The following is a 43,306-nucleotide window of genomic DNA, read 5'->3' as shown; positions in this document are numbered from 1 at the left end:
TCGTCGGACATGGCCATGCACGGGACCCAGTGGTCGGCGGCGGCGATGACGCGGTCGGTGCAGGCGTCGTGCAGGTGGTGGTTGTAGTAGCAGAACACCTCGAAGCGCGACTTGTCGTGCCGTTCGAGCAGCGGCCCCGCAAAATGGATGACCGCGTGATTCCGGAAGTCAGGCGACACATACCCGATCCTCAGACGGCGATTCGGCGTACTGTCCGGCTTGGGCGGTGTGGCAGGCCGGTACCGGGAAGCATACTGATCATTCCATTCCCGGTATGCGACGTAGATTTCCTCAGCCGTCAGCGTGGGGTGGTAATTGAGGCAGAAAAACAGGTTGCTCTGGGCGCGGGCAAGATCGGGATTCAGTTCGAGCGCGCGGCGGCAGCTCGCAATTGCCTCGTCGAGCTTGCCCTGTGTCAGAAGGGTGGCTCCCAGGCTATTGAAGGCATCATCGTAAGCCGGATCGAGCGCGATCGCGCGCTGGAAGCTCGCTGCGGCTTCCTCCGGCCTGCCCGACAGTTGCAAGATGATGCCTTCGGAGTTATGCGCCTCCGCAAGTTCGGGTGAAAGTGCCAGTGCCTTTCGCGCATAGACGAGAGCCTCGTCGAGGCGGCCGAGATCCTTGAGCGCATTTCCGCAATTGTTGATCGCCTCGGCGTAATCCGGCATCAACTCGATTGCACGCTTGAAATACGAGAGCGCCTTTTCTGGTTTCTCTTTCAATGCGGCCCCGAGGTTGTTCAGGGCATGGGGATAATCGGGTTTGATTGCCAGCGCGCGCTCGAAACACGCAATCGCTTCTTGCGGTTGCGCTTTCAGCGCAGTGCCCAGATTGTTGAATGCTTCCGCGTAGTCCGGCTTGAGTCGGATGGCATTCTGATAGCAGGCGATGGCTTCATCGAATTTGCCCTGACTCATCAACGCTACACCCAGATTCAGGTGCGCTTCAACAAAATCAGGCCGCAGTTCCAGCGCCTTCCGGCTGCAGGCGATGGCCTCGTCAAGCTGACCAGCATCCAGCAACGCCTGGCCCATGTTCTTGTAGGCCTCGGGATAATGCGGGTTCAGTTCGATAACCTTCCTGAAGCAGGGAATGGCTTCTTCCCACTTGCCCAGCTCATACAGGGCGCTTCCCAGGTTGTTCTGAGCGTCGAGATAGTTCTTGTTGATCGAGAGCGCCTTGCGGTATGCATTGGCCGCCTGTTCAAGCTGCCGCAGTGCCTGATACGCCAGGCCCAGGTTGCAGTGGAAAGTTGCGTTTCCGGGATTGAGGCGGATTGCCTTCTGGATCAGTTGAATTGCATCCGTATGGTTTCCGGATTGATAAGCGATCACGCCGAGCAGGTGGATTGCATCGGGGTGCTTCGGAAACTTCCGGTAGATTGCTTCGGCCTCCGCGAGCCGGCCGGCTTGATGGTGTTGGACTGCGAGCTGGAGCTGGGGAGGGACGGCAACCTGATGTTGATGTTTTTTCATGAAGACGGTCTTCGGATTCGGCGTACGGGCGCTTCGTACCTGCTTATGCGTACACCCTTCCGGCAATCCTTTGCCATTCAGGCTCCGCAGAATACATACGCGCCCTTTACTTGTACCCGGATATCACCACAGAACGCTGCCGAGTACAAGTCAACCTGACAGTCACTCTGCAGGGATGACCCGGTTCTTCCCCGCCTTCTTCGCCTTATACAAGGCCTCGTCCGCCCGCTTGATGATCGATTCCTGGCTTTCGCCCGGCGCATGCAGCGCCACGCCGGCGCTGAACGTAATCAGCAGCCGCTGGTTGTTGTACATGAAAATCTGCTTGGTCAGCTCGCGCTGGACGCGCGTCACCGTCTGGATGGCATCTTCCAGCGGCGTTTCGGGCAGCACGATCATGAATTCCTCGCCGCCGAAACGTGCAATGACATCCATGGTGCGCAGCGTGTCCTTGACCACCTTCACCAGGTGGATGAGCGCGTGGTCGCCGGCGGTGTGGCCGTGCGTGTCGTTGAGTTTCTTGAAATCGTCCAGGTCGAGCATGGCGATGCACAGGGACGACTTGCGCCGTTCCGAGCGCGACACCTCGCGCTCGAACACCTCGTCCAGGCCGCGCCGGTTCAGGCTGCCCGTCAGTTGGTCTTCGCGCACCAGTTCGCTCAGCTCCGCCAGTTTTCCTTCCAGTTCATGAATGCGGGTCTCGGCGTCTTGCACTTCCTGCTTCGCGGCCAGCATTTCGTCGCGCGAGCGCAGGGCCTCCGTTTGCGCAACCTTGGTGTCCTGCATGACGTCCTGCAGGATCCGGTTCAGCTCGGGGATGCCCCTGGCGTCACTGATCTTGTGGACGTACTGGTCCATTTTCTGGTGATACGTGCTGGTGCTGGCGGCCACCGCACCGAGGCGGTCGATGAAGGTCACCATCATGTTCTTCACCGTTGCCTTGGCTTCGGTCAGGCTGTGCTTGAGCAGGCTTTGCTTGTAGATGACTTCCTTCAGGCTGCGCGTCGCGTCCATCAGTGCGCTGTGGCTGATCGGGCCGGACAGCAGCTCCATCACGCTGGCGATCTGGCCGCTGAGCCAGGAGTCGTCTTCCAGCAGTTCGCTGACGTTCTCGAGCAGGAGCTTGAACAGGCGCAGCAGCAGCTCATGTTCTTCGGCCATGTCCTCGGCCTTCAGCTCGATCTTGAAGCACATCTGCTTCAGGCGGTTGCTGACGTCGGCGAGGTCTTGCTCGGAATGTGAATTGCCGATAATGACGGCGAGCTGTTCTGCCTCCTCGACCAGGGCAGGGGTGCCGCGCAGCAGCGAGCCGACGGCCAGCGTCAGGGTGCGCACGAGCAGGTCGCGCAGCATCTGCATCTGGCGTGTTTCGCCGACCACCGGCAGGATCGACTTGTCCGCCTTCGCCGGCTTCACGGCCGCGGGGAGCGGGGCATCGTCGACAAGCGAGAAATCCTGCGACTTGGATGCCGGCGCCGGGGTGTCGTCGACAAGCGAAATGCCGTGTGATTTCAATACCGGAGGAGGCACATCGTCGACCAGGGAAATCGAGCGCGGTTGCGCCGGCTCGACCGGATCGACCAACGGAATGGAGGCGGGCTTGGCAGCAGCGGGTACGGGCGCCTTCTTCGCAGGCGCGCTCATCACCAAGAGATGCTTGTCGACGAGTTCATTCAGGTCCCGCCCGTACGCCTCCCAGTCGCGCTTTTCCAGCGCTCGGCGCAAATGCGTGGCGACTTGGCCTACCTCGCCGGATACGTCGGCCAGGCCTGCTGCAAAATCGGCAAGAACCTTTTCCGCGCCCGGCAGGCTCTTTGCTCCGGCGATCTCTTCATAGATTTCCCGGTATGCCTCGGGCGTCGGGGCGATGCGCCTTACCGCAAGGCGCTTGAAAGCCTCTCGGGCGATGTCGGCGGGACTCTGTTGTTCCATAGTTGTCTTGCTTTGCAGTCGTGGCCGGCGCGCAGGAAGCCTGATGGCGAGAGTGTCTATGCCGGGAATCCCGGTACTTTAGGGGGGAATGAATGAAAAGGAAAGATGCGAAGAGACAGTTTGAAATTGTCCCGCTCGGCCGTGGTGGTTTTGTTAATGCCCGCCCATGCGCCGCCGGGCGGGCATCAATGGTTACTCCACCAGGTGGTTCTTGATCGCGTAGTGCGTCAGCTCGGCGTTGTGGCGCATTTTCATCTTCTGCAACAGGCGCGAGCGGTACATGCTGATGGTTTTGACCGACAGGGTGAGTTCATTCGCGATGTCGCTGACGGTCTTGCCGGAGGCGATCATGACCAGCGTCTGGTATTCGCGGTCGGACAGGGTTTCGTGCGGCGGGGTCTCGCGGTTTTCGTCGCCGACCTGGTTGGCCAGTTCCTGGGCGAGGGCGGGGCTGATGTATTTCTTGCCAGCGGCGACCTGGCGGATGGCGTCGACCAGCTCGGCTGGCGCGCTCTGCTTGTTTAGGTAGCCGGAGGCGCCGGCCTTGAGGGAGCGGATCGCGTACTGGTCCTCGCGGTGCATGGAGAGCATGAGCACGGCGATCTTCGGGGTTTCCTTCTTGACCTGCTTGAGGACTTCGATGCCGCTCTTGTCCGGCATGGAAATGTCGAGCAGCAGGACATCGGAGTCGCCCCGGCGCGCAAGCTTGATGGCGTCATTGCCGTTTTCGGCGTCGCCCGCAACCACCATGTCCTTGGTGTCGGCGAGGATTTGTTTCAGGCCTTCACGCACGATGGCGTGGTCGTCGGCAATCAGGATGCGAATGGTCTCTTGGGCTGCTGTCATCATGGCAAGTCGTCAGGTGGTTATTCCATTAGAGGTATCCGCAGAGCAACTTCCGTGCCTCCCCCCGGAATCGCGCTGACGGACAGTTGCCCACCCAAGGCGTTGGCCCGTTCTGTCATGCCGCGAATGCCGAAGGATTTGGGCTTCAACCGCTCTGTAGCCTCGATGCCGCGCCCGTTGTCGGCGATTTCCAGGCGCACGCTGCGGTTGGTCCGGGCGAGGCGTACCGTGACCCGGGTGGCCTGCGCGTGTTTCCCGATATTGGTAAGCGCTTCCTGAAAAATGCGAAAAAGGGCGGTCGCCTGGTCGGGGTCGAGGTCGACTTCCTTTTTGTTGGACGTGAACTCGCAGGGGATGCCGAGCTGCTTTTCGAATTCCTTGGCCTGCCAGTCGATGGCGGCCACGATGCCGAAATCGAGGATGCCGGGACGCAGGTCGGCGGAGATCCGGTGGATGGCCTCGATCGTGCGGTCCACCAGCGATTCGACATAGACCGCCTTGTCGGCCAGCGAGGCGTCGTCCGCCGGCAGGCGTTTCTTGACCAGCGCCAGCGCCATCTTGATCGCGGTGAGGTTCCCACCGACATCGTCATGGATTTCGCGGGCGATGCGCATGCGCTCCTTTTCCTTGACTGTTTCGACGTGGGCGGACAGTTCGGCCAGCTGGGCACGCGAGCGCTTGATTTCTTCCTCTTCCAGCTTGCTCTCGGTGATATTGGTCATGATGCCTTCCCACTGCACCCCTTCACCGGGAAGGGCGCGGGGTGTGGAGCGCAGGTTGATCCATTTGACATCTTTCCACTTGTCGACCCAGATACGGCCGTCCCAATTCCAGGTTTTCCAGGCTGACGCGGATTCGTTCATGGATTTCAGGAAGGAGGGGCGGTCCTCGGGCAGGATCAGGTCCAGGAACAGGCTGGAGTCGGCACGAAGGCGTTCGGCCGCGATGCCGAGCAGGGCGTGGCAGCCGTCGCTCAGGTAGGGAAAGGAAAGGGCGCCGTCGGGCCGCTGCTGGATCTGGAAGAACAGGCCTGGCGTGTTGGAGACAATTGCACGAAAGCGCGCTTCGCTCAGGCGCAGTGCCTTTGCCGAGTTATGCCGCGCGCTGATGTCGTTGCCGATCATGATGTAGACCGGCTCCTTCGACCCGCAATAGAACAGTCGGAATTCAATGGGATAGGTCGAGCCGTCCTTGCGGGTATGCACGGTGTCAAGCGACGCCCGGCTCGATTTCCCGCATCCCAAAGGCATTAGGATATTCTGGAGGACTTCGAAGGAGACACTGCGAGCGACGTCGAGAGGCGTCATGCCGGCCAGTTCGGCGGCCGTGTAGTGCAGGTTCTTGCGCGCCGTCTGGTTGGTATGCACGAAGCGGAACGTGTCGCAGTCGACGACGTAGATTTCGCTGAATGAGCCCTGCATGACGATCGGGAGCCATTCCGGTTGCAGCATGTCTTGCCTTCTTTCACGTATACGTTGGCCGCACACGACGGGCGGGCGCCGGTGCTCAAGTCCGTATTGTGGCCGAGGTCGATGCCCGGAAGTACGTTTTTTGGATCGACTTTCCACCGTTCAACGAGGGGGGTTCCATTTTCCCGAAAAGCAGTGCTATAATGTCGTTTTTCGCGGCCGTAGCTCAGCTGGATAGAGTACTTGGCTACGAACCAAGGGGTCGTGGGTTCGATTCCTGCCGGCCGCGCCAGTATTACCGAAGGGGTCAGATCGAAAGGTCTGACCCCTTTTCTGGTTTACGGGCTCCGCGCCTCTGCCTTCCTGTTACTGGCATTTTCGTGCCGGTTAATTTCCCTGCGCACTGTAAGCATCGACATGAGTTAAGTGTAAGACGTAAATCCTCACGGCGAGCGCATCGAAGGGCCAAGAGGACTTCCGTCCACGCAACTCACTTGGGCTCGTTTGAAATCAACAGCCTCGGGCGCACGTCATAGAAACCGTTGGCTGCATTGCAGGCAGCCGCGAACAACACCGTTTAATGTCATGCCTTGTACCTCAAAGGACTGCAGGAGGATTCCAGCAACAGACCACATAAATACCGGAGAAAGAGACGTGTTGCTAATATCGTTTGTGACTCGCCTTTTCATCGAGGACAGGAAAAGTTGAGCGGGATTGGATACGTTTAGTAAGGGGAACGGAGAAAGATAGAAAGGAGCGGCGAACGTGAGCTTCAGTGGAAATCCTATTTGAGGAGAGAAAGCCACTCGTCGATCTGCGGCGGGAGTTTTTCGGATCGGTATCCAAAGAGAGGATCGGCCTTAAATTTGGCGCCGCAGTACGGACACAGTATCTTTCCAATTTCATCTGGCGCAGCAAAGCAAGAACTGAAGCGCTCAAGTAAAAACGTGCGTCTGCAATCATGCCTTATACACCGCTCAAACAGCATTGACATGAACTTCCCCGAATGTGTTTTTAATTGTGCTCGGCGATATATACCTAAGGTTTCGACAAGGACGTCCTCGAAGCAGGCTGTCATGCGCTCATAACACTAAATCTTGTAAGACATTCCTCCGTATTAATGTCCTATGCAAGGACATGTAGCAAGCAATATTTCTAAAGCTTCATAGAGCCTTGATCTTGACTAATTTTCATTGTCTATCCATCCCTAGCGTAGCTGCCTTTCGGATTGTTATCCACAGCTTATGCACACTTCTCCACAGGGTTGTTCACAGCTCTTGGTAAAAAGATATCGCAACGCTTCTTGACAGCCATCTAATAGGCGATGCTGCACGCGTTAGTAATCCGCTAGGGCTTTGGTCTGAAATGATGAAGAAAGCAAAAACAATTGGGCGGGGAGCGGACGAAGACCTTAAAGACGGAAAACAGGAGAAAATGCAGCGAAATTCTGACTCTCCATCGCTTCCGGTCCAAGGTATGGGCGAGCGCTGATAATCGTGCGCTCACTCTAGAGTCGGCAGGCATTTGTCTTCACGTTTAGCCTGCAAGCATGAACAATCACTTTCACCGGAAAGTCGCCCTCCGATGCGGGATCTCAAGATGTTCGTTTGAATTGCTGCGCAACGGAAAGCAGTGCGCTCGAATGAACATATCTCGGCACACTGGAAAGGCGCTTACTTTAGAAGTGTAACTTTCAATAACCGTGGTTGACCGGTGGCAACGGCGTAACTATCTTGGAAAGCGTTCTCATATCCCGCCTTTCGTTGCCATGAAATCGCTTTGCCTCGTCATCGCTTCCGCCGTCTTCGCCCTGCCGGGCTGCGTGGTCGTGCCCGAATATCCCGCCGCCACGGTCGTCATCACCGGCGGCGGTGGACAGGGTGGGTACCATTGCCCACCCGGCCAGGCAAAGAAGGGGCGCTGTTAGGTCAGGTACAGGAACAGTGCCGCGCTGGCTGCGATCGCGGTGACCGGCACGACCATGCCGGCGCCGCACACCATGTTGCGCAGCGTGGTGCGTACCTTCTTCTCGACGCGGGCATTGCGCTCGCTGACGATGTGCTCGAAGTGCGCTTCGGCCAGCAGGTCGGGCGCCATCCCTTCGGTGGATGCCAGTTTTTCGGTATACCGTTCAACTTCCGATTCATTGAGGTGCATGTTGCGCAGTGCTGCGGCATAGTCGCGCTTGAATTCAGTCGTGACGTTCATTTCAGACTCCATCTACAAACTTAAATTTCCCTAAGGAAAATTATAGAACTGCGTGGAGCAGCCGAAAGGCCACTTGACGTGTCATTCCGCACTACTTTGATTCAGGTCATAAAAAGTGTTGCGATCGTCCGAATGCTTCGTCTCCAGACTTTTTTACCAAGGTATGCATACAATCGAATTACTCCGGTAAGCGCATACAAGGTTGACGTTGGAACAACTCAAGCACGGCTTCCTCCTCACGAGGCACTGGCGGGATACGCCCGCCGGCACGGAAGTCGAATTCTGGCTGGCGACGGACGACGGTCCGCGCAGGATTCGCCTGGCGCCACAAACATCTGTTGCATTCATTCCCGCAGCACAGCGCGTGCAGGCGGAAGAGGCATTGCGCGGCGAACGCGGCCGCGAACTGCGTCCCCTCGCGCTCGCGGATTTCCAGCGCCGGCCCGTAATGGGCCTGTACTGCCGCCAGTACCGTCACCTGCTGAAGCTGGAGAAGCGGCTGCGTGAGCAGGGCGTCGACGTCTATGAAGCCGACGTGCGCCCGCCCGAGCGCTACCTGATGGAGCGCTTCATTACTGCGCCGGTCGCGTTCAGCGGCCTGCCCGATCCCGCTGGGGAAACGACCCTGCTCGACGGCCAGATGAAGCCGGTGCAAGGCTACCGTCCGCGCCTGCGCCTGGTGTCCCTCGATATCGAAACCAGCGCCCGCGCCGAGCTCTATTCGATCGCACTGGAGGGCTGTGGACAGCGCCAGGTCTACATGCTGGGCCCGCCGAACGGCGGTGCCGAGGCGCTCGATTTCGATCTGGAATATTGCGAGAGCCGGGCGCAGTTGCTTGAACGGCTGAATGCCTGGCTCGCACAGCATGACCCGGACGCCATCATCGGCTGGAACCTGGTGCAGTTCGATCTGCGCGTGCTGCAGCGCCATGCGGAACGGTACGGTGTGCCCTTGCGGTTCGGACGCGACGGTAGTGCGATGGAGTGGCGCGAGCATCGCACCGGCCAGCATTTTTTTGCCGGCGCCGCCGGCCGACTGATCATCGACGGCATCGAGGCGCTGAAGTCGGCCACCTGGAATTTCCCATCGTTCAGCCTGGAACAGGTATCGCAGACCCTGCTTGGCGAGGGCAAGTCCATCGACAATCCCTACGACCGCATGGCGGAAATCCAGCGCCGTTTCGACGAGGACAAACCCGCGCTGGCGCGCTACAACCTGAAGGACTGCGAACTGGTGACACGCATCTTCGAGAAGACCTCGCTGATGGAATTTCTCCTGGAGCGCGCCAGCGTCACCGGCCTTGCTGCCGACCGCAGCGGCGGCTCGGTGGCCGCATTCGAGCACCTGTACATGCCGATGATGCACCGCCAGGGCTATGTCGCGCCCAATATCGGCGATGTGGAGGGCGAGGGCAGCCCGGGGGGCTTCGTGATGGATTCGCGCTCGGGCCTCTATGACTCGGTGGTCGTCCTCGACTACAAGAGCCTCTATCCCTCGATCATCCGCACCTTCCTGATCGATCCGGTCGGCTTGGTGGAAGGCATCGGCGATCCCGCGGCGTCCGTTCCGGGCTTCCGCGGGGCGCGTTTTTCGCGCAACAAACACTGCCTGCCGCAGATCGTCACCCAGGTCTGGCAGGGGCGGGAGGCGGCCAAGCGCGAGGGCAACCAGCCGCTTTCGCAGGCGTTGAAGATCATCATGAATGCCTTCTACGGCGTGCTGGGAACGAGCGCGTGCCGCTTCTTCGATCCACGTCTCGCATCCTCGATCACCATGCGCGGACACGAGATCATGCGGCGCACCCGCGAGCTGATCGAAGCGAAGGGTTATGACGTCATCTACGGCGACACCGACTCCACCTTCGTCTGGCTGAAGCACGCGCATACGGAAGAACAGGCCAGGGATATCGGCGAGACGCTGGTGCGCCACGTCAACCAGTGGTGGCAGCGCCACCTGCGGGAAGAGTTCGGACTCGAGAGCGCGCTGGAGCTGGAATTCGATACGCACTACCAGCGCTTCCTGATGCCGACGATCCGCGGTTCCGACGAAGGGAGCAAGAAGCGCTACGCGGGCCTGGTCGCCGGCGGCGAGCTGGTGTTCAAGGGACTGGAATCGGTGCGCACCGACTGGACGCCGTTGGCGCAACGGTTCCAGCAGGAGCTGTACCGGCGCGTTTTCACGGGTGAGGCGTACCGCGACTATGTGCGCGATTACGTAAGCAGCACGCGCAGCGGCGCGTTCGACGAGTTGCTGGTGTACCGAAAGCGGTTGCGCAGGCCGCTGGAAGAATACGAACGCAATGTCCCGCCGCATGTGCGCGCGGCGCGCATCGCCGATGAATACAATCGGGAGCAGGGGCGGCCACTGCAGTACCAGAACGGCGGATGGATACGCTACGTGATGACGCTTTCGGGGCCGGAGCCGCTGGAGACGCAGCGTTCGCCGATCGACTACGAGCACTACATCGAGCGCCAGTTGCAACCCGTGGCTGAAGGCATCCTGCCATTTATCGGAGACGATTTTTCCGTCTTGATCAGCCGGCAGCAGGTGTTGTTCTAGTCGGCCGTCCAGCCCTTTGCAGCGCGCGTGTGCGGGCGGGTGACTACAGTGGAGTCCACTCGGAAATTATTCCGTCATCCCCGCGAAGGCGGGGATGACGGGGAAGCGGAATTTGAGAATTTGAAAGGACGGCGCCCGCAAGCAGGCGATGCATCAACCCCATGCGAGCTGTCTGAACGTCAATCGATAAACTCGCAGGAAACGCCACCTTCCATACTCACTTCAACGACGCCATATCAATCACAAACCGATACTTCACATCGCTCCTGAGCATGCGCTCATAAGCCTCATTGATCTCCTGGATGCGAATCATCTCGATGTCCGAGACGATGCCCTTGTCGCCGCAGAAATCCAGCATTTCCTGCGTCTCTGCGATCCCGCCGATCAGCGACCCGGCCAGCCGGCGGCGCTTCATGATGAGGTTGAATACCTGCGGAGAAGGATGTGGCGTTGCCGGCGCTCCGACCAGTGTCATCGTGCGGTCGCGCTTGAGCAGTTCCATGAAGGGATCGAGCGCGTGCGGCGCGGCGACCGTGTTCAGGATGAAATCGAAGGAGTCGCGATGCGCCGCCATTTCTCCGGCGTTCTTCGACACCACCACCTCGTTCGCACCCAGCCGCAATGCATCCTCCCGCTTGCCGGGCGAGGTCGTGAAGAGCACCACGTGCGCACCCATCGCATGCGCCAGCTTGATCCCCATGTGGCCGAGGCCGCCGAGACCGACGATACCTACCTTGTGTCCTTGCCCGACCTGCCATTGCTTGAGTGGCGACCAGGTGGTGATGCCGGCGCAGAGCAGGGGCGCCGCTGCTGCCGGATCCAGGTTGGCGGGAATGCGCAGCACGAACCTGTCACGCACGACGATGTTGCTGGAATAGCCGCCATAGGTCATGCCGCCGCTATGCATTTCCTCGCCGTTGTAGGTGCCGACGAAGCCATTCTCGCAATATTGCTCCAGCCCTTCGGCGCACGCGTGGCAGTGCAGGCAGGAATCGACCATGCAGCCCACGCCGACCATCTCCCCCTGCTTGAAGCGGGTGACCTTGTCGCCGGTCGCCATCACGCGGCCGATGATCTCGTGCCCCGGCACGACGGGGTACACGGTGTTGCCCCATTCGTTACGGGCGGTATGCAAGTCCGAATGGCAGACCCCGCAGTACAGGATTTCGATCTGCACGTCCTCCGGACCGGGGTCGCGGCGCGTGAAATCGAGTTTGCTGAGCGGTTCATGGGCGTTGGTCGCCCCGTATCCAGTCGACGCAATCATGACGAAGTCCCGTGTAAATGTGGCATGTGGTCTTGATGGACTGGTGCGCAGGGATCGAGTTCCGGCGACACGATGCATCTGCTGAACAGTTTTGCTTGACGCAGGTCTACACAGATACATCGACAATTGAACCGCGCGTTCGTGAAACTTTTTCAGCGTGTCAGCTTGGCTTCGCGCCTGGTGGTTGTACTTTTCCTGGTCCTGGCGCCGCTGTTCACCTTGCTCGTCTTCAATTCATACCAGCAATACCTGTCCCAGAAGCAAAATGCGAGGGAAAACGCTGCCCGCCTGGTCAGGGTCTTGAAAGCAGCGCATGGCCAAACCATCGAAGATGCCAAGGCAGTGTTGAAGTCCATGGCGCAGCTTCCCGCCTTTCAGGGACCGGAAGGGCATCGATGCGATTTCCTCCGGGCGGAATTTCCGCACGTATTTCCACGATATTCGGACATCATGCTGGCGACGGCCACGGGCAAGACCATTTGCTCCGTAAGCGCTTCCGCAGAGCTTGACGACGTCAGCAGCAGGCAGTTTTTCCAGGAAGCACTGAAGAAAAGAGATGTGGGCACCGGAAGCTATCGCTTTGATCCGATCACCGGTACGCCCTTTGTGTTGCTGGGAGCGCCGGTAACGAATCGCCAGAACAAGATGGAGGCCATCCTGTACGCCTCGCTCAGTCTGGCGAATGTCGAGGCGTTGCCGCCCACCGCGCAGCTATCGCAGGACTCCGTCATCTTCGTGTTCGACTCGACCGGTCTGATTCTGGCGCGTTATCCCGACCCGGAGGGATGGAAGGGGACTCGCCGCATTGCCGATGCGCCGATTATCCGGGCGGCCGTCAATAACCTGGCGGATGAGGGAATCCTCGACCTGATAGGGGCGGATGGCGTGCAGCGCATGTTCGCGTATACGAAGATCTACAAGACGCAGGCACAGTCTGTTTTCCTGGCCACCGGTGTGCCGGCTGATGTCGCGTATGAAAGCGCAATCGCGTCGTTCCGCAATGACCTGCTGCTCCTGGGGGCGACACTGCTTCTTGTGCTGGGTGCAAGCTGGGCGGGCAGCAAGCGGCTCATTCTGCGCAAGTTGCGACGACTGGAGGCCGTCGCCGAACGCATCAAGAATGGCGACCTGGCGGCACGTACCGAAATGCGTCGGTCCGCTGGCGAAATCGGGCAGCTTGGCGCCGCAATGGATGACATGGCGCAATCGATTCAAGGCCGCATCCAGGAACTCCAGCGCTACGGCAACGAATTGCGCGATTTGAAAGAGATGAGCGATGCCATGCAGGTTTGCGCGACCCAGGATGAAGTCCTGGCGGTGGTGCGGCAGTTCGCGCTGCGGCTATTTCCGCAACAGCCCGGCACCTTGTATTTGCTGCACGCCAGCGGCGACCACTATGAGTCGCGCACCAGTTGGAGGGATCCCGCAGTCAAAGCGGATTTCCTGCCGCAGGACTGCTGGGCGGTGCGACGGGGAAAAATGTACCGCGTCGAAGCAACCGGCCACGAACCCCGCTGCCATCATGTCGACGATCCGCCGCCGAGCAGCTACGTTTGCGTGCCGCTCGTGGTACAGGGCGAAATGCTGGGCATCCTGCACCTCGAAAATGACAAGCTTTCGCATTCCGACGAACAGCCGCTGGCAGTCGCGTTTGCCGAGCACGCCGCGCTCACCCTGGAAAACCTGAAGTTGACGGAGAAACTGCACGCGCAAGCGATGCGGGACGGACTGACCGGGCTGTTCAACCGGCGCTTCATGGAAGAATCGCTGCTGCGCGAGACGAGAAGGGCGGATCGCAACGATACGCCGCTCTCCATGATCATGATCGATATCGATCATTTCAAGCGCTTCAACGACACGTTCGGACATCCGGCCGGCGACGCCTTGCTGCGTGGCGTGGGCAAGATGCTGCAGGCGGAAATGCGCGGCAGCGATCTCGCTTGCCGCTATGGCGGCGAGGAATTCACCATCATTTTGCCCGGGACACCGCTTTCCTCCGCAAGTGAAATTGCCGAAAAGTTGCGTGACAAAGCGCAAGCGCTGGAAATGGCAATGGACGGCCGCCCGCTCGACAGGATCACGATCTCGCTGGGCGTCGCGAGCTATCCCCAGCATGGCGACTCCTGGGAAGCGGTATTGCATGCCGCCGACATGGCGCTGTTGAAGGCAAAGACCACGCGAAACCGCACCGTTACCTACGGCATCGCCGAACTGGAAATCCACAAGCGCATACCGCGACGCTAGACTTCTGGACAGTCCGGACCGCCAGGGACGAGGCTTCTTACGCCGCGACGGTACGGTTGCGGCCTTTCATTTTTGCCTGGTAAAGCGCGGCATCGGCGCGGCTGAGTATGTCCTTCAGGTCGGTTGCCTGTTCCGTTACGACCGCTACGCCTATGCTGACCGTAAACGACACATCGCCGTCTGGCGTCGCCATGGGATGGTTGGCGAGCTGGCCTCGGATCCGTTCCGCGACGATCTGCGCAGCATCGATGTTGGCATCGGGGAGGAGAACGACGAATTCTTCTCCTCCAAAGCGGGCGAGGATGTCCTGCGCGCGCAGGCAGAGGGAAGTGATGGTGACGAAATGCTTGAGCGCGAGATCGCCCGCATGATGGCCATACGTGTCGTTCAAACGCTTGAAATGGTCGATATCCATCAGCAGTACGGATAGCGGGCTCTCCACGCGCTGCGAGCGCGACAGTTCGCGTTCGAATAGTTCGTGGAAGGCACGCCTGTTGAGCACGTCGGTCAGCGGGTCGCGGCTTGCCTGGCGATTCAATTCCGTCTGCAGGGCATCCGTCGTCATCAGGATGAGGCCCAGGGTCAGGAAGACCATGAACAGGAACGCCTCGACGCCGGTGGCGGTGGACAGCGACCCCAGGGCGTAGGGGCCATCGATATTCTGGCCAAGGGCGTTATAAGCGGCGCGCCAGATATTGAAAGCGGCGTGCAGCAGCAGGATCGAGGCAACCCAGCGGCGTCCGAGCCGGCGGTCCTTGTTCGTGCGCAGCAGTTCCCAGGCGCCCAGCACCGACAGGATCGTGATCAGCGACGACAGGAAGGCGATGCGTCCGGGACCGTTGCGATCATCAAGGAAATAGAGGGACAAAACGACGGCAGCAAGCATCGGCGCCACCAACAGGAACCATGCCCGGACAGGAACACCGACAAATTGCCGCATGCCCGTCCAGAGAAACGAATAGCCCAGCAAGAGCATGCAGTTGCCCAGCACGACGGACAAGGCCGGGTTGATCGTGCCCCGCGCCGCAAGGAGAAAGCCGCTGCTGCCGGCAATCGCGAGTCCCCAGGCCCAATGCTTGATGCCATGCACGGAAAGCTTCATCCGCTGCGCCAGGAAAAGGGACGCCGACGCTGACAACGCAGCGATGGCGAGCATGAAAAATACCGTTCTTACGTCGAGGTGCATTACCCCATCCTCCGCTGCCTGAACAACTCTGCAGAAACCATTTCTTAATTGGGGTCAATTGTATGTCCTTCCAGAGGCGGCGGCCTCCTGACCTTTCAATTCCGCATGCCGTTGTGACGGCGAAACTTGCACCTTTCAAAGGTCTTGGGCACAAGTCTGTGCGCTTACCGCATCAAATCAAGCACTTAGCGCAATGTTGGCTTCCGGTACGCAACTTGCGGATATGGGTGCACTTGATAAAGGGGGAGACCTATGAAGATGGTAAGAAAACTGGCAGCGGCACTATGCGTTTCGGGAGTGCTTTCAGCGTGCGGAGGAGGCGATGCGAAGGACCTCTGGGTGCAGATCGGCGGTACGCCCGGGGCCATATCCGGGGCGGGGCAGACGACGGTTCCGCCGGTGACAACACCGACGGTGCCTGCACCTGTCGTCGAACCGGGCTTTATCGTCACCGAAGCGCAATTCAACCAGATATTCCCGAACCGCGCCTCGTTCTATACCTATGCGGGGCTGGTCGACGCTGTCAAGGCCTTCCCGGAATTTGCCGGGTCCGGGGATAGACCAGTGCGATTGCGCGAGGCGGCGGCATTCCTTGCACAGGTCATGCATGAGAGCGGTGGGCTGCGATACGTCACGGAGCTCAACCAGGCCAACTGGCCGCTTTATTGCCTGGCGAGCGTCCAGTATCCCTGCGCGCCGGGAAAGCAGTATTACGGACGGGGGCCGCTGCAGATCAGCTGGAACTACAACTACGCCACCGCCGGCGCGGCTTTCGGCGTCGACCTCCTGAACAATCCCGACCTGGTGGAAACGGACGCGGCCACTGCCTGGAAGACGGCGCTCTGGTTCTGGATGACGTCGGTCGGCGCGGGAACGATGACGGGACATGCGGCCATGGTCAACAACGCCGGATTCGGCGAAACGACCCGCAGCATCAACGGTGCGCTGGAATGCGGCAAGGCAGCAGGTTCCGACGGCTACCTGAAGATGCAGATGCGTGTGACGTATTACCTCGATATCGCCCGGTTGCTGGGAGTGGATGCGGGCGGAAACCTCACCTGCTGATTTCGTGGAAGTGAAGCAGCTGAAAAACAAGCGGGCCGGTCCGTGTAGTCCGGCCCATTTTCATTCTTCCATCTCCTCATTCGGCCTTCGCCTTCACGCGTGGTGTACATCGAGTCGCCGCAATGGCTCATCTTGTTTCAAATTGCGACGTGTTCATTCGTTCGACGGTTAGAGTGACTTCCATTTCCTGATCGAAGAGATAGTCAACCATGAAGAAAAGCAGGAGCACGAAAGGACGCGCAGCGACCGCTGCGCACGAACAGAACAATGTCGTGAAAGAGAAAGTGCAATTTCTCTTCCTTGTCGGGGAAACGAAACAGAAGCCGTTCGACTATTTCAGGTTCAACTACCACAATCGATTTTTCGAGCAGGCGGAAGCGGCGGCGGATGAAGTCGTGGTCACAAGCTGGAACAATCTTGTCGTGATCGAAGGCCATGTATTTGCGCGGCGTGGATTTATCCTGAAGAACGGACAGGAAATACAGATCACGGCGCCTCACCTGGTCAGGCCGGACTACGTCTATGAACACAAGAACGACGTGGATTCCCCGTCCACGGAAGTCAACGCGCACAACGTGGATGTGATGAGCTATCTGATCAAGCATGACGTGATCAGTTCGAACAACGCCTGCGGGATGACGATCACCAACAAGTATGCGCTTCACCTGCGCAACACAGTCTGGAAAAAGGGATATCTGTCGTTCTACAGCGTGATGACCTACGTTGGCAAATGGTATCTGGAAGAGTGCTTTCAGTACGCTGAATCGCAAGGAATAAAAGTGTCCCGGCCGCGGACGCGGTTACGCGGCAAGGCGGCGCTGATCAACGAACTGCCGGAACTGGTTACCACAGGACCGATCATCGTGAAGCCCTATCTCGACGCCAACAGTCGCGGGATCCATGTCATCGATCGGACGAATTGCGAAAGCGTCATCAGGGAACTCGAGGCCAATGGCGATCAATGGTACGTCGCGCAAGAGTTCATTTCCGACAGCGTGCTTTACAAGGGCGCACACAAGGCCGACCTGCGCTTCCTCGTCGGCGTCTTTTCCTGGGAGCCCTTGAAGTTCACGATGTATGGCAGGGGAGCGCCGCGGATTTCCAACAAGGTCTACAACGCAAATGAAACACCTGACCGGGAAGCGTGCATCACCGTGGTGTCGATGCAGTCAGGCCAGATCGATCACAACATCACGACGGACGAGTATCTTGATGGGATCGAAGAAGACAAGGAGCTGCTGTTCAAGAAGATCGAAAAGGAAATCGGCAATGCCTTGAGTGCGATCTGGGTGGGCCGCCATATCCTGGACAATTTCCTGATGCCGGATGAGCGGGCGGAGAACACAGTCCTGCTTCTGAGTTTCGATATCATCCTCCGGTACACGGAGACAGGGATCCAGCCTTTCATTCTCGAGACCGGGTTTGCTCCTGGCCTGTACAGAAGTTCTTACATCGAAAACAGCGAGGTGTTCAACAAGATCCTGGATACGACGTATCAGCAGTTCTTCCGGGATGTCAGGCAGCACGCGGAAGAGCAAGCGAAAGCGCTTGATTCTCCTGTGCTCGCAGTCTCGTTGCCGCAAGACGCGGGATGAAATGATTGCGAGCCGCCAAAAGTGATGGCGGAAAAGGAAACGGGCCAGTCTTCGCAGACCGGCCCGCTTTCATTCAACGCCTTTTACAAGCGTATCAAGCGTCCGCCTTCACCTTCAAGCGCCAGGCATGCAGCAGCGGCTCGGTATAACCGCTCGGCTGTTCCAGTCCCTTGAAGACCAGGTCACGCGCCGCCTTGTACGCGTACGATGCCTCGAAGTTCGGCGCCATCGGCTTGTACAGCGGATCGCCTGCATTCTGGCCGTCCACCACCTTGGCCATGCGCTGCATCGTCTCGGTGACCTGCGCTTCGGTGACGACACCGTGCAGCAGCCAGTTGGCGATGTGCTGGCTGGAGATGCGCAGCGTGGCGCGGTCTTCCATCAGGCCCACGTTGTGGATGTCCGGCACCTTGGAGCAGCCAACGCCCTGGTCGACCCAGCGCACCACGTAGCCGAGGATGCCCTGGCAGTTGTTGTCCAGTTCCTGCTGGATCTCGGCGGCAGACCACTCGGCCTTGGCGACGACGGGGATCTGCAGCAGTTCGCCGAGCAGGCGTTCGATCTCGGCGGGCGCATCGATCTTTTCCAGTTCCTTCTGCACGTCGGCGACACTGACCTGGTGGTAGTGCAGCGCGTGCAGCGTGGCGGCGGTCGGCGACGGCACCCAGGCGGTGTTGGCGCCTGCCTTCGGGTGGACGATCTTCTGTTCCATCATCGCGGCCATCAGGTCCGGCATGGCCCACATGCCCTTGCCGATCTGGGCGCGGCCGCGCAGGCCGGAGGACAGGCCGGTCAGCACGTTGCTGCGCTCGTAGGCGGACAGCCACTTGCTGGTCTTCATGTCGCCCTTGCGCATCATCGGGCCGGCATGCATCGCGGTGTGCATCTCGTCGCCGGTGCGGTCGAGGAAGCCGGTGTTGATGAAGGCGATGCGTCCCGCGGCTTCCTTGATGCAGGCCTTGAGGTTGACGCTGGTGCGGCGCTCTTCATCCATGATGCCGAGCTTGACGGTTTCGTTGGGCAGGCCGAGCAGCTGCTCGACGCGGCCGAACAGTTCGCTGGCGAACGCCACTTCCTTCGGGCCGTGCATCTTCGGCTTCACGATATAAACAGAGCCGGTGCGCGAGTTGCCGATTTCCTGGCCTGCCTTGCGCTTGAGGTCGTGCAGCGCGATGGTCACGGTCACGATCGCGTCCAGGATGCCTTCCGGGATTTCCTTGCCGCCGTCGAGCAGGATGGCCGGGTTGGTCATCAGGTGGCCAACGTTGCGCAGGAAGAGCAGGGAGCGGCCGTGCAGCGTGACGACGCCATCCTTGGCGTCGGTCGCGCCTACGCCGGCGGTGTACTTGCGGTCGGCGTTCAGGGTGCGGTTGAAGGTCTTGCCGCCCTTGGAAACGCTTTCCACCAGCGTGGCCTGCAGGATGCCGAGCCAGTTTTCATAGGCGAGTACCTTGTCTTCCGCGTCCACGGCGGCGACGGAGTCTTCCAGGTCGAGAATGGTGGACAGGGCTGCTTCGACAACCACATCGGCCACGCCGGCGGCGTCCTGACTGCCAATCTTGGTGTCGCGGTTGATCTGGATGTCGATGTGCAGGCCGTTGTTCTTCAGCAGGACGGACGAGGGCGCTTCCGCCTTGCCCTGGAAACCGACGAACTTCTGCTCGTCCTTCAGGCCGGTGGCGCCGTCCTTCAGCGCGACAACCAGCTTGCCGCCTTCCACGCGGTAGGCGGTGGCGTCGGCATGCGAGCCCTTGGCCAGCGGCGCGGTCTGGTCGAGGAAGTTGCGGGCAAAGGCAATGACCTTGGCGCCGCGGACCGGGTTGTAGCCGCCGGCACGCGTGGCGCCATCGGTCTCGGGCAGGGCGTCGGTGCCATACAGGGCGTCATACAGGGAGCCCCAACGTGCATTGGCGGCATTCAGCGCGTAGCGGGCGTTGAGGATGGGCACGACCAGCTGCGGGCCGGCTTGCAGTGCCAGTTCGGCATCGACGTTGGCCGTGGTCGCCTTGACATCGCCCGGGGCCGGCAACAGGTAGCCGATCGATTGCAGGAAGCCGCGGTAGGCTCCCATGTCCTGGATCGGGCCGGGATTGGCACGGTGCCACTTGTCCAGTTCCAGTTGCAGGCGGTCGCGCTCAGCCAGCAGGGCGGCGTTTTTCGGCGCCAGGTCGTGGGCGATGGCGTCGAAGCCTTTCCAGAAGGTGGCGCTGTCGATGCCGGTGCCGGGCAAGACCTTGTCTTCAATGAAGCGGTACAGGACGGTGGCAACCTGGAGGCGATGGACGGAAGTACGTGCGGTCATGGAGTGCATCCTCGTGTGAAGTTGTCATGAATCGGCGCGCGGGCGCGTCATCAATTGTTATAGCTGTAAGCAAGTCTGGTTCGAAGTATATGCGAGCAAAAAGTGTATGAACGCAACGTTTTGTCACTTGATTTATGCGTTTTTGTCACAAATCCCGTGGTCGGCCGTTCCAAGCCATTGTCCCGATGTCAGGACGGCGTTTCTCCGTCAAATATTGCCATGTGGCAACTATGGGCAATGCGGCTGAAGACCATGATTTAAAAGGGGTTTTGCCGAATCGTTTCCGACCGAGACGACAATTTCCCGCAATCAGGATGGATTTCCTGCTTTCGGGAAACTGACAGACAGAATCTTCCCCAAATCTTGTTGATTCCACAGCTTTCCCTTGATCTGCCGCCAATATTGTCGGCTGGCAGACTATTTGCTTTTGCCCTAGGACAAAGTTGACAACCATCAAGATCGACGAAGGCTTTCATCTACAGGGATGAGGAAAATGAAAATCTCCAATCTGAAAATCGGCATTCGCCTTGGCCTGGGTTTTGGCCTGGTGCTGGTACTGATGATCGCATTGGCGCTAATTGGCATCTCGCGCATGGCGTCCATCGAGCGCAGCCTCGACGGTATCGTCAACCAGAACAATGTGATGACCAAGGCCGCATTCGAGATGCGCCAGTCGGTGCTCTCCATTGGCCTGGCCACCCGTAACCTGGCGTTGATGACGGACGAAAAGCAGAAGGAACGCGAATCCGACCGGATTTTTGACGACCGCGACGAATATGCCTCCTATGTCGAGAACCTCGAGCGCCTGATGACGAGCGACAAGGGCAAGGAAGTGCTGGCCAAGATTGCCGCCGCAAAGGCTGCGACCGAGCCCCTGACCGACAAGGTGGTCGACCTGCTGAACGAAGACAAGCAGGAAGAAGCCGTCAAGTTGCTCGTGAATGAAGTGTGGCCGAACCAGAAGAAGTGGCTGGGCGCGATGGACGAACTGGTCCGCATGCTGGACAAGATGGCAGACACTGCCGTGGAAGAGGCGCGCGCCTCTTACAAGAGTGCGCTGATCCTGACCTGGGCACTCGGCGGTGCAGCGCTGGTGATCGGTCTCGGCGCCGCATGGCTGGTGACCCGCAGCATTACCCGTCCGCTGAACGAAGCGGTTGGCGTGGCACGCCGCGTAGCGCAGGGCGACCTGACCTGCGACGTACAGGTCAAGTCGAAGGACGAAGCGGGCCAACTGATGGAAGCCCTCAAGGAAATGAACACCAGCCTTGTGACCATTGTCTCGCAGGTGCGTTCGGGTACGGAAACCATGACGACCGCGTCCATCGAGATCGCTACCGGTAACCTGGACCTGTCCTCGCGCACCGAGCAGCAGGCCAGCTCGCTGCAGGAAACCGCTTCATCGATGGAAGAACTGACCTCCACCGTCAAGGCAAACGCCGACAACGCCAAGCAGGCCAATGTGCTTGCGCAGTCCGCATCCGAAGTCGCGGTGAAGGGCGGCGAAGTGGTCGAGCAGGTTGTCGACACCATGCATTCGATCAACGACTCTGCGAAGAAGATTTCCGACATCATCAGCGTCATCGACGGCATCGCCTTCCAGACCAACATCCTGGCGCTCAACGCGGCGGTCGAAGCAGCACGTGCTGGCGAACAGGGGCGCGGTTTTGCCGTGGTAGCCGCCGAGGTGCGCAACCTGGCCCAGCGTTCTGCCGGCGCAGCAAAGGAAATCAAGGCACTGATCGAGGATTCCGTGCATAAGGTCGGCGTGGGTTCGAAACTGGTCGACCAGGCCGGCGCGACGATGCACGAGGTGGTTGCCAGCGTCAAGCGCGTGACGGACATCATGGATGAGATCAGTTCCGCCAGCAACGAGCAGACCGCCGGCATCGAACAGATCAACCAGGCGATCACGCAGATGGACGAAGTGACGCAGCAGAATGCGGCGCTGGTCGAGCAATCCGCGGCGGCTGCGGAAGCGATGCAGGAGCAGGCTGCCAATCTTGCCCAGGTCGTCAATGTATTCAAGCTGGAGCAATTCGCGGATTCCGGCCTGCAGGACGAAACGCCGGAAGCCGAAGCCTCACCCGTCGAACCGAACAGTGTCGCACCGCTGAAGGTGGCGTCCTCCAAAGCCACTACCGGCATCGTGCCGCGCCATCCCAAACTCGCCGCTGCCGTACGTACCGGCACCGACGACTGGATGGAGTTCTAGTTACCCGTTGTCTCCTCTCCCTCCTGTAGGGAAAGCCCTTTGGCCGCCTGAACCCAGGCGGCCTTTTTTTTTCACGCGACGTTCCAGAGTTGCCGGGTGGCACGGTCTTTGCATTTTCCTGATGGCAAATCTTTGAATGAAGTACTGAAAACGTCAGGACACAAAAATGCTGTACCAGATCCATGAATTGCAACACGCCGCCATCAGCCCGATGGCGCAATGGGCCGACGCCGTCTCCCATCTGTTCACCAGCGCGGTTTCTCCTCTCGCCTACACGCCGTTCGCGCAGAACATCGCCGCGGGAGCAGAGTTGTTCCACCGCATCGGCAAGGATTACAAGAAACCGGGCTTCAACATCGAATCCACGACCGTCGACGGCCATTTCGTCGAAATCGAAGAAACGCTGGCCGTGGACAAGCCGTTCTGCAAGCTGCTGCACTTCGCCAAGAAGACCCGCACGCCGCTCAACCAGCCCAAGCTGCTGCTGGTCGCGCCGCTGTCCGGCCACCATGCCACGCTGCTGCGCGACACCGTTCGCGTGCTCCTGCATGAGCAGGACGTCTACATCACCGATTGGGTCGATGCACGCATGGTGCCGCTCTCCGAAGGCGCGTTCCACCTGCACGACTACGTGCACTATGTGCAGGACTTCATCCGCATGCTCGGCCCCGACGTCCACGTGATGGCGATTTGCCAGCCGACGGTTCCGGTCCTGGCGGCCGTGTCGCTGATGGCGTCGGCCGGCGACATCCAGCCGCGTACCATGACACTGATGGGCGGCCCGATCGACGGACGCATCTCGCCCACGGAAGTGAACAAGCTCGCCCACGATCGTCCGTACGACTGGTTCGAGAACACCGTGATCGACGTCGTGCCGTTCAACTATCCGGGCGCCGGACGCCGCGTCTATCCAGGCTTCCTGCAGCATGCCGGCTTCATTGCGATGAATCCGGAAAAGCACATGGAAAGCTACCTGCACTTCTACGAAGACCGCGCGCATGGGCATCCCGCCGATGCGCACGTGAAGTTCTACGATGAGTACAACGCGGTGCTCGACATGGCCGCCGAGTTCTACCTCGAGACCATCAAGATCGTCTTCCAGGACTTTGCGCTGGCCAACGGCACGTGGAAAGTGGACGGCAAGCTGGTGCGTCCACAGGACATCAAGAACGTCGCGTTGCTGACGGTCGAAGGCGGAAAGGACGATATCTGCGGCATCGGCCAGACCGAAGCCGCACAGAAGCTCTGCGCGTCGATTCCGGCGGAACATCGCAAGCACCATGTCGAACCGGACAGCGGCCACTACGGCATTTTCTCCGGCCGTCGCTGGCGCGAGAATATCTGCCCCATCGTTTCATCGTTCATTCGCGCCCATAACGGGTAAGGGGCCCGGCTTCGCTGCGGCGGGGTTTGCCGATCGCGTGCGAGAGGACGTGCGCGGCAGGCGCTTCGACTGATCTGCGGAGGGTGCGAAAAAACGGCGGCACGGTGTGCCGCCGTTTTTCTTTTGTACGGGGATGACGGATGACCTTTATGGTGCTTCGAGCGTTCCGGCTCTCCTGCAAGTGGATATGGCGACGAGCGTGCAGGCCAGTTACGTTCACACACAAAAAAGGCGGCACAACGTGCCGCCTTCTTCATGGCCCGAGGCTCCGATCAGGTGATCAGCCGCGCCGCATCCTGCGCCGCAACCCTTCCTTCATCGGTCGGCACCACCCAAATCTCCACGCTGCTGTCCTTCGCATGGATCGGCATGATGACATCATTGGTTGCTTCGAGATTGGCCTTTGCGTCAATCTTCACGCCGAGATAGGACAGCGCATCACACGCCTGCGCGCGCAAGGTCGTGTCGTGCTCGCCAATGCCGCCGGTGAAGGCAAGCACGTCGAGTCCCTGCAGGCAGGCGCTGAGGGCGCCGCATTCGCGGACGAGACGGTGGGTGAAGATATTGATCGCCAGTTGCGCGCCGGGATCCTCGCTCGAACGCAGCGTGCGCATGTCGGCGGACACCCCCGACACGCCGCGCAGGCCGGATTCGCGGTACAGCGTGCGTTCCAGCTTTTCCCAGCTCCAGCCTTGGCGCAGCAGGTGCAGCAGCACGCCCGGATCGATGGCGCCGCAGCGCGTACCCATCATCAGGCCGTCCAGCGCCGAGAAGCCCATCGTGGTCGCGACGCTCTTGCCGCCCTTGACGGCGGAGACACTGGCGCCGTTGCCGAGGTGGGCAATGATCATGCGCTCTTTCGCCCGCGTGGTTTTTTCCAGCAGGCGATCGGTCACATACCGGTACGACAGGCCGTGGAATCCGTAGCGGCGGATGCCTTCCTCACGCAATGCCTGGGGCAGGGCGAAGGTGTACTCGATCTCCGGCAGGGTTGCGTGGAAGGCCGTGTCGAAGCAGCCGATCTGCGGCAGGTCGGGGAAGTGCTTGCGGAACGCATGCACGCCCGCGAGGTTGTGCGGCTGGTGCAGCGGCGCCAGCGAGCAGAGCGTCTCGAGGTAGGCGAGCGTGTCTTCATTGAGCACGACGGATTCCGCGAAGCGGTCGCCGCCATGCACGATGCGATGCGCGACCGCGGTGATGCGGATGCCTTTGGCATGGCGCTCCAGCACCTTGTGCAACGCGGCGAGCGCGCGCTCGTGCGGCGAACCGTCGCCGGCGTCGAGCGTTTCCTTGCTGTTGCCGTCCTTGCTCGAAATCTTGACGACCGGCGAACCGCCGACTTCCAATCCTTCCATGTTGCCGGACAACGGCGCGGCGCCGATGTCAGTGCCGTTCTGCGGATACAGCGCGAACTTCAGGGAAGACGAGCCGGCGTTGACCGCGAGGATAGCGTCGTTGGTCATGGCTGCACCTTCCTGTTCTGGTGTGCGAGCAGCAATGCCAGCGCTGCGGAGGCCACACGGGCATTGGCGCTGTCGGCACGGCTGGTGAGGGCGATCGGAATGCGTGCGCCGAGCACGATGCCGCAGGTCGTCGCGCCGGCCAGGTATTCAAGCTGCTTGGCCAGCATGTTGCCGGATTCGAGGTCGGGCACGGCAAGGATGTCGGCATTGCCGGAGACCGGCGAATCAATCCCCTTGATGCGCGCGGCTTCCATCGAGATCGCGTTGTCGAAGGCCAGCGGGCCGTCGAGCACGCCGCCCTTGATCTGGCCGCGGTCCGCCATCTTGCACAGGGCGGCGGCGTCCAGCGTGGACTGCATCTTGATGTTGACGGTTTCGACTGCCGACAGGATGGCCACGTGCGGGGTTTCGGTGCCGAGCGCGTGCGCGAGGTTGATCGCGTTCTGGATGATGTCGGCCTTTTCCTCGAGCGTCGGCTTGATGTTGATCGCCGCGTCGGTGATCAGGAGCGGCTTGTCGTACATCGGGACGTCGAAGCGGAAGACATGCGACAGGCGGCGCTTGGTGCGCAGCGCGCGGGTGGTGACCACGGCGCTCATCAGTTCGTCGGTGTGCAGGCTGCCTTTCATCAGGGCTTCGACTTCGCCGTTGGCGGCCATTTCGGCGGCGCGCTGCGCGGCGGCGACACTGTGTTCAACCGAGATGATCTCGAAGCCGCCGAGGTCGAGTTCCGCCTCTTCGGCAACGGCGCGCAGTTTCGATTCAGGCGCGATCAGCACCGGATTGATGAGGCCGAAGTGGGCGGCGTTCAGTGCACCGCGCAGCGACTCCTTGTCGCAGGGGTGGACGGCTGCGCAACGGACCGCGGACAGGTGGCTCACGCTGGAGAGCAGGGCATCGAATCGCGCCTGCGGATCAAAAGTCCGCACCTGGGGCACGTTGATGGCCTTGCGGCGCATCTTCTGCGTCGGCGCGATGATGACGGCCGTGCCGGACAGCACGACGACGCCCTTCTGGTTGATCACCTGGCAATCGAGCGTGACGCGCTTGGTCGCGTCATCCATGGCGGTGACGGTAGCGATCACGGTCAGCGTGTCGCCGACATGTACCGGCTTGCTGAAGTGCAGGGACTGGTCCGCATAAATGGTGCCGGCGCCGGGGAACTGCGTGCCCAGCAGGCTGGAAATCAGGGTGGCGCCCCACATGCCGTGCGCGACGACGCCGTGGAACAGCGTCTGCACCGCGTATTCGGCATCCAAATGGGTGGGGTTGTAATCGCCGGAGACGGCGGCAAACGCCTGGATGTCCGACAGGGCGAGGGTGCGCACGAGGCGTGCGGACTGGCCGATGCTCAGTTCATCGTAGGTGACGTTTTCGATGTATTGCAAAGATAAGTCGTTCATAAGTTATTGATGGTGATTTACTGGATGCGATGGTGTCGCATGCGTTCGGCAACATGCCGGTCCCGTCTCATGGACGGGATGCACACTTGGCATGACGATCGCACATCATGTCGTTCCGCAGTGACCGCGGGATGACTGCATCGTCACGGTGCGATTCCAGACGGCATTAAAGCAAGGAGCGTGCCGAAAATGTGCGGCTGCAACAATCGATGGATAGAGGGATGAGGCCGGGCGAAGTTCAAAGGAATCTTCGCCGGCTGCAGGCCGCGGGATCAGCTTGCGGCGAAATCGGGGGTGGCGGGCTTCAGGTACTCGGCCATGGCGCTGATGATCTTGCTGCGCTTGCATGCCAGGGCACGGTCGAGCAGGGGGTACAGCATTTCTTCTTCCTTCAGCGTGTGCTGCTGCATCAGGAGCGTCAGCGTTTCGGCATGGAGGACATAATCCGCCGCGTCAAAGCGCTGGATGGCCTCCCACATGCGGTTGACGATGCCATTGATCTGCTTGTGCTCCGAGCGGAGCATCGCAACGGGTTCCGCGCCGCCAGCGAGCGTTTGCTCGAATGTGGGAAGCAGGACCTTTTCTTCCATGCGGATGTGCTGTCGCAAGACGTCCTGATACTTGCGGAAGTTGTCGATGGCACTTTTCCAGTTGCGCTGCGCAACGCTGGTCTCCGCTTGGTCGAACAGGTCGTCGCAACGCTGGTGGTCGTGCTTCAGGTAGGCGCAAATCGTGTCCATGGTCAGGGCTCCGTGATCATGGCATTTTTTCTCATGCGAAGTTCGGATTCCTTGATCCAGGATAGGGTTTTCGGATGTTCGCGCCATTGACAGGTTTGTTGCGCCGCGGCAGCACAGCATCCCCGGTTTCGGGAAGCCGGGCGGCGTTGATGCAAATCAAATGAAATGCCGGCAGGCATCGATATAGTCTGGACGGATATTGCCGCTTCTCCTCCTCGTCATGCCCCGCATTCGTCATCTCCTCGTGCTGTTCCTTGCTTGCCTGCTTGTACTGTCCGTGCAGAAGGGCGCGTATTCGCAGCTGCGCAAGGCGACGGTCGAGCCGACCGTCAGGATCGAGGAGGTGCCTGACGAGGCGCCGACGATTACGGCCGACGAGGGCGCGGACAAGAATCGTTTCTACGACCCGCGCAACCCTGACCACGCCACCTTGCAGAAAAGCGAGGAGATGCGCGCCCAGCTTCCACTGGACAAGCGCGGCGCCGTCGACTGGATGGGGGCGCTGCGCAGCGGCACAATCAAGCCGCGTACCGACCTGACCAACAGCAAGCCGCACCAGGTCCTCAACCTCGACGTCATCCTCAAGAACACGAAGGAAATGCCGTGGGTGCGCTTTCCGCACAACTCGCATACGGAATGGCTGGCGTGCAGCAATTGCCATGACAGTCTGTTCATTCCGAAAGCGGGCGCGAACGAGATTTCAATGGAGAAGATCTTCCGCGGGCAATATTGCGGCGTGTGTCACGACCGGGTCGCATTCGTTACGCATAACTCCTGCGAACGCTGCCACAGCGTGCCCCATGCGAACAGCAAGCAATGGTGGTGAGGCTTACGTGATTGCTTACGCCGCGCTTACGGAATTCGCCTGTTTTTTCCCGCGTTTTTGCACGAAATTCCCAGAGGGAAAACGCAGTTGGGGAAAATTGATCTAGATCATTAAAAAACCGAAGGGGATCGATATCCTTGCCTTCACGTTGATATGCAACAAGCTTCGTTGCACTTTTGATGACGCGAAAGGCAGTCCATATCGACATTTTTTCCTTGGAGCTGGCCCGCATCTTGCATTGTGATGCTCGTGGGAAAAGACGCCAGCAGCAGTGTGGAGTACTCCAATCAAGAGGGGACATCGATGCAGCAGCTATATGGCGAAACAACACATTACTCAACCGATGCAGGACCGAGAATGAGACTAGACCGTGCTCGATCGCCGCGAGAAGATTCCATGCAAAACCTGAAACGCATTCTTGCCAACACATCCTTGTTCCGCATGCTGGACGAGCGTCAGCTGGACGAGGTGACGTCGGCCACGCAACCGATACGCGCGACGACGAACACCTGCGTGATCAACCAGGGCGACGCGCCCAAGGGCGTGTACGTCGTCGTCTACGGACAGGTCAAGATCGGTTTCGACCGCAAGGACGGCAGCGAGAAGACGCTCGCCATCCTGGGACAGAACAAGTGCTTCGGCCTGGGCGAAATGCTGCTCGACCGCGCGCACCTTGCCTTCGTGAAGACCACCACCGACTCGATGCTGGTCCACACCACCCGCGAGAAAATTCTCGAAGTCGCGAAAGACAATTTCACCTTTGCGCAGGAGCTCATGGTGTGCGTTGGCCGTCAGCTCTATACGCTCACGCGCGATATCGAAAGCTATTCGCTGCAGACCGCCAAGCAGCGGCTGGCAGGTTACCTGCTGCGCCAGAGCCAGTACCAGGCAGGCGATACCGTCGAACTGATCGCCAGCAAGACGCTCATCGCATCGCGCCTGAGCCTCACCCCCGAGACGCTGTCGCGCCTGCTGCACGACTTCTCGTCGGAAGGCCTGATCACCGTCATGGGACGCCGCATCAAGATTCTCGATTATGAAAAACTCGGCGCGCTGCTGAGCGCGTAAGAGAAAACCTCCTGTAGCCCGGATGTAGCAAAGCGGAATCCGGGGGATGTGCTTAACGCCTTCCCCGGATTCCGCTTTGCTACATCCGGGCTACGCTTTTGGACTGCGCATATAATTGCGAGCCGTGGCATGTTATGTGCATGCATTTCGGCAATAAGCTTAACAAATACCCATCCATGTTCTTCTCGATACTTCGTGTCTTTCGACGCGGGAAAGACCGCGCATGAGCCTGCAGGCACATAGCCTTACCTGCGTTCGCGGCGACCTCCAACTCTTTGCCGATCTCAGCTTTGAAATCCAGCCCGGCGACGCCCTGTGGGTGTCGGGAACCAATGGCAGTGGCAAGACCAGCCTCCTGCGCATGCTGTGCGGCCTGTCCGTGCCCATGGCAGGGGAGGTGCGCTGGGAAGGTCGCAACATCCGCCGCCTGCGTGATGAGTTCTGCAGCAAGCTGGTCTATATCGGTCATGCGAACGGTGTGAAGGACGATCTGCTGGCGTGGGAAAACCTGGTCGTCTCCACGACACTGGCCGGCGCGCCGGTGACCGAGGATGAGGCGCACGCGGCCCTGCAGCAGCTCGGCCTGGGCCGTGCCGCCGACCTGCCTACGCGTGCCCTGTCGCAGGGGCAGCGCAAGCGCGTGGCGCTCGCCCGCCTGTCGCTCGGACTGGCGATGCCGCTCTGGATTCTGGACGAGCCTTTCACTGCCCTCGACAAGAGTGCCGTGGCGGCGCTGTGCGGCACAATCAGCAAGCATCTCGCGGGCGGTGGCATGGTCATCTACACCACGCACCAGGAAATCGACCTCTCGGCAAAGCGCGCGCTGCGCCTGGACATGAACGAGGGGCGGATATGCTGAATGCCTTGATCTGCGTCGTCCGGCGCGACCTGCTGCTGGCGTTCCGCCGCCGCTCGGATGTGCTCACCACGCTCTTCTTCTTCATCATTGTCGCCAGCCTGTTCCCGCTCGGCGTCGGGCCGGAACCGCAACTGCTGCGCACCATGGCGCCCGGCATCCTGTGGGTCGCGGCACTGCTCGCATCGATGCTCGCGCTGGGCAGGCTGTTCGCACTCGACTATGCCGACGGCACGCTCGAACAAATGGTGCTATCTTCCGAGCCGCTGACCATCATTGTCATCGGCAAGGTCATTGCGCACTGGATCGTGTCCGGCTTGCCGCTCGTGCTTCTGGCGCCGGTGCTGGCGATCCAGTTCGACCTGCCGGCGTCGTCGGTGGCGGTGCTCTTCGTGAGCCTGCTGCTCGGCACACCGGTACTGAGCCTGGTCGGCTCGATCGGTGCGGCGCTGACCCTGGGCGTGCGCGGTGGCGGCGTGCTGGTGGCGCTGCTGGTGCTGCCGCTGTATATCCCGGTCCTGATCTTCGGTGCAGGTTCGGTCGGTGCCGAGGCGTCGGGTGTCGGCGCAACGGCGCACCTGTTGTTGCTGGGCGGAGCACTTGCCGGCGCGGCCGCGCTGGCTCCGTGGGCGACGGCGGCAGGACTGCGGATCGCGGTTGAATAGGAGGAAGGGCAGGGCAGCAGGAACGGGCAGTATCTCCCTGGCGGCGCGTAAGAATCTGTCTGTGTCCGCCGTCCTTGTTGCACCCACAACCTCCTCACCGGGTTGTTGTCAAATAATTCATGCGCGGCACGTACTGCAACTGTCCGCGCCCTGTGCTGTCCGAGTGAAACAAGTACTACCGGAAACTCCGTGGCACAGCGATTGCTTTAGGACAGCCAGGTTGTACCAGCCGCGTGTCAGACGCCGAAATCCCGCCAGGTTCATGAGGAAAATGCGGATCCGGTGGAATCCGAAGGCAGACAGCGATATGCTGTCAGCGAAATTCCTGAAACTGGGAACGTCGCCGCAGGAATTCTTGACCTTGAACAGGGTCCGGCTGACATCGAAACTTTTCTTGGAGCATTGCCGTAGTGTCCACTGCCAACCAAACCTTCGCTACCAGAGCCGAATCCAGCGGCTCGGGGTTTTTCAAGTACGCATCGCCGCAGACCTTTTTCCCACTTGCGGGAAAGATGATTCCCTGGTTTGCGACTGCGGCTGTCATCTTCACCATTGTCGGTCTGTATATCGGCTTCGTCGTCGCGCCGACCGACCACCAGCAGGGTGAGTCCTATCGCATCATCTTCATCCACGTGCCCGCGGCGTGGATGTCGATGTTCATCTATATCGTGATGGCGTTCTGGTCGGTTGTCGGATTGACACTGAATACCCGCCTGTCGTCCATGATGGCCACCGCGCTGGCACCGACCGGCGCGATGTTCACCTTCCTCGCCTTGTGGACCGGCGCCCTGTGGGGCAAGCCGACCTGGGGCGCATGGTGGGTATGGGATGCGCGCCTGACTTCCGAACTGATCCTGCTGTTCCTGTACATCGGCTTCATGGCCCTGCAGGCGTCGATCGACGACCCGCGCCGTGCCGACAAGGCGGGTGCCGTGCTGGCCCTGGTCGGTGTCGTCAACATCCCGATCATTTACTTCTCCGTGCAGTGGTGGAATACCCTGCACCAGGGATCGTCGGTCAGCCTGACCAAGGCGCCGAGCATGGCGATGACCATGTTGCTCGGCATGCTGGTAATGGCCCTTGCTTCGTGGGCATACACGATCGCGGTGGCGCTGTTCCGCGTGCGCTGCATCGTGCTCGAGCGGGAGCGCCATACCGACTGGGTGAAGGAATACGTGGAGAGAAACACATGAACTGGAATAGCTGGAGCGACTTCTTCGCGATGGGCGGTTACGCGCTCTACGTGTGGGGCTCCGTCCTGATGACGGTCGTCCTGGTCGCAGGTGAAGTGATTGCGGTACGCATGCGCCGCAATTCGGTAATGAAACTGTATGGGCGTTGGGTACGCAGCAACCGGAGGGAAAGCAATGAAAACGAGGCATAAGCGCCTGATCCTGATCACGGCGGGGCTTGGCACACTGGGACTGGCAGCGTGGCTGGTCCTGTCTGCATTCCAGCAGAACATGGTGTTCTTCTTCACGCCGACACAAGTGTTCTCCGGCGAAGCGCCCAAGGGCCGCAGCTTCCGCATCGGCGGCATGGTGGAAGAGGGCAGCATCAAGCGCCAGGCCGACGGCGTGACCGTCGCGTTTGTCGTGACCGACACGGCGAAGAAGATTCCGGTGACCTACAAGGGCATCCTTCCCGACCTGTTCAAGGAAGGCAAGGGCGTCGTGGCGCAGGGCAAGCTCGGCGCGGACGGCAAGTTCGCCGCCGACGAAGTGCTGGCCAAGCATGACGAGAATTACATGCCTTCCGAAGCAGCCTATGCGGTCAAGAAGGCCCATGAGGACGCGGCCAAGCAAAAGACCGGCGAACAGGCTGCCGCTGCAGCGCCTCAGTCCGTTACGCCGGCCGCGCCGGATGCAAAGGAAGTGAAATAAATGATTCCAGAACTTGGCAATTTCGCCTGCATGCTGGCGCTGGCCGTGGCACTGGTGCAGGGTATCCTGCCCATCGCCGGCTCCTTCAAGGGCAACCAGCGCTGGATGGCGCTGGCGCGTCCGGCGGCGGCGAGCAACTTCCTCCTGATCACGGTGGCCTTCGCCTGCCTGATCTATTCCTTCGTCAACAATGACTTCACGGTGACCTACGTCGCCTCCAACTCCAACTCCTCGCTGCCGGTGTACTACCGCGTGGCAGGCGCGTGGGGCGGCCATGAAGGCTCGCTGCTGCTGTGGATCTGGATGCTGGTGATGTGGAGCTTCGCGGTCGCGCTGTTCAGCCGCCAGCTGCCGGATGAAACCGTCGCCCGCGTGCTCGGCGTGATGGGCCTGGTCGGCGTCGGCTTCCTCGCGTTCCTGCTGTTCACCTCGAATCCGTTCGACCGCCTGCTGCCGGGCGCGCCCGATGGCCGCGACCTGAACCCGCTGCTGCAGGACTTCGGCATGATCATCCATCCGCCGCTGCTGTACATGGGCTACGTCGGTTTCTCGGTCGCCTTCGCGTTCGCGATCGCCGCACTGATGGGCGGCCAGCTGGATGCCGCATGGGCGCGCTGGTCGCGTCCCTGGACGTCGGTGGCATGGATGTTCCTGACGCTGGGCATTTTCATGGGCTCCTTCTGGGCGTATTACGAGCTCGGCTGGGGCGGCTGGTGGTTCTGGGATCCGGTGGAAAACGCTTCCTTCATGCCCTGGCTGGTCGGCACGGCGCTGATCCACTCGCTGGCCGTGACGGAAAAGCGCGGCAGCTTCAAGAACTGGACCGTGCTGCTGGCGATCATCGCCTTCTCGCTGTCGCTGCTGGGCACCTTCCTGGTCCGTTCCGGCGTGCTGACTTCGGTGCACGCATTCGCGACCGATCCCGAGCGCGGCCTGTTCATCCTGATCTTCCTCGCCATCGTGATCGGCGGCTCACTGCTCCTGTATGCATGGCGCGCTCCGTCGGTGGGCCTGGGCGGCAGCTTCTCGCTGATTTCCCGCGAGTCCGCGCTGCTGGTCAACAACGTGCTGCTGCTGGTGGCTTCCGGCACGGTGCTGCTCGGCACGCTGTATCCGCTGTTCCTCGATGCACTGAACCTTGGCAAGATTTCCGTCGGCCCGCCGTACTTCCAGTCGGTATTCGTGCCGCTGATGATTCCGGTCCTGGTGTTGCTTGCCGCCGGTCCGTTCGTGCGCTGGAAGGAAGCCTCGCTGCCTGAACTGCTGCGTCGTCTGCGCTGGGTTGCGCTGTCGTCTGTCGGTGTCGCCGTGGCACTGGCCATCGTGCTTGCCGCCTCCCCGATGGTGACAGCAGGTCTTGCATTCGCTATCTGGATCGTTTTCGCCTCGGTATCGCACGTCGTGGAGCGTGTGCGTCATGCACCTGCCGCCATGCCGCTGACCAAGCGCCTTGCACGCGAGCCGCGCAGCTACTGGGCAATGCTGATTGCACACGTCGGTATCGGCGTTTTCGTCGTCGGTGTGACCATGGTGAGCGGGTTCGACGACCAGAAGGATGTGAACATGCGCGTCGGCGAAACCGCCACCGTGAACGGTTACGCCTTCACCATGAAGGACCTGAACGAAGTGAAGGGCCCGAACTACATCGCCGCCCGTGCGACCTTCGAAGTCGTGAAGAACGGCAAGCAGGTCACCGTGCTGCATCCGGAAAAGCGCATGTATCTCGTGCAGAAGATGCCGATGACCGAAGCCGGCATCGACCGCGGCTTTACGCGCGACCTGTACGTCTCGCTTGGCGAGGCGACCCAGGACGGCGCGTGGATCGTGCGCGTGCAGCACAAGCCCTTCGTCGGCTGGATCTGGGGCGGCTGCATCATCATGGCAATCGGCGGCCTGCTCGCCGCATCCGACCGTCGTTACCGCGTCGCGGCCCGCCAGAAGAAAGAGGCGGCGGCGCAACTGGCGGCGAAACCGGTTTAATCGATAGGAAAACATGAAACGCTTTTTGCTACCGCTCGGTATTTTCGTCGGTCTGCTGGTCTTCCTCGGTGTCGGCCTGCGCCTGAACCCGCGTGAAATCCCGTCTCCCTTCATCGGCAAGCCGGCGCCCGCCTTCAAGCTGACGCAGCTGCACCAGCCGGACAAGACGATTTCGCCTCAGGACATGGAAGGGCAGGTGTGGATCCTCAACGTCTGGGCATCGTGGTGCGTGTCCTGCCGCGCCGAGCATCCCTACCTGATGGATTTCGCCAAGGCCAACGTCGTGCCGGTCATCGGCTTGAACTACAAGGACGGCCGCATGGACGGCATCAAGTGGTTGAACGACTTCGGCAATCCGTACGCGCTGTCCGCGTTCGACAATGACGGCCGCGTCGGCATCGACTACGGTGTCTATGGTGTGCCCGAGACCTTCGTCATCGACAAGAAGGGCGTGATCCGCATGAAGTACACCGGGCCGCTGACGCCGGAAGCGATCAACACGAAGCTCATGCCCATGATTAAAGAGTTGAAGAGTGCGTAAATTATTGTTCACCCTCCTGCTGGCGGCATCGGCCGTTTCAGCTGATTTCGCGCTGGCGAAGGAAGCGGCGCTTGCGAGCGACAATCCCGAGCTGGAAAAGCGCGTGATGGCCTTGTCCGAAGAGCTGCGCTGCCTCGTGTGCCAGAACCAGACCCTCGCCGATTCGCACGCCGAACTCGCCATGGACCTGAAGCAACAGGTGCGCGAGAAGCTGGCCAGCGGCATGTCCGACAAGGCCGTCGTCGATTACATGGTCGAGCGCTACGGCGATTTCGTGATGTACCGTCCCCCGATGAAGGGCACCACCTTCCTGCTGTGGTTCGGTCCGTTTGTTCTGCTGATCGGCGGCATCCTGATCCTGGTGCGCAAGTTGTCGCGCCGCCAGGTCGCGCAGGCCGAGATGCCCGACACCGAACTCAAGCGCGCAGCGTCCCTGCTGGAAGGCGCGAACGATACGAAGGATAAAGCATGACAGTATTTCTGATTGGCGCCGGGCTGTTGGTAGCCGCGGCGCTCGCGTTCCTGTTGCCGCCGCTGCTGCGCAAGGAGCAGGCGGCAGGCCATGTGCAGCGCGACCAGCTTAACCTGGCCGTGTTGCGCGACCAGTTGCGTGAACTCGAAGCCGACCGCGAGGCAGGGCTGATCGAACAGGCCGCATACGAAAGCGCACGCCATGAACTGGAGCGCCGCGTGGCGGAGGAAGTCCGGCCGCAAGAGGCGGCGCCCGCCGTCGACGGCGGCAAGCGCTGGGCTGCCGGCGCAGTGGGCGTGGCAGTGCCGGTGATCGCCATTTCGACCTACCTGCTGGTAGGTTCGCCCGAGGCAATGGATCCGGCGCAACAGGTCGCGTCCGCGCACCAGCAGAATTCGCATGAAGTGACGGCCGAACAGATCGAAGGCATGGTCGCTACCCTGGCGGAGCGCCTGAAGAACGAACCGGACAATATCGAAGGCTGGCACATGCTCGCGCGTTCCTACAACGCGATCGGTCGTTTCAAGGAGGCGGCCGATGCCTACGCGCGCCTGGTGCAACTCGTTCCGAACGACTCTAACCTGCTGTCCGACTACGCCGATACCCTGGCAATGGCGCTTGGCCGCACGCTGGTCGGCGAACCGGAAAAGCTTGCCGCGAAAGCGGTGCAGATCGATCCGCAGAACGTCAAGGCGATCGCCCTGTGGGGTAGTGCGGCGTTTGAACGCAAGGACTATGCGGCGGCTGTCGAGCGCTGGCAGAAAATCATGGCGCTGGTGCCTGCCGATTCCGAAGTCGCGCGCTCCGTCTCCGGCAGCATTGCCGAGGCGCAGAAGCTGGGTGGAATGGCTCCTGTGGCGCAGGCCAAGCCTGAAGCGCCGAAGGCCGCAGCCAGCGGCGCGAAGGTAACCGGCACAGTGGATATCGATCCGGCATTGCGCGCCCAGGTGGCCGACACGGACACGGTGTTCATCTTTGCGCGTGCGGCGGAAGGCCCGCGTTTCCCGCTGGCGGTCCTGCGCAAGCAAGTGAAGGACTTGCCGGCGAGCTTCGAGCTCAACGACAGCATGAGCATGATGCCCGAGGCCAAGCTTTCGAGCGTGCCGATGGTCGTCGTTGGCGCGCGCGTATCGAAGAATGGCAGCGCGACACCGGCGCCTGGCGATCTTGAAGGCGTGACCGCACCGGTTGCGCCGGGTGCCGCCAACCTGAAGATCACGATCAACAGGAAAAACGGGTAAGCATCGCAGCATGCAAAGCGCCGCCTCGAGCGGCGCTTTTTTTTGCGTCCTCGATCCTGCAAGAGGACGGAAACACTTCCTCCATTACGTTGCGCCGTCATGTACATGACGCTTCGCGACGCCGCTTTTCTCCCTGTGCACCTTCTTTTTTTCGGGCGCACGAATGTGCTTTTTCGCAGTGATGTTTTTTCGCACGTATTGATGCATTCGACATCGGCTTTCGATGCCGGTTGATCCATGTCAATGAATGTGAATTAACAAGAGAATCTGCATCGATGTAACAACATATTTCATTGTGAGAACAAATTCGGACATATAACCTTCCATCTGTTGGGGATTTATTCGTGAATGCACCGTACATCCGCAGCAGGTTGTTGAAGCGAGCAGCAGAACGTCTCTTCGTCTCCGCGTTTTCTCCCTGCAAGTCAAGTGTCCCTGTGCAGTACAAAGAGCAAATCCATTCCAGTCCCTATTGAAGGAAGGAACGCATAGATGAAATCGACAAGCACGACAAGGATGTTGCTTGCGTCCGGCATGATGGTCGGAGTCGCGCTCGCAATCTCGCCGTCCGCGCACGCCGTTGACGCAGCGGCTGCGGAAAAGCTGGCCCGCCAGGAAGGCTGCCTGCGCTGCCATGGTATCGACCGCGCGAAGGACGGCCCCTCGTACAAGGAACTCGCGGCCAAGCACAAGACCAAGCCCGATGCGGAGGCGAAGCTGATCAAGCATCTCTCTGGCGGCGTCAAGGTGAAGTTCGAAGACGGCCACGAGGAAGACCACAAGGTTCCGAAGACCAAGGACGCTGACCAGATCAAGAACCTGGTCCAGTGGATCCTTTCGCAGTAAGCAAGGCAATGCCACGACGGCGGCAAGGTGAGGGAAGCACCTGCCCCGCATTCAGCACAATCAGGGAGAACACAATGAAATTCTGGCAGAAGATCGCCACGTCGCTGGCGATGCTCGCCGGTCTGGCGGCGGCACTACCGGCCCACGCGGCCGAAGGCACGAAGCACACGCAGGCGGATTTGATGCGCGAGCTGCGTCCCGAAGACGCGGTTTGTACGCGATGCCACGACCAGTCGGAAAAGAATCCGGTCCTGTCGATTTACCAGACCCGCCACGGCGTCAAGGCCGACAAGCGCACGCCGTCCTGCCAGTCCTGCCACGGCACGAGCGAAGCGCACGTGAAGAATCTCGCGAACACGCCGGTCCGTCCTCCTGTCGATTTCCTCGGCGCCAAGGGCAAGGCCACGTCCAAGGACATCGAGTCCTGTGTCGGCTGCCACAAGTCGGGCATCCGTTCGCACTGGTCGGGCAGCGCCCACGAAGCCGCCGACGTGCTCTGCACCAACTGCCACCAGATGCACACGCATCAGGACAAGGTGCGCGAGAAGAACACCCAGCCGGAAGTCTGCTTTGCCTGCCACAAGGAACAGCGCGCCCAGTACAGCCGCCCGTCCCGCCACCTGACGAAGGACGGCAAGATGGTCTGCTCCGACTGCCACAACCCGCACGGTTCCGCCGGCCCGCGCCTGATGCAGCGCGACAGCGTGAATGCCACCTGCTACACCTGCCACATGGAGAAGCGCGGCCCGTTCATTCGCGGCCACCAGCCGGCGCAGGAAGACTGCTCGCTGTGCCACAACCCGCACGGCAGCACCCAGCCCAACCTGCTGAAGGCCCGCCCGCCGTTCCTCTGCCAGCAATGCCATGAGCCGGCAACGCACCAGGGTCGCAACGCCACGTTCAACGGTGCCGGCACTGCCAACAACGTGCTCGCACGTGGTTGCGTGAACTGCCATACCAATACGCACGGCACGAACAACCCGGCGAACCTCGCCAACGAACGTACGCAGCGCCGTTAATGCAAAAGGGGAAATGATCATGAAGAATCAAACGCAATTTGTATTTCCTCTTTCCGCGATCGCAGCCGCCGTCATCGGCGCCTGGATGCCTGCGGTTGCCCACGCCGACGAGGAAATCGACCAGCTCACCAAACCGCAAAGCACGATCGCCGTCGGCGCCGGCTACCTCAGCAAGGACGCACCGCGCTTCGGCATCTACAGCGGCCTGAACGAAGAGGGCATGTACGGCCTGCTTAACGTCGATGTGATCAAGCGCGACGACAGCACGGGTACCTGGATCAAGGTCAAGGGACGCAACCTCGGTCTGGAAAGCCGCGACATGCGCTTCTCGCACGAGCGTCAGGGCGACTGGGCGTATTATCTGGATTACAGCGAAATCCCGCGCTTCGAGCCGTACACCGTCAATACGGCGGTCACCGGCATCGGCACGCCGAACCTGACCGTGCCGTCGTCGGCCGCTGCCGTGGAAGTGCCGCTGCACCTGAAGATGAAGCGCGAGGCGCTCGGCCTCGGCTATAGCAAGATCCTCGGCAACGGCTTTGACCTGCAGGTCCGTGTGCGCAACGAAGAGAAGGATGGCTCGCGCGTATTTGCGCGCGGTAATGCCGCCGCGATCTCGGCATGGGAATTCGCGCCGGAGCCGGTCCATTCGACCACCCGCCAGCTCGATACCATTCTCGGCTACACGACCGAGAAGCTGTATCTCGCCGGCAGCTACTACGGGACCTGGTACAACAACCACAACACCGCGCTGAACATCGCAGGCGGTCATCCCACCCTGGCGACTTTCAATGTCATCGGCCTGCCGCCTGACTCGCAGTCGCATCAGCTCGCGCTGAGCGGCAACTACACCTTCACGCCGGCGACGAAGGCAACCTTCAAGGCCGCCTATACCCGCGCCACGCAGGACGACATGTTCCTCAGCGGTGTCGCGGTCGCGCCCGGCATTTCTCCCACGGGCAGTCTGAACGGCCGGATGGACACCACCCAGCTGCAGGCAGGCATTACGTCGCGTCCCACCGCCAAGCTGTACCTGCTGGCGGACGCTCGCTATGAAAATCGCGACGACAAGACGCCGATCCGCCTGTACACGAACGCGGGCGTGTCGCCTACGTCCAGCTACAACGGCGAGAACGAGCCGCGCTCGATCAAGACGCTGAACAGCAAGGTGGAAGCCAGCTATCGCTTGCCCATGGACCTGCGCGTCACCGGCGGCATCGACTATGTCGAGAAGGAACGCAACACCTCCGCCATCCGCGCGGTCAGCTTCCGCGACAAGACCGAGGAAGTGTCTTACCGCGCCGTGCTGCAGCGTTCGATCTCCGATACGGTCTCTGGCTCCATCGGCTATATCCACAGTGATCGCGACGGCTCGGATTTCCGCACCAACGTGCTCAATTGCGGCCTGGTGACCTGCGTCAACGGCGCGACGACGGCTTCCGCCTTCAACCTGATCGCGCCGCTGCACCTGTCGGACCGCAAGCGCGACAAGCTGCGCCTTTCCCTGACTTGGGCGCCGGTCGAGGCGTTCTCGGTCCAGTTCCAGACCGAGCAGACGCGCGACGACTACGCGCACCGCACGGCGGACGAGTTCGGTCTGCGCGACGGCACGTCGAAGAACCATTCCCTCGACGTCGCCTACGCCATCAACGATGAGTGGCAGGCCAACGCCTGGCTGTCGCAGAACGAGACCGTCGCCAATCGGGCAGACCGCAACGGTCCGGCGGGGGCGACCCAGGTCTGGGCATCGACCCTGGTCAACGATGGCAAGTCCTTCGGCGTTGGCATTCGTGGGAAGGCATTCTCAAAACTGGAAATCGGCGCGGATGTCAGCCACTCCGACATCAACGACATTTACCAGCAACGGGCGGTCACCGGGACGGGAATCGACTCGCTTCCGAGCTTCTACACGCGCCAAAGCACCTTCAAGCTGTTTGGCATCTACGCGCTGGAGAAGAATTCGAGCCTGCGTTTCGACTACATCTTCGACCGTTACTCCACCAATGACTGGACCTGGTCGCAGTGGGTGTACACGGATGGCACGTTCCTCAGCCAGCGTCCGCGCCAGAACGTCAACTTCGTGGGTGTGACCTACATCTACCGGTTCTATTAACACCGAGAGATGTGCAAGGAAAAGCGGGGCAGTCGCGAGACGCCCCGCTTTTTGCATCTTGAGCACGGGCAATATCTGGTGCAATTCTTGCTTGTGTGCAAGTAGAATTTGTGGCAATTTTTGAATGAAGCCGGTACTTCCTGATACCGGCCGGCAGCGGTTTTGGCGCCGCGGCGTCTTCGTGCAGTCGGAGCCGCGCTAGTTTGCCACCCCATTTCGAGGAGACTTTGGATGAATGAATTGGTAACGGGCAAGGGCGATCTGAATGGTGCGATACATGCAGACCCCGTCGAGTTCGACCAGACGTCGGCAAGGGTTTCAGTGCCGGCCTATCTCCAGAAGATCTATTGGTGGGCCTATGTTCATCCGAATGCCGTCAGGGTGTTCGAGCGGGAATGGCTGGTCAACCTGATTCTCTTCGGGAACTACTCGGCCTTGCGCGATGCCGCCCTGGAGGACATCGGGGCGCAGGCGGAGGGCAAGACCCTGCAGGTGGCATGCGCTTACGGCGACCTCACGCCGAAGCTGCGCGAACGGATCGCGGAAGACGGCAAGCTGCACGTGATCGACGTGCTGTCGATCCAGTTGCAGAACCTGAAACGCAAGCTCCCGCCCGATACCCGCATCTCGCTGTTCCAGCGCGATTCCGCCGCACTCGGTTTTGCCGACGCCAGCTACGAGCGCGTCCTGGTGTTCTTCCTGCTGCATGAGCAGCCGGAGGCCGTGCGCCGCCGAACGCTTGCCGAAGCATGCAGGGTGGTCAAGCCGGGCGGCAAGGTCATCATCGTCGACTACCACGGCCCGGACGACTGGAATCCGGTGCGTCATCCGCTGCGCGCGCTTCTGCGCAGGCTGGAGCCGTATGCGGACGACCTGTGGAAGAACGAGATTACTACGTACCTGCCCGAAGACATGGCATTTTCGGGTATCGAGAAGTCGACGTATTTCGGCGGTCTCTATCAGAAAGTGGTGTTGACCCGCTAATCAAGGGAAGGGGACCGCGTCCCCATGCAATCGTTTTGAAATCAAAAGGGAAGGTCATGAATATCACCTCTGCAAAGCGGATCGCAGCTGCCGCCGCCGCAGCCGTCATGTTGATGTCATTTGAAGCCGTCGCGGCCGATGCGGTCGACGAGGACGCGGCGCTTGCGCTCGCGCGCCGCGAAGACTGCCTGAAGTGCCACGCGGTCGACAAGAAGAAGGACGGACCGTCATACAAGTCGGTCGCCGCGAAATACAGGGACAAGCCGGACGCGGAAGAGAAGCTGATCAAGCACCTCACCACGGGGCCGGTCGTGAAGACGGCATCAGGTGATGAAGATGAGCACCGCATCCCCAAGACGAAGGATGAAAAGGAGCTGCGGAACATCATCCGCTGGATTCTTTCACGTTGACCCAGCTTAAGTCCGGTCTCGGCCATGGTTGACGTGGATCAATGAAAGCGGAATCGGATTACCGGGTGCGCAACGAATGGGCTTGTTGTTGTTGTGCGACAGTTTCCAGAGGGATACCCTTATAAACATTAAGGGTTAGTAACAGAGATCACACGACACCATCCCGCAGCAGTCCGCAGCATCCATCCCGCAGGATTCGATACATCAGAACGGCTCCATGCGTGGGGCCTGAACTGCTTTGCCGTGCATGCGCGGCAAGGCGAAGCGGGCAGGAAAAGCGGCGCGGGGCCAATTTGGGGAAGTGCGGTCTCGCTGCAACAGAGGCATGACAACACGAGGCATCGCTGCGATGTCTTCGGGGTTTAGAACGGAAATTTAAGGGGATTCAAGATGAAACTATGGCAAAAAGCCGCCGCCCTCGCGGCGCTGACATTGGGAATGGCAATAGGCGGACCGGCCTTCGCGGCGGATGACGCCAAGCGGCCGCAGAAGGACCTCGTCCTCAAGGGCGACGCACGATGCACCGCCTGCCACGACGAGGCTGACGAGCCCAAGCTGCTCGCCATCGGCAAGAGCAAGCACGGCACCAAGGGCGACCCCCGCACGCCGACCTGCCGCGACTGCCACAAGGAAAGCGACAAGCACGCCGACCACAAGGGCAAGGACAAGCCGCCCAAGACCGACATCTACTTCTCCAAGGATTCGACCGTTCCGGCCAAGGAGCGCGATGCCGTTTGCCAGTCCTGCCACCAGGGCGGCAACCGCATGCATTGGGAAAGCAGCGCGCACTCCGCCAACGGCGTGACCTGCACCTCCTGCCACAAGGTCCACACCCAGCATGACAAGGTGCGCGACAAGAAAGAACAGACCGAAGTCTGCTTCACCTGCCACAAGAACCAGCGCGCCGAGTCGTACAAGGCGTCGCATCATGCGATGCGCGAAGGCAAGGTCACCTGCTCGAGCTGCCACAACACCCACGGCTCCACCGGTCCGAAGCAGCTGATCAAGAACACCGTCAACGAGACCTGCTACACCTGCCACACCGAGAAGCGCGGTCCGTTCCTGTTCGAACACCCGGTCGCCAGCGACAACTGCATGAATTGCCACA

The 43,306-nt window shown here is 60.6% G+C and carries 35 protein-coding genes and 1 tRNA gene (1 of these 36 running past the window's edge); 25 read left to right on the top strand and 11 right to left on the bottom strand.

Annotated elements, in window-relative coordinates; translation table 11 throughout:
* The 4 genes from ACNOHI_RS23025 to ACNOHI_RS23010 all read right to left on the bottom strand — a co-directional run.
* On the bottom strand, positions 1-1,475 hold a 1,475-nt coding region (locus ACNOHI_RS23025; RefSeq protein WP_420477055.1), incomplete at its 3' end, for a tetratricopeptide repeat protein.
* A gap of 162 nt (positions 1,476-1,637) precedes the next feature.
* Entirely contained in the window at positions 1,638-3,407 is a 1,770-nt protein-coding gene (locus tag ACNOHI_RS23020) for a GGDEF domain-containing protein (protein ID WP_420477054.1), read from the bottom strand.
* A 192-nt stretch (positions 3,408-3,599) separates the two neighbouring features.
* The gene (locus ACNOHI_RS23015) at positions 3,600-4,256 is read right to left on the bottom strand and encodes a response regulator (RefSeq protein WP_420477053.1); all 657 of its coding nucleotides are present in this window, start codon (positions 4,254-4,256) and stop codon (positions 3,600-3,602) included.
* Between the two features lie 17 nt (positions 4,257-4,273).
* Positions 4,274-5,704: a PAS domain-containing sensor histidine kinase gene (locus tag ACNOHI_RS23010; RefSeq protein ID WP_420477052.1), complete on the bottom strand. Its 1,431-nt coding sequence runs from the start codon at positions 5,702-5,704 to the stop codon at positions 4,274-4,276.
* A gap of 173 nt (positions 5,705-5,877) precedes the next feature.
* Here ACNOHI_RS23010 and ACNOHI_RS23005 point away from each other — a divergent pair.
* Both ACNOHI_RS23005 and ACNOHI_RS23000 read left to right on the top strand, forming a co-directional pair.
* Positions 5,878-5,954: transfer RNA gene (locus ACNOHI_RS23005), tRNA-Arg, on the top strand.
* 1,476 nt (positions 5,955-7,430) lie between these two features.
* A complete protein-coding gene (locus ACNOHI_RS23000) occupies positions 7,431-7,589 on the top strand; it encodes a hypothetical protein (protein WP_420477051.1) in 159 nt (52 codons plus the stop codon).
* Here the strand turns inward: ACNOHI_RS23000 and ACNOHI_RS22995 are convergent.
* Positions 7,586-7,870, bottom strand: a complete 285-nt coding sequence (locus ACNOHI_RS22995) for a hypothetical protein (RefSeq protein ID WP_420477050.1) — start codon at positions 7,868-7,870, stop codon at positions 7,586-7,588. The genes ACNOHI_RS23000 and ACNOHI_RS22995 overlap by 4 nt on opposite strands.
* Before the next feature lie 208 nt (positions 7,871-8,078).
* On the opposite strand from ACNOHI_RS22995, the gene ACNOHI_RS22990 reads away from it, so the two are divergent.
* Entirely contained in the window at positions 8,079-10,430 is a 2,352-nt protein-coding gene (locus ACNOHI_RS22990; protein ID WP_420477058.1) for a DNA polymerase II, read from the top strand.
* Positions 10,431-10,647: 217 nt separating this feature from the next.
* Here ACNOHI_RS22990 and ACNOHI_RS22985 read toward each other — a convergent pair whose 3' ends face one another.
* Positions 10,648-11,697 (bottom strand): NAD(P)-dependent alcohol dehydrogenase, encoded by a 1,050-nt coding sequence (locus tag ACNOHI_RS22985; protein WP_420477049.1) that lies wholly within the window; start codon positions 11,695-11,697, stop codon positions 10,648-10,650.
* A 141-nt stretch (positions 11,698-11,838) separates the two neighbouring features.
* On the opposite strand from ACNOHI_RS22985, the gene ACNOHI_RS22980 reads away from it, so the two are divergent.
* Complete coding sequence (locus ACNOHI_RS22980; RefSeq protein ID WP_420477048.1) at positions 11,839-13,941, top strand: diguanylate cyclase; 2,103 nt, start codon at positions 11,839-11,841, stop codon at positions 13,939-13,941.
* A gap of 37 nt (positions 13,942-13,978) precedes the next feature.
* On the opposite strand, the gene ACNOHI_RS22975 is transcribed toward ACNOHI_RS22980, so the two are convergent.
* Positions 13,979-15,127, bottom strand: coding sequence for a GGDEF domain-containing protein (locus ACNOHI_RS22975; RefSeq protein WP_420477047.1), 1,149 nt, complete (start codon positions 15,125-15,127; stop codon positions 13,979-13,981).
* A gap of 252 nt (positions 15,128-15,379) precedes the next feature.
* Here ACNOHI_RS22975 and ACNOHI_RS22970 point away from each other — a divergent pair, with 252 nt between their 5' ends.
* Together ACNOHI_RS22970 and ACNOHI_RS22965 are read left to right on the top strand one after the other, a co-directional pair.
* Positions 15,380-16,192 (top strand): chitinase, encoded by an 813-nt coding sequence (locus ACNOHI_RS22970; protein WP_420477046.1) that lies wholly within the window; start codon positions 15,380-15,382, stop codon positions 16,190-16,192.
* Between the two features lie 209 nt (positions 16,193-16,401).
* On the top strand, positions 16,402-17,787 hold the full coding sequence (locus ACNOHI_RS22965) for a hypothetical protein (RefSeq protein ID WP_420477045.1): 1,386 nt from the start codon (positions 16,402-16,404) through the stop codon (positions 17,785-17,787).
* Between the two features lie 94 nt (positions 17,788-17,881).
* Here the strand turns inward: ACNOHI_RS22965 and ACNOHI_RS22960 are convergent, their stop codons facing one another.
* On the bottom strand, positions 17,882-20,089 hold the full coding sequence (locus ACNOHI_RS22960) for a malate synthase G (protein ID WP_420477044.1): 2,208 nt from the start codon (positions 20,087-20,089) through the stop codon (positions 17,882-17,884).
* 493 nt (positions 20,090-20,582) lie between these two features.
* On the opposite strand from ACNOHI_RS22960, the gene ACNOHI_RS22955 reads away from it, so the two are divergent.
* Both ACNOHI_RS22955 and ACNOHI_RS22950 read left to right on the top strand, forming a co-directional pair.
* Positions 20,583-22,304 (top strand): methyl-accepting chemotaxis protein, encoded by a 1,722-nt coding sequence (locus ACNOHI_RS22955; protein ID WP_420477043.1) that lies wholly within the window; start codon positions 20,583-20,585, stop codon positions 22,302-22,304.
* Positions 22,305-22,470: 166 nt separating this feature from the next.
* Positions 22,471-23,688 carry a polyhydroxyalkanoate depolymerase gene (locus ACNOHI_RS22950; protein ID WP_420477042.1) on the top strand — a complete coding sequence of 406 codons (1,218 nt, stop codon included), beginning with the start codon at positions 22,471-22,473 and terminating at the stop codon, positions 23,686-23,688.
* A 272-nt stretch (positions 23,689-23,960) separates the two neighbouring features.
* Here the strand turns inward: ACNOHI_RS22950 and ACNOHI_RS22945 are convergent, their stop codons facing one another.
* From ACNOHI_RS22945 to ACNOHI_RS22935, 3 genes are all read right to left on the bottom strand, one after another.
* Positions 23,961-25,151: an acetate/propionate family kinase gene (locus ACNOHI_RS22945; RefSeq protein WP_420477041.1), complete on the bottom strand. Its 1,191-nt coding sequence runs from the start codon at positions 25,149-25,151 to the stop codon at positions 23,961-23,963.
* Entirely contained in the window at positions 25,148-26,554 is a 1,407-nt protein-coding gene (locus ACNOHI_RS22940; RefSeq protein ID WP_420477040.1) for a bifunctional enoyl-CoA hydratase/phosphate acetyltransferase, read from the bottom strand. The genes ACNOHI_RS22945 and ACNOHI_RS22940 overlap by 4 nt, the downstream gene beginning before the upstream one ends.
* Before the next feature lie 272 nt (positions 26,555-26,826).
* Positions 26,827-27,294, bottom strand: coding sequence for a hemerythrin domain-containing protein (locus tag ACNOHI_RS22935; RefSeq protein WP_420477039.1), 468 nt, complete (start codon positions 27,292-27,294; stop codon positions 26,827-26,829).
* A gap of 199 nt (positions 27,295-27,493) precedes the next feature.
* Between ACNOHI_RS22935 and ACNOHI_RS22930 the strand changes: the two genes are divergently transcribed.
* The 17 genes from ACNOHI_RS22930 to ACNOHI_RS22850 all read left to right on the top strand — a co-directional run.
* Positions 27,494-28,120, top strand: a complete 627-nt coding sequence (locus tag ACNOHI_RS22930) for a c(7)-type cytochrome triheme domain-containing protein (protein ID WP_420477038.1) — start codon at positions 27,494-27,496, stop codon at positions 28,118-28,120.
* Positions 28,121-28,516: 396 nt separating this feature from the next.
* The gene (locus tag ACNOHI_RS22925; RefSeq protein WP_420477037.1) at positions 28,517-29,188 is read left to right on the top strand and encodes a Crp/Fnr family transcriptional regulator; all 672 of its coding nucleotides are present in this window, start codon (positions 28,517-28,519) and stop codon (positions 29,186-29,188) included.
* 223 nt (positions 29,189-29,411) lie between these two features.
* Entirely contained in the window at positions 29,412-30,047 is a 636-nt protein-coding gene (ccmA, locus tag ACNOHI_RS22920; protein WP_420477036.1) for a cytochrome c biogenesis heme-transporting ATPase CcmA, read from the top strand.
* Complete coding sequence (gene ccmB / locus ACNOHI_RS22915) at positions 30,041-30,709, top strand: heme exporter protein CcmB (RefSeq protein ID WP_420477035.1); 669 nt, start codon at positions 30,041-30,043, stop codon at positions 30,707-30,709. Before ccmA ends, ccmB begins: the two co-directional genes overlap by 7 nt.
* Positions 30,710-31,221: 512 nt before the next feature.
* The gene (gene ccmC, locus ACNOHI_RS22910) at positions 31,222-31,902 is read left to right on the top strand and encodes a heme ABC transporter permease CcmC (protein WP_420477034.1); all 681 of its coding nucleotides are present in this window, start codon (positions 31,222-31,224) and stop codon (positions 31,900-31,902) included.
* Complete coding sequence (gene ccmD, locus ACNOHI_RS22905) at positions 31,899-32,093, top strand: heme exporter protein CcmD (RefSeq protein ID WP_420477033.1); 195 nt, start codon at positions 31,899-31,901, stop codon at positions 32,091-32,093. Before ccmC ends, ccmD begins: the two co-directional genes overlap by 4 nt.
* Positions 32,077-32,592, top strand: coding sequence for a cytochrome c maturation protein CcmE (ccmE, locus tag ACNOHI_RS22900; RefSeq protein ID WP_420477032.1), 516 nt, complete (start codon positions 32,077-32,079; stop codon positions 32,590-32,592). Before ccmD ends, ccmE begins: the two co-directional genes overlap by 17 nt.
* On the top strand, positions 32,593-34,572 hold the full coding sequence (locus tag ACNOHI_RS22895) for a heme lyase CcmF/NrfE family subunit (RefSeq protein WP_420477031.1): 1,980 nt from the start codon (positions 32,593-32,595) through the stop codon (positions 34,570-34,572).
* Positions 34,573-34,585: 13 nt separating this feature from the next.
* Positions 34,586-35,113 carry a DsbE family thiol:disulfide interchange protein gene (locus tag ACNOHI_RS22890; protein WP_420477030.1) on the top strand — a complete coding sequence of 176 codons (528 nt, stop codon included), beginning with the start codon at positions 34,586-34,588 and terminating at the stop codon, positions 35,111-35,113.
* Complete coding sequence (locus ACNOHI_RS22885) at positions 35,106-35,585, top strand: cytochrome c-type biogenesis protein (RefSeq protein WP_420477029.1); 480 nt, start codon at positions 35,106-35,108, stop codon at positions 35,583-35,585. Before ACNOHI_RS22890 ends, ACNOHI_RS22885 begins: the two co-directional genes overlap by 8 nt.
* On the top strand, positions 35,582-36,826 hold the full coding sequence (gene ccmI / locus ACNOHI_RS22880) for a c-type cytochrome biogenesis protein CcmI (RefSeq protein ID WP_420477028.1): 1,245 nt from the start codon (positions 35,582-35,584) through the stop codon (positions 36,824-36,826). Before ACNOHI_RS22885 ends, ccmI begins: the two co-directional genes overlap by 4 nt.
* A 492-nt stretch (positions 36,827-37,318) precedes the next feature.
* Positions 37,319-37,672: a c-type cytochrome gene (locus tag ACNOHI_RS22875; protein ID WP_420477027.1), complete on the top strand. Its 354-nt coding sequence runs from the start codon at positions 37,319-37,321 to the stop codon at positions 37,670-37,672.
* Positions 37,673-37,746: 74 nt separating this feature from the next.
* Complete coding sequence (locus tag ACNOHI_RS22870) at positions 37,747-38,691, top strand: DmsE family decaheme c-type cytochrome (RefSeq protein ID WP_420477026.1); 945 nt, start codon at positions 37,747-37,749, stop codon at positions 38,689-38,691.
* A gap of 19 nt (positions 38,692-38,710) precedes the next feature.
* On the top strand, positions 38,711-40,804 hold the full coding sequence (locus ACNOHI_RS22865) for an MtrB/PioB family decaheme-associated outer membrane protein (protein WP_420477025.1): 2,094 nt from the start codon (positions 38,711-38,713) through the stop codon (positions 40,802-40,804).
* A 231-nt stretch (positions 40,805-41,035) separates the two neighbouring features.
* Positions 41,036-41,788, top strand: coding sequence for a rhodoquinone biosynthesis methyltransferase RquA (rquA, locus tag ACNOHI_RS22860; RefSeq protein ID WP_420477024.1), 753 nt, complete (start codon positions 41,036-41,038; stop codon positions 41,786-41,788).
* A 56-nt stretch (positions 41,789-41,844) separates the two neighbouring features.
* Positions 41,845-42,198 carry a c-type cytochrome gene (locus tag ACNOHI_RS22855; protein ID WP_420477023.1) on the top strand — a complete coding sequence of 118 codons (354 nt, stop codon included), beginning with the start codon at positions 41,845-41,847 and terminating at the stop codon, positions 42,196-42,198.
* A gap of 390 nt (positions 42,199-42,588) precedes the next feature.
* Positions 42,589-43,306, top strand: partial view of a DmsE family decaheme c-type cytochrome gene (locus ACNOHI_RS22850; RefSeq protein ID WP_420477022.1) — the 5' portion only. 230 nt of this gene lie beyond the right edge of the window; only the first 718 of its 948 coding nucleotides appear in the window; it begins with the start codon at positions 42,589-42,591; its stop codon lies off the right edge, out of view.

The sequence above is a fragment of the Noviherbaspirillum sp. ST9 genome (assembly GCF_048799745.1).
Taxonomy (GTDB): Bacteria; Pseudomonadota; Gammaproteobacteria; order Burkholderiales; family Burkholderiaceae_D; genus Noviherbaspirillum.
The sequence above is the reverse complement of the archived record's forward strand: the minus strand, read 5'-3'. Positions and strand labels throughout refer to the sequence as shown.

Excerpts from the sequence above, each read along its gene's own strand:
- ACNOHI_RS23020 (WP_420477054.1), bottom strand. The coding sequence starts at position 3,407 with ATGGAACAACAGAGTCCCGCCGACATCGCCCGAGAGGCTTTCAAGCGC.
- ACNOHI_RS23015 (WP_420477053.1), bottom strand. The coding sequence starts at position 4,256 with ATGATGACAGCAGCCCAAGAGACCATTCGCATCCTGATTGCCGACGAC.
- ACNOHI_RS23010 (WP_420477052.1), bottom strand. The coding sequence starts at position 5,704 with ATGCTGCAACCGGAATGGCTCCCGATCGTCATGCAGGGCTCATTCAGC.
- ACNOHI_RS23000 (WP_420477051.1), top strand. The coding sequence starts at position 7,431 with ATGAAATCGCTTTGCCTCGTCATCGCTTCCGCCGTCTTCGCCCTGCCG.
- ACNOHI_RS22995 (WP_420477050.1), bottom strand. The coding sequence starts at position 7,870 with ATGAACGTCACGACTGAATTCAAGCGCGACTATGCCGCAGCACTGCGC.
- ACNOHI_RS22985 (WP_420477049.1), bottom strand. The coding sequence starts at position 11,697 with ATGATTGCGTCGACTGGATACGGGGCGACCAACGCCCATGAACCGCTC.
- ACNOHI_RS22975 (WP_420477047.1), bottom strand. The coding sequence starts at position 15,127 with ATGCACCTCGACGTAAGAACGGTATTTTTCATGCTCGCCATCGCTGCG.
- ACNOHI_RS22970 (WP_420477046.1), top strand. The coding sequence starts at position 15,380 with ATGAAGATGGTAAGAAAACTGGCAGCGGCACTATGCGTTTCGGGAGTG.
- ACNOHI_RS22965 (WP_420477045.1), top strand. The coding sequence starts at position 16,402 with ATGAAGAAAAGCAGGAGCACGAAAGGACGCGCAGCGACCGCTGCGCAC.
- ACNOHI_RS22960 (WP_420477044.1), bottom strand. The coding sequence starts at position 20,089 with ATGACCGCACGTACTTCCGTCCATCGCCTCCAGGTTGCCACCGTCCTG.
- ACNOHI_RS22955 (WP_420477043.1), top strand. The coding sequence starts at position 20,583 with ATGAAAATCTCCAATCTGAAAATCGGCATTCGCCTTGGCCTGGGTTTT.
- ACNOHI_RS22950 (WP_420477042.1), top strand. The coding sequence starts at position 22,471 with ATGCTGTACCAGATCCATGAATTGCAACACGCCGCCATCAGCCCGATG.
- ACNOHI_RS22945 (WP_420477041.1), bottom strand. The coding sequence starts at position 25,151 with ATGACCAACGACGCTATCCTCGCGGTCAACGCCGGCTCGTCTTCCCTG.
- ACNOHI_RS22940 (WP_420477040.1), bottom strand. The coding sequence starts at position 26,554 with ATGAACGACTTATCTTTGCAATACATCGAAAACGTCACCTACGATGAA.
- ACNOHI_RS22935 (WP_420477039.1), bottom strand. The coding sequence starts at position 27,294 with ATGGACACGATTTGCGCCTACCTGAAGCACGACCACCAGCGTTGCGAC.
- ACNOHI_RS22925 (WP_420477037.1), top strand. The coding sequence starts at position 28,517 with ATGCAAAACCTGAAACGCATTCTTGCCAACACATCCTTGTTCCGCATG.
- ccmA (WP_420477036.1), top strand. The coding sequence starts at position 29,412 with ATGAGCCTGCAGGCACATAGCCTTACCTGCGTTCGCGGCGACCTCCAA.
- ccmB (WP_420477035.1), top strand. The coding sequence starts at position 30,041 with ATGCTGAATGCCTTGATCTGCGTCGTCCGGCGCGACCTGCTGCTGGCG.
- ccmC (WP_420477034.1), top strand. The coding sequence starts at position 31,222 with ATGATTCCCTGGTTTGCGACTGCGGCTGTCATCTTCACCATTGTCGGT.
- ccmD (WP_420477033.1), top strand. The coding sequence starts at position 31,899 with ATGAACTGGAATAGCTGGAGCGACTTCTTCGCGATGGGCGGTTACGCG.
- ccmE (WP_420477032.1), top strand. The coding sequence starts at position 32,077 with ATGAAAACGAGGCATAAGCGCCTGATCCTGATCACGGCGGGGCTTGGC.
- ACNOHI_RS22895 (WP_420477031.1), top strand. The coding sequence starts at position 32,593 with ATGATTCCAGAACTTGGCAATTTCGCCTGCATGCTGGCGCTGGCCGTG.
- ACNOHI_RS22890 (WP_420477030.1), top strand. The coding sequence starts at position 34,586 with ATGAAACGCTTTTTGCTACCGCTCGGTATTTTCGTCGGTCTGCTGGTC.
- ccmI (WP_420477028.1), top strand. The coding sequence starts at position 35,582 with ATGACAGTATTTCTGATTGGCGCCGGGCTGTTGGTAGCCGCGGCGCTC.
- ACNOHI_RS22875 (WP_420477027.1), top strand. The coding sequence starts at position 37,319 with ATGAAATCGACAAGCACGACAAGGATGTTGCTTGCGTCCGGCATGATG.
- ACNOHI_RS22870 (WP_420477026.1), top strand. The coding sequence starts at position 37,747 with ATGAAATTCTGGCAGAAGATCGCCACGTCGCTGGCGATGCTCGCCGGT.
- ACNOHI_RS22865 (WP_420477025.1), top strand. The coding sequence starts at position 38,711 with ATGAAGAATCAAACGCAATTTGTATTTCCTCTTTCCGCGATCGCAGCC.
- rquA (WP_420477024.1), top strand. The coding sequence starts at position 41,036 with ATGAATGAATTGGTAACGGGCAAGGGCGATCTGAATGGTGCGATACAT.
- ACNOHI_RS22855 (WP_420477023.1), top strand. The coding sequence starts at position 41,845 with ATGAATATCACCTCTGCAAAGCGGATCGCAGCTGCCGCCGCCGCAGCC.